The organism is Rhizobacter sp. OV335 (assembly GCF_900142965.1).
Taxonomy (GTDB): Bacteria; Pseudomonadota; Gammaproteobacteria; order Burkholderiales; family Burkholderiaceae_C; genus Rhizobacter.
Window position 1 is genome coordinate 167,955 of the sequence record NZ_FRCQ01000008.1, and the last position, 53,789, is coordinate 221,743.

At 68.5% G+C, this 53,789-nt stretch carries 47 protein-coding genes (1 of these 47 only partly in view); 9 read left to right on the forward strand and 38 right to left on the reverse strand.

Going from position 1 to position 53,789, the window contains the following annotated elements:
• On the reverse strand, nt 1-335 hold the 5' portion of the coding sequence (locus tag BUE42_RS11150; protein ID WP_073465171.1) for a GntR family transcriptional regulator. The gene continues 373 nt to the left of window position 1, outside the view; 335 of the gene's 708 nt are visible here — the first part of the coding sequence; its start codon is at nt 333-335; its stop codon lies beyond the left edge, outside the window.
• Between the two features lie 128 nt (nt 336-463).
• On the opposite strand from BUE42_RS11150, the gene uvrA reads away from it, so the two are divergent.
• Both uvrA and BUE42_RS11160 read left to right on the forward strand, forming a co-directional pair.
• Nucleotides 464-3,430 carry an excinuclease ABC subunit UvrA gene (uvrA, locus tag BUE42_RS11155; RefSeq protein WP_200798941.1) on the forward strand — a complete coding sequence of 989 codons (2,967 nt, stop codon included), beginning with the start codon at nt 464-466 and terminating at the stop codon, nt 3,428-3,430.
• Between the two features lie 67 nt (nt 3,431-3,497).
• Nucleotides 3,498-4,103, forward strand: a complete 606-nt coding sequence (locus BUE42_RS11160; protein WP_073465172.1) for a 2-hydroxychromene-2-carboxylate isomerase — start codon at nt 3,498-3,500, stop codon at nt 4,101-4,103.
• 1 nt (nt 4,104) lies between these two features.
• Here the strand turns inward: BUE42_RS11160 and BUE42_RS32990 are convergent, their stop codons facing one another.
• Nucleotides 4,105-4,266 (reverse strand): hypothetical protein, encoded by a 162-nt coding sequence (locus BUE42_RS32990; RefSeq protein ID WP_159445404.1) that lies wholly within the window; start codon nt 4,264-4,266, stop codon nt 4,105-4,107.
• Nucleotides 4,267-4,320: 54 nt separating this feature from the next.
• A complete protein-coding gene (locus BUE42_RS11170; protein WP_073465174.1) occupies nt 4,321-4,866 on the reverse strand; it encodes a hypothetical protein in 546 nt (181 codons plus the stop codon).
• Nucleotides 4,867-5,073: 207 nt separating this feature from the next.
• Between BUE42_RS11170 and BUE42_RS11175 the strand changes: the two genes are divergently transcribed.
• Nucleotides 5,074-7,416 (forward strand): PAS domain-containing protein, encoded by a 2,343-nt coding sequence (locus tag BUE42_RS11175; protein ID WP_159445405.1) that lies wholly within the window; start codon nt 5,074-5,076, stop codon nt 7,414-7,416.
• A gap of 46 nt (nt 7,417-7,462) precedes the next feature.
• On the opposite strand, the gene BUE42_RS11180 is transcribed toward BUE42_RS11175, so the two are convergent.
• Nucleotides 7,463-7,897, reverse strand: a complete 435-nt coding sequence (locus tag BUE42_RS11180; RefSeq protein WP_073465225.1) for an SWIB/MDM2 domain-containing protein — start codon at nt 7,895-7,897, stop codon at nt 7,463-7,465.
• Between the two features lie 305 nt (nt 7,898-8,202).
• Here BUE42_RS11180 and BUE42_RS11185 point away from each other — a divergent pair, with 305 nt between their 5' ends.
• Nucleotides 8,203-8,781, forward strand: coding sequence for a DJ-1/PfpI family protein (locus tag BUE42_RS11185; RefSeq protein ID WP_073465176.1), 579 nt, complete (start codon nt 8,203-8,205; stop codon nt 8,779-8,781).
• Nucleotides 8,782-8,856: 75 nt separating this feature from the next.
• Nucleotides 8,857-9,258, forward strand: coding sequence for a ribbon-helix-helix domain-containing protein (locus BUE42_RS11190; protein WP_073465177.1), 402 nt, complete (start codon nt 8,857-8,859; stop codon nt 9,256-9,258).
• On the opposite strand, the gene BUE42_RS11195 is transcribed toward BUE42_RS11190, so the two are convergent.
• From BUE42_RS11195 to BUE42_RS11240, 11 genes are all read right to left on the reverse strand, one after another.
• Nucleotides 9,252-10,625: a sulfite reductase subunit alpha gene (locus tag BUE42_RS11195; protein WP_073465178.1), complete on the reverse strand. Its 1,374-nt coding sequence runs from the start codon at nt 10,623-10,625 to the stop codon at nt 9,252-9,254. The two genes, BUE42_RS11190 and BUE42_RS11195, sit on opposite strands and share 7 nt — an antisense overlap.
• On the reverse strand, nt 10,622-11,656 hold the full coding sequence (locus tag BUE42_RS11200; protein ID WP_073465179.1) for an FAD:protein FMN transferase: 1,035 nt from the start codon (nt 11,654-11,656) through the stop codon (nt 10,622-10,624). Before BUE42_RS11200 ends, BUE42_RS11195 begins: the two co-directional genes overlap by 4 nt.
• 8 nt (nt 11,657-11,664) lie before the next feature.
• A complete protein-coding gene (locus BUE42_RS11205; protein ID WP_073465180.1) occupies nt 11,665-12,525 on the reverse strand; it encodes a DUF4198 domain-containing protein in 861 nt (286 codons plus the stop codon).
• A 10-nt stretch (nt 12,526-12,535) separates the two neighbouring features.
• Nucleotides 12,536-13,054 (reverse strand): DUF2271 domain-containing protein, encoded by a 519-nt coding sequence (locus BUE42_RS11210; RefSeq protein ID WP_073465181.1) that lies wholly within the window; start codon nt 13,052-13,054, stop codon nt 12,536-12,538.
• A 30-nt stretch (nt 13,055-13,084) separates the two neighbouring features.
• Nucleotides 13,085-13,720 carry a PepSY-associated TM helix domain-containing protein gene (locus BUE42_RS11215; RefSeq protein WP_073465182.1) on the reverse strand — a complete coding sequence of 212 codons (636 nt, stop codon included), beginning with the start codon at nt 13,718-13,720 and terminating at the stop codon, nt 13,085-13,087.
• Nucleotides 13,720-14,400 (reverse strand): Fe2+-dependent dioxygenase, encoded by a 681-nt coding sequence (locus BUE42_RS11220; RefSeq protein ID WP_073465183.1) that lies wholly within the window; start codon nt 14,398-14,400, stop codon nt 13,720-13,722. The genes BUE42_RS11215 and BUE42_RS11220 overlap by 1 nt, the downstream gene beginning before the upstream one ends.
• Before the next feature lie 10 nt (nt 14,401-14,410).
• Nucleotides 14,411-16,735, reverse strand: coding sequence for a catecholate siderophore receptor Fiu (locus tag BUE42_RS11225; RefSeq protein WP_073465184.1), 2,325 nt, complete (start codon nt 16,733-16,735; stop codon nt 14,411-14,413).
• A gap of 103 nt (nt 16,736-16,838) precedes the next feature.
• Entirely contained in the window at nt 16,839-17,003 is a 165-nt protein-coding gene (locus BUE42_RS33375; RefSeq protein WP_200798942.1) for a hypothetical protein, read from the reverse strand.
• Nucleotides 17,000-17,425, reverse strand: coding sequence for an ExbD/TolR family protein (locus tag BUE42_RS11230; protein ID WP_073465185.1), 426 nt, complete (start codon nt 17,423-17,425; stop codon nt 17,000-17,002). The genes BUE42_RS33375 and BUE42_RS11230 overlap by 4 nt, the downstream gene beginning before the upstream one ends.
• A gap of 15 nt (nt 17,426-17,440) precedes the next feature.
• Nucleotides 17,441-18,193: a MotA/TolQ/ExbB proton channel family protein gene (locus tag BUE42_RS11235; RefSeq protein ID WP_073465186.1), complete on the reverse strand. Its 753-nt coding sequence runs from the start codon at nt 18,191-18,193 to the stop codon at nt 17,441-17,443.
• On the reverse strand, nt 18,190-18,897 hold the full coding sequence (locus BUE42_RS11240; RefSeq protein WP_083614064.1) for an energy transducer TonB: 708 nt from the start codon (nt 18,895-18,897) through the stop codon (nt 18,190-18,192). Before BUE42_RS11240 ends, BUE42_RS11235 begins: the two co-directional genes overlap by 4 nt.
• A 227-nt stretch (nt 18,898-19,124) precedes the next feature.
• Between BUE42_RS11240 and BUE42_RS11245 the strand changes: the two genes are divergently transcribed.
• Both BUE42_RS11245 and BUE42_RS32130 read left to right on the forward strand, forming a co-directional pair.
• A complete protein-coding gene (locus BUE42_RS11245) occupies nt 19,125-19,727 on the forward strand; it encodes an RHS repeat-associated core domain-containing protein (protein ID WP_073465187.1) in 603 nt (200 codons plus the stop codon).
• Entirely contained in the window at nt 19,715-20,023 is a 309-nt protein-coding gene (locus BUE42_RS32130) for a hypothetical protein (RefSeq protein WP_143171433.1), read from the forward strand. Before BUE42_RS11245 ends, BUE42_RS32130 begins: the two co-directional genes overlap by 13 nt.
• A 60-nt stretch (nt 20,024-20,083) precedes the next feature.
• On the opposite strand, the gene BUE42_RS11255 is transcribed toward BUE42_RS32130, so the two are convergent.
• A complete protein-coding gene (locus BUE42_RS11255; RefSeq protein ID WP_073465189.1) occupies nt 20,084-23,248 on the reverse strand; it encodes a S8 family peptidase in 3,165 nt (1,054 codons plus the stop codon).
• Nucleotides 23,249-23,532: 284 nt separating this feature from the next.
• On the opposite strand from BUE42_RS11255, the gene BUE42_RS11260 reads away from it, so the two are divergent.
• Nucleotides 23,533-23,892, forward strand: coding sequence for a phage holin family protein (locus BUE42_RS11260; protein WP_083614065.1), 360 nt, complete (start codon nt 23,533-23,535; stop codon nt 23,890-23,892).
• A 37-nt stretch (nt 23,893-23,929) separates the two neighbouring features.
• Here the strand turns inward: BUE42_RS11260 and BUE42_RS32135 are convergent, their stop codons facing one another.
• The 6 genes from BUE42_RS32135 to BUE42_RS11290 form a co-directional block, all read right to left on the reverse strand.
• The gene (locus BUE42_RS32135) at nt 23,930-24,823 is read right to left on the reverse strand and encodes a hypothetical protein (protein ID WP_143171434.1); all 894 of its coding nucleotides are present in this window, start codon (nt 24,821-24,823) and stop codon (nt 23,930-23,932) included.
• A gap of 146 nt (nt 24,824-24,969) precedes the next feature.
• Entirely contained in the window at nt 24,970-26,187 is a 1,218-nt protein-coding gene (gene alaC, locus BUE42_RS11270) for an alanine transaminase (protein ID WP_073465192.1), read from the reverse strand.
• A 93-nt stretch (nt 26,188-26,280) separates the two neighbouring features.
• Nucleotides 26,281-26,520, reverse strand: coding sequence for a hypothetical protein (locus tag BUE42_RS11275; RefSeq protein WP_073465193.1), 240 nt, complete (start codon nt 26,518-26,520; stop codon nt 26,281-26,283).
• 83 nt (nt 26,521-26,603) lie between these two features.
• Complete coding sequence (gene pbpC, locus BUE42_RS11280; protein ID WP_073465194.1) at nt 26,604-28,721, reverse strand: penicillin-binding protein 1C; 2,118 nt, start codon at nt 28,719-28,721, stop codon at nt 26,604-26,606.
• A complete protein-coding gene (locus BUE42_RS11285) occupies nt 28,718-34,573 on the reverse strand; it encodes an alpha-2-macroglobulin family protein (RefSeq protein WP_073465195.1) in 5,856 nt (1,951 codons plus the stop codon). Before BUE42_RS11285 ends, pbpC begins: the two co-directional genes overlap by 4 nt.
• A 59-nt stretch (nt 34,574-34,632) precedes the next feature.
• Nucleotides 34,633-36,288 carry a M48 family metalloprotease gene (locus tag BUE42_RS11290; protein ID WP_083614067.1) on the reverse strand — a complete coding sequence of 552 codons (1,656 nt, stop codon included), beginning with the start codon at nt 36,286-36,288 and terminating at the stop codon, nt 34,633-34,635.
• A 73-nt stretch (nt 36,289-36,361) separates the two neighbouring features.
• Here BUE42_RS11290 and moaC point away from each other — a divergent pair, with 73 nt between their 5' ends.
• Nucleotides 36,362-36,883 carry a cyclic pyranopterin monophosphate synthase MoaC gene (gene moaC / locus BUE42_RS11295; RefSeq protein ID WP_073465228.1) on the forward strand — a complete coding sequence of 174 codons (522 nt, stop codon included), beginning with the start codon at nt 36,362-36,364 and terminating at the stop codon, nt 36,881-36,883.
• Here the strand turns inward: moaC and BUE42_RS11300 are convergent.
• The 16 genes from BUE42_RS11300 to BUE42_RS11375 all read right to left on the reverse strand — a co-directional run.
• Entirely contained in the window at nt 36,876-38,663 is a 1,788-nt protein-coding gene (locus BUE42_RS11300; protein WP_235002259.1) for a PglL family O-oligosaccharyltransferase, read from the reverse strand. The genes moaC and BUE42_RS11300 overlap by 8 nt on opposite strands.
• Nucleotides 38,664-38,707: 44 nt before the next feature.
• Nucleotides 38,708-39,472 carry a TfpX/TfpZ family type IV pilin accessory protein gene (gene tfpZ / locus BUE42_RS11305; RefSeq protein ID WP_143171435.1) on the reverse strand — a complete coding sequence of 255 codons (765 nt, stop codon included), beginning with the start codon at nt 39,470-39,472 and terminating at the stop codon, nt 38,708-38,710.
• A 6-nt stretch (nt 39,473-39,478) separates the two neighbouring features.
• On the reverse strand, nt 39,479-41,185 hold the full coding sequence (locus BUE42_RS11310) for a PglL family O-oligosaccharyltransferase (RefSeq protein WP_073465197.1): 1,707 nt from the start codon (nt 41,183-41,185) through the stop codon (nt 39,479-39,481).
• 62 nt (nt 41,186-41,247) lie between these two features.
• A complete protein-coding gene (locus tag BUE42_RS11315) occupies nt 41,248-41,727 on the reverse strand; it encodes a pilin (RefSeq protein ID WP_073465230.1) in 480 nt (159 codons plus the stop codon).
• 215 nt (nt 41,728-41,942) lie between these two features.
• Nucleotides 41,943-42,719, reverse strand: coding sequence for an MBL fold metallo-hydrolase (locus BUE42_RS11320; protein WP_073465198.1), 777 nt, complete (start codon nt 42,717-42,719; stop codon nt 41,943-41,945).
• Between the two features lie 196 nt (nt 42,720-42,915).
• Complete coding sequence (locus tag BUE42_RS11325; RefSeq protein ID WP_073465199.1) at nt 42,916-43,584, reverse strand: FHA domain-containing protein; 669 nt, start codon at nt 43,582-43,584, stop codon at nt 42,916-42,918.
• 101 nt (nt 43,585-43,685) lie between these two features.
• Nucleotides 43,686-44,468, reverse strand: coding sequence for a Stp1/IreP family PP2C-type Ser/Thr phosphatase (locus BUE42_RS11330; RefSeq protein ID WP_047501166.1), 783 nt, complete (start codon nt 44,466-44,468; stop codon nt 43,686-43,688).
• A 48-nt stretch (nt 44,469-44,516) separates the two neighbouring features.
• On the reverse strand, nt 44,517-45,806 hold the full coding sequence (locus BUE42_RS34270; RefSeq protein ID WP_083614069.1) for a serine/threonine-protein kinase: 1,290 nt from the start codon (nt 45,804-45,806) through the stop codon (nt 44,517-44,519).
• 65 nt (nt 45,807-45,871) lie between these two features.
• Entirely contained in the window at nt 45,872-46,579 is a 708-nt protein-coding gene (locus tag BUE42_RS11340; RefSeq protein ID WP_073465200.1) for a TerC family protein, read from the reverse strand.
• A 165-nt stretch (nt 46,580-46,744) separates the two neighbouring features.
• Nucleotides 46,745-47,638 carry a succinate--CoA ligase subunit alpha gene (sucD, locus tag BUE42_RS11345; RefSeq protein ID WP_056812764.1) on the reverse strand — a complete coding sequence of 298 codons (894 nt, stop codon included), beginning with the start codon at nt 47,636-47,638 and terminating at the stop codon, nt 46,745-46,747.
• A 32-nt stretch (nt 47,639-47,670) separates the two neighbouring features.
• Entirely contained in the window at nt 47,671-48,846 is a 1,176-nt protein-coding gene (gene sucC / locus BUE42_RS11350) for an ADP-forming succinate--CoA ligase subunit beta (protein WP_073465201.1), read from the reverse strand.
• A gap of 32 nt (nt 48,847-48,878) precedes the next feature.
• Nucleotides 48,879-49,466 carry a DUF2889 domain-containing protein gene (locus tag BUE42_RS11355; protein WP_073465202.1) on the reverse strand — a complete coding sequence of 196 codons (588 nt, stop codon included), beginning with the start codon at nt 49,464-49,466 and terminating at the stop codon, nt 48,879-48,881.
• 121 nt (nt 49,467-49,587) lie between these two features.
• A complete protein-coding gene (locus tag BUE42_RS11360) occupies nt 49,588-50,370 on the reverse strand; it encodes an ATP-binding cassette domain-containing protein (protein ID WP_073465232.1) in 783 nt (260 codons plus the stop codon).
• On the reverse strand, nt 50,367-51,497 hold the full coding sequence (locus BUE42_RS11365; protein WP_073465231.1) for a sugar ABC transporter permease: 1,131 nt from the start codon (nt 51,495-51,497) through the stop codon (nt 50,367-50,369). The genes BUE42_RS11360 and BUE42_RS11365 overlap by 4 nt, the downstream gene beginning before the upstream one ends.
• 53 nt (nt 51,498-51,550) lie before the next feature.
• Nucleotides 51,551-52,585, reverse strand: a complete 1,035-nt coding sequence (gene xylF, locus BUE42_RS11370; protein ID WP_073465203.1) for a D-xylose ABC transporter substrate-binding protein — start codon at nt 52,583-52,585, stop codon at nt 51,551-51,553.
• A 276-nt stretch (nt 52,586-52,861) separates the two neighbouring features.
• Nucleotides 52,862-53,789: carbohydrate porin (locus tag BUE42_RS11375; protein ID WP_073465204.1), on the reverse strand; the 928-nt coding region annotated here is incomplete at its 5' end.

Sequence of the window (53,789 nt, forward strand, 5' to 3'; positions counted from 1 at the left end):
AGTGCCGCGACGCGCGACGCGGCATAGCCGTCCTGCATCTCGCGCAGCTCGTACAGCTCGCGCACGTCGATCGCCTCGAGCTGGCGCACGAACACACCGGCGTTCTTGCGCGCGACCACCAGGCCGGAGCTTTCGAGCTCGCGCAGCGCCTCGCGCACCGGCACCCGCGAGACCTTCAGGCGGGCCGCGATGTCGGGCTCGTTGATGCGCTGGCCGGGCAGCAGCGCGCCATGCAGGATCAGCTCGAGCACGTCGTCGCGCACCAGCTTGGCGAGGGAGGTGTCGCGCACATCGTTGAGGCGATCGGCGGTGGCGGAAGCGGTCCAGGGCAGCATTCGTATATCGTATACGAAACGATCGGCGAGCCAGCGGGGTTTGTCAGCATCCCCCGTTCGGCGGAACCCCGCCCTGGGGCCGCGACACGCTGCGCCTTTATGATGTCCGGTTTCGTGCCTGCGATCCGATGCCCGCGCCTCGACCTCCCGCTCCTCCTGTTCCGGTGACCCCCAACGCGGCCACCCCCCCGGCCGACGCCTCGATCGAGCTGCAGCTGATCCGCGTCCGCGGCGCCCGCACGCACAACCTGAAGAACATCGACCTCGACATCCCGCGCAACAAGCTGGTGGTGATCACCGGGCTGAGCGGCTCGGGCAAGTCGAGCCTGGCGTTCGACACGCTGTATGCCGAGGGCCACCGCCGCTACGTCGAGAGCCTGAGCGCGTATGCGCGCCAGTTCCTGCAGCTGATGGACAAGCCCGACGTCGACGTGATCGAGGGCCTGAGCCCTGCCATCAGCATCGAGCAGAAGGCCACCAGCCACAACCCGCGCTCCACCGTCGGCACCGTCACCGAGATCCACGACTACCTGCGCCTGCTGTACGCGCGCGCCGGCACGCCGTTCTGCCCCGACCACCACGTGCCGCTGCAGGCGCAGAGCGTCAGCCAGATGGTCGACGCCGCGCTCGCGCTGCCCGAGGACACCCGGCTGATGGTGCTGGCGCCGGTGGTGCGCGACCGCAAGGGCGAGTTCACCGACCTGTTCGCCGAGATGCAGGCGCAGGGCTACATCCGCTTCCGCATCGACGGCCAGACGCACGAGGCCACCGAGCTGCCGAAGCTGAAGAAGGCCGAGAAGCACGACATCGACGTCGTGATCGACCGCGTGAAGGTGCAGCCCGACGCCGCCGCCAGCGGGCTGCGCCAGCGCCTGGCCGAGAGCTTCGAGGCCGCGCTGCGCATCGCGCAGGGCCGCGCCGTCGCGCTCGAGATGGACCACGGCCGCGAGCACCTGTTCTCCAGCAAGTTCGCCTGCCCGATCTGCAGCTACTCGCTGAGCGAGCTCGAGCCGCGGCTGTTCTCGTTCAACTCGCCGGTCGGTGCCTGCCCGAGCTGCGACGGGCTGGGGCTGGTCACCGCGTTCGACCCGGAACGCGTCGTCGCCTTCCCGTCGCTGAGCCTGGCCAGCGGCGCGGTGAAGGGCTGGGACCGCCGCAACGGCTACACCTTCTCGCTGCTCGAGAGCGTCGCGAAGCACTACAAGTTCGACATCGACGCGCCATTCGAGGAGCTGCCGAAGGAGGGCCAGCGGGTGCTGCTGTACGGCTCCGGCGACGAGGACATCGCCTTCGTCTACGAGAGCGAAGGCAGCGGCACCGGCAAGAGCCGCTCGCGCAGCGTCAAGCGCATGCACCCGTTCGAAGGGATCATCCCGACCTTCGAGCGGCGCTACAAGGAGACCGACTCGGCCGCGGTGCGCGAGGACCTGGCCCGCTACCAGGCCGCCCGCCCCTGCCCCGACTGCGAAGGCACGCGGCTGCGGCGCGAGGCGCGCAACGTGTTCCTGCAGGGCGAGGGCAGCGACGAGAAGGGCGAGCCGATCTTCCGCGTCGAGCACTTCACGCTGCGCGAGTGCCTGCACTACTTCGGCAGCCTGAAGCTGCGCGGCGCGAAGGCCGAGATCGCCGACAAGGTGGTGCGCGAGATCCGCTCGCGGCTGAAGTTCCTGAACGACGTCGGCCTGAACTACCTGAGCCTGGACCGCAGCGCCGACACGCTGTCGGGCGGCGAGGCGCAGCGCATCCGGCTGGCCAGCCAGATCGGCTCCGGCCTGACCGGCGTGATGTACGTGCTCGACGAGCCGAGCATCGGCCTGCACCAGCGCGACAACGACCGCCTGATCGGCACGCTGCGCCACCTGCGCGACATCGGCAACAGCGTGCTGGTGGTCGAGCACGACGAAGACGCGATCCGCGCCGCCGACCACGTGATCGACATGGGCCCGGGGGCCGGCGTGCACGGCGGGCACGTGATCGCCCAGGGCACGCCGGACGCGGTGGCGGCCAGCGCCGAATCGCTGACCGGCCGCTACCTGTCGCGCGTGCTGCGCATCGCGGTGCCGACGCAGCGCCACCGGGTGCAGGACACCGCCGAGCCGCAGTCGCTGCGCATCGTCAACGCGCGCGGCAACAACCTGAAGGGCGTCACCGTCGAGATCCCGGTCGGGCTGCTGACCTGCGTGACCGGCGTGTCCGGCTCGGGCAAGAGCACGCTGGTCAACGACACGCTGTATGCCGCGGTCGCGCGCAAGCTGTACGGCAGCCATGCCGAGCCGGAGGCGCACGACAGCATCGAGGGCCTGGACGTCTTCGACAAGGTCATCAACGTCGACCAGAGCCCGATCGGGCGCACGCCGCGCAGCAACCCGGCCACCTACACCGGCCTGTTCACGCCGATCCGCGAGCTGTTCGCCGAGATGAACACCGCCAAGGAGCGCGGCTACGGCGCCGGCCGCTTCAGCTTCAACGTGGCCGGCGGGCGCTGCGAGGCCTGCCAGGGCGACGGCGTGCTGAAGGTCGAGATGCACTTCCTGCCCGACGTCTACGTGCCCTGCGACGTGTGCCACGGCAAGCGCTACAACCGCGAGACGCTGGAGGTGCTCTACAAGGGCCGCAACATCACCGAGGTGCTGGAGATGACGGTGGAGGACGCGCATGCGTACTTCAACGCGGTGCCCAACATCGCGCGCAAGCTGCAGACGCTGCTCGACGTCGGCCTCGGCTACGTGCGGCTCGGCCAGAGCGCGACCACGCTGTCGGGCGGCGAGGCGCAGCGGGTCAAACTGGCGCTGGAGCTGTCCAAGCGCGACACCGGTCGCACGCTGTACATCCTCGACGAGCCGACCACCGGGCTGCACTTCGCCGACATCGACCTGCTGCTGCGGGTGCTGCACCAGCTGCGCGACGCCGGCAACACCATCGTCGTGATCGAGCACAACCTGGACGTCATCAAGACGGCCGACTGGCTGATCGACATGGGGCCCGAGGGCGGCGCCGGCGGCGGCATGGTGGTGGCGAGCGGCACGCCGGAAGACATAGCAGCAAACCCGGCGAGCTTCACCGGGCAGTACCTGAAGCCCCTGCTGGCCGAGTGACGGGAACACCCGCACGAACAGCGTCACCGGACGTGGCTAGACTGCAGCCCTTCGAGAGGAGCCTGCCGTGAGCCTGACTGTTGATTACTACCTGTCCCCGCACTCGCCGTACACCTACCTGGGCCACCAGCGCTTCTGCGAGATCGCGGCGGCCGCGGGCGCCAAGGTCAACGTGCTGCCGGTCGACCTGGGCGGCAAGGTGTTCCCGGTGTCGGGCGGCCTGCCCTTGTCGAAGCGCGCGCCGCAGCGCCAGGCCTACCGGCTGGTCGAACTGAAGCGCTTCAGCGCGTGGCTGAACCAGCCGATCAACCTGCAGCCGAAGTATTTCCCGGTCAACAGCGACGATGCGTCGCAGCTGATCATCGCGGTCGACATGAAGGACGGCACCGAGGCGGCGCTGCGCATCACGACGGCGGTGCTGCGGGCGGTGTGGGTGGAAGAGCGCAACATCGCCGACCTGGCGGTGCTGCAGGCTCTCGTGGCCGAGCAAGGCCTGCCGGCACAACGCATGGACGACGCGCACTCGCAGGCGGTGCACGAGCGCTATGAGCAGGATTCGGAGGCAGCGATTGCCGCCGGTGTGTTCGGCGCGCCGAGCTACGTGATCGACGGCGAGATCTTCTGGGGGCAGGACCGGCTGGATTTCGTGCAGCGGCGCCTGCAGCAAGGCTGATCTATCCGTTGTGAACGGCCGATCCGTCCGCGTCCGACGCATCGGTGACCCAACTACCCTGGATCAACTCCTCGACGTTCGGCTGCAGCAGCAGCGCGATCAGCGCCACCAGGAGGCCGACCGCCGTGACGACGGTGATGGTTGCAGCAATGAAGAAACTCATGGTGGCCTCCGATCGGTACGCCGCCGGCCTCGCGGCCGGCGTGCGCACCCGTCATCACATGTTGTACTTGGCCTTGGCGCTGTTCACGCAAGCCGTCTTGGCATCACCGGCCAGCGAATCGCACTTCTCGGCTTCGGCCTTGTAGGCCGCCGTCTTCTTGTCGTCAGTGGCTTCGGCATTGGCCTTCTTGGTGTCGCGCTCGGCCTTCGCATCGGCCTTGGCCTTGGTCTCGACGGCCTTGGCTTCCTTCACGCAGACGTCCTTCTCGTTGCCGGCCTTGTCGTCGCAACGCTCCTTCGCGACCTTGTAGTCGGCCTCGGCGATGTCTTCCTTCGCCTTGTACGTGGCCTTCGCGGTGCCCTTGTAGTCAGCTTCGGCCATCGCCTCGGTCTTCACGCGAGCCGCCTTCGCTTCGGCGACGCAGATGTCCTTGGCGTTGCCCGACAGGGATTCGCACTGCTTGTGCGCCGCTTCGTACGTCGATTTGGCCGAGGCCTTGGCCTGGTCGTAGGCGGTCTTGTCGGCGGCGAAGGCGCCGGTGCTGAACATCAGTGCGGCGACGGCGGCAGTGATACACGACAGCGATTGTTGCTTGGTCATATGGATATCTCCTCGAACGGAATGGCCTGAAGCCGGTGCGGCAAGCTTAGGCAGCGCCCCTCGGCTGGTCTGCCGGACAACTCAATTTGCGGGTGTGGGAGATGCCCTACAGCTGCGCACAAGGGCGCGTGACAAGCTGCCGCCGATGGCGGCGCCGCGGGTTCAAGCGGCTTGAGTGCCGCACGGCGCTGCTCGACAATGCCCGCCATGCACCCCCCATCGCCCGACCTGGAGCGCACGCGCCTGCTCGATTTCGCGCGCGCCTCGGGCGACTGGATGTGGGAGACCGATGCGCAGCTGCGCTACACCTGGGTCTCGGGTGCGTTCGAGGCGATCACCGGGGTGCCACCGCAGTCGATGATCGGCCGGCAGATCGCCGATTCGCCGCTGCTCGACGAGCTGGCGCACCCGCTGCCCGGCGGGCGCAGCTTCCACCAGTTGTTGAAGGAGCACCGGCCGATCACCCGCGTGCTGACCGACAAGCACACCGGCCGCGGCGTGCTGCAGATCTCGCGCAGCGCGGTGCCGGTGTTCGACGCGCAGGGGAAGTTCGCCGGCTACCGCGGCACCGCGCGCGATGTCTCGGCGCACATCGCCGCCGAGCGCCAGGCGCATGCGCAGGCCGAGCTGCTGCGCAAGCTGTCGTCGCAGGTGCCGGGCGTGATCTTCCAGTTCCAGCTGCACCCCGACGGCACCCTCAGCTATCCGTATGCGAGCGACGCCTCGCGCGAGCTGTTCGGCGTCGAGCCGCCGCGCGACGGCAACGGCGGCGACCCGACCGTGCCGTTCCGGCTGCTGCATCCCGACGACCAGCGCGGCTACCTCGACAGCATCGAGGCGTCGGCGCGCGCGCTGTCGCCGTGGCAGCGCAGCTACCGCATCGTGCGCGACGACGGCAGCGTGCGCTGGATGGAAACCCGCGCGATGCCCGAGCGGCTGGCCGACGGCTCGACGCTGTGGCACGGCTTCACCGCCGACACCACCGCGCAGAAGCAGGCCGAGATCGCGCTGCGCGGCAGCGAGGAGCGCTGGAGCATGGCCGCCGAGGCCGCGGGCATCGGCGTCGCGCAGTATTCGCTCGCGACCGGCGAGGTCAGCTTCGACCGGCGCGCCTGCGCGAACCACGGCCAGCCGTGGCCGCTGGCGCACCACACGCTGGCCGATTTCATCGCCGCGGTGCACCCCGACGACCGCGCCGCCACCGAGGCCGCGATCCAGCGCGCGCTGGCCACCGACGGCCGGTTGGAGACCCGCTACCGGCTGCTGCGCTCCGACGGCGTGCCGGCGATGCTGGAACTCTTCGCGCGCTGCACGCACGACACCGCCGGCCGGGTCGACGGCCTGGTCGGCACCTGCCGCGACATCACGCAGCAGGCGGCGCTGGAGCAGTTGCGCCGCGACAAGCAGGCCGCCGAGCAGGCGAACCGCGCGAAGAGCGAATTCCTGTCGCGCGTCAGCCATGAGCTGCGCACGCCGCTGAACGGCATCCTCGGCTTCGCGCAGCTGATGTCGCTGGACCGCCTGCACCCGCTCGCACCCGACCAGCGCCGCCGCATCGACAGCGTGATGCACGCCGGCCGCCACCTGCTCGAGCTGATCAACGACGTGCTGAACCTGGCGCGCATCGAGCAGGAAGACTTCTCGCTGAAGCCGGCGCCGGTCGACCTCGCCGCCGCGGTCGAGAGCTGCCTCGCGATGATCCAGCCGCTGGCCGACAACGCCGGCATCCGGCTGCTCGCGCCGCAGCGGCCCACCGGCTGCTGGGCGATGGCCGATGCGCGCGCGGTCGAGCAGGTGCTGCTGAACCTGCTGTCGAACGCGATCAAGTACAACCGCCCCGGCGGCACCGTGCAGCTGGCGTTGCAGTGCGACGGCGAGCGCGTGTCGGTGGCGGTGAGCGACCAGGGCGACGGGCTGACGACCGCGCAGCAACTGCAGCTGTTCCAGCCGTTCAACCGGCTCGGCGCCGAGCAGCGCCGCATCGAAGGCAGCGGCCTGGGGCTCGTGATCGCGCGCACGCTGGCAGCGGCGATGCAAGGCGAGCTGCTGTTGCGCAGCACGCCGGGCGAGGGCTCGACCTTCACGCTGCTGCTGCCGGCCGGCGATGCGGCGCAGGCGCCCGATGCCGCCACGCTGCCGGCCACGCCACCGGCGGCACCCGTTGCTGCGCAGAAGCACGTGCTCTACATCGAGGACGAGCCGCTGAACGTGATGCTGATGCAGGAGGTCTTCAAGGGCCGCCCGCAGTGGCGGCTGAGCGTCGCGAGCGATGGCGCCGGCGGCCTCGCGGCGGCGCGCGAGCAGGCGCCGGACCTGCTGCTGATCGACATGAACCTGCCGGACACCAGCGGCCTCGCGCTGATCCGCCGGCTGCGCGACGACGCGCGCACCGCCGGGCTGCGCTGCATCGCGCTGTCGGCCGACGCGATGCAGCCGCAGATCGATGCCGCGCTCGCCGCCGGCTTCGACGACTACTGGACCAAGCCGATCAACGTGGCGCGCGTGCTGGATGCCGTCGCGAAGGCGATGGAACAACCCGACGCCCCATGAAAAAAGCCGACGCAAGCGTCGGCTTTTTGAGGTGAACAGAACCTGATTACTTCAGGTGGCCGTTGATCAGCTTGGTCATCTCGAACATCGAGACCTGGGCCTTCTTGAAGATTTCCTTCAGCTTGGCGTCGGCGTTGATCATCGTGCGCTTGGCCTTGTCCTGCAGGTCGTTCTTCTTGATGTACTCCCACACCTTCTTGGTCACTTCCGTGCGCGGCAGCGGGTTGGCGCCAATCACGGCGGCCAGCGTCGGGCTCGGGGTCATGGCCTTCATGAAGGCAGCGTTCGGGGTGCGCTTCTTGGCCGGAGCGGCCTTCTTCGCAGCGGCCTTCTTGGCCGGCGCTGCCTTCTTGGCGGGAGCGGCCTTCTTGGCCGGCGCGGCTTTCTTCGCCGCTACTTTCTTCGCGGGTGCAGCCTTCTTGGCCGGTGCCGCTTTCTTTGCAGGAGCCGCTTTCCGAGCGGGCGGTTTCGCAGTTGCCATGTTGAATTTCTCCATCAATAACGTTGTTGATGTGCCCGGGTTGGGTGAGAGCCGCATGAGCTCTCGGTTCTCCAGGTCCACGTGCGGAGCGAATACTACTGCGAGAGTGCTGCATTGAGAAGCAGTTTTCATAGGTGAAACACGCATTCATGCGCCTTCGCGCCATGTTTTGTCGCCTGTGAGCCTCACCTGCGTGCTCTCGAGGTGTCGTAGCGGGCTGTTACCCGTGCGCATCGAGCGCTTCCGAGAATGCGTTTCGACGGTGCCGCATGGTGCGTTGCCGTCCTTGTCGAAGGAGACGAACGATGGGCAAGAAGATCCTGATGCTGGTCGGCGACTACGCCGAGGACTACGAGACCATGGTGCCGTTCCAGGCGCTGCAGATGGTCGGCCACACGGTGCATGCGGCCTGTCCGGACAAGAAGGCCGGCGATTTCGTGATGACCGCGGTGCACGATTTCGAAGGCCAGCAGACCTACTCCGAGAAGCCCGGCCACCGCTTCACGCTGAACGCGACGTTCGCGTCGGTGAAGGGCGAGGACTACGACGCGCTGCTGATCCCCGGTGGCCGCGCGCCGGAATACCTGCGCATGAACCAGCAGGTGATCGCGCTGGTGCAGCACTTCTCGCGCGCCGACAAGCCGATCGCCGCGGTGTGTCACGGCGCGCAGCTGCTCGCGGCGGCCGGCGTGATCCGCGGCAAGCGCGTGTCCGCCTACCCGGCCTGCGCGGCCGAGGTGGAGCTGGCCGGCGCGAGCTACGCGGCGATCGAGGTCGACCAGGCGGTGACCGACGGCAAGCTCGTCACCGCACCGGCCTGGCCGGCGCATGCGGCCTGGCTGGCGCAGTTCCTCACGGTGCTCGGCACGCGCATCCAGCACTGAAGAAACCCCTCGTTGCAGCGGGCCGGGGATCGTCCGAAGATGACGCCCCGCTCCGCCGCATCGAGGAACACGACCATGTGCGAAGTCTTCATCCGCGCCGATCCGTCGTCCTATGAATCGCGCACGCGCTCGGTTCGCCTGCATGGCGTCGTGACCAGCATCCGGCTCGAGAACCTGCACTGGGAGGTGCTGACGGAGATCGGCGCGCGCGACGGCATGAGCGTCACGCACCTGCTGGAGCGGCTCTACGACGAGCTCGTCGAGGCGCGCGGCGAGGTCGGCAACTTCGCGTCGTTCCTGCGCGTCAGCGCGCTGCGCTACATGGCGCTGCAGGCACACCAGCGGATTCCGGTCGACAACAGCGTGCCGATCCGCTCGCTCGATGCGCGGGAAGTCCTGGATCGGCTGCCGCCGAGTTGGGCCACACCGTCTCGCAGCTCCGGTGACAAGCCGGGCTACGAACTGCACGCTCAATAAACGTCGCGGCGGTAGCGGCCGGCGTCGGCCAGCGCGGCGAGCTGGTCGGCGCCGAGCACCTGCGCGAGCGCCTCGTCGACGCCGGCGGCCATGCCCTCGAGGCTGCCGCAGACGTAGATCGCCGCGCCATCGGCCACCCATGCGCGCAAGCGCTCGGCTTCTTCCAGCACCCGGTGCTGCACGTAGCGCCGCGCCGGCTGGTCGCGCGAGAACACGCGGTCGACCAGCGCGAGCACGCCGTCGGCCTGCCAGCGGTCGGTGTCGGCAGCGTAATGCGCGTCATGCGCGGCCTGGCGCTCGCCGAACAGCAACCAGCAGGCGTCGGGTGCCCGAGCTTCCGCGCGGGCCGCCAGGTGGCTTCTGAGGCCGGCCAGACCGGTGCCGTTGCCGATCAGCACCAGCGGACGCGCCGCGTTGTCGCCGATGCGGAAACTGCCGTGCGCGCGCAGCCTCAGCGGCACGCGCTCGCCCACGGGCAGGTGTGTCGTCAACCAGCCCGACGCGACGCCCAGGCCGCCATCCGGATGCCGCTCCTGCCGCACCATCAGGTGCAGCCGGCCGGCCGACGGCACCGACGCGATCGTGTATTCGCGCGGGCGCTGCGGGTCGCCGGGCGCCTGCACCTGCACCAGGTCGCCGGCCTGCCAGTCGGGCAGCGGCGTGTCGTCGGCCGGTTCGAGTTCGAGGTGGCATACCGGCGCGGCGCTGCTGCCGTCGTTCAGCACGCGCCGCTCGACCAGGCGCCAGTCGTCGAAGCCAGGCGCCTGCCAGTCGGGCACGTCGATGGTGCCGGCGAGGTGGGCGACCTGCTGCTGCCACTGCTTCAAGGCCGCCGCATCCTCGTTGTCGAGCTCGATGCGCGCGAACAGCGGCGTCGCGCCCTGCGCCTGCAGCCAGGCGTCGAGCCGGCGGCCGAAGCCGCAGAACTGCGCGTAGCTGCGGTCGCCGAGCGCCAGCACCGCGTGGTGCAGGCGCGGCAGCGGCGCACCGCCATCGGCCATGTGACGCGCGAACGCGGAGGCTGGATCGGGCGCGTCGCCCTCGCCGTAGGTGCTGACGATGAACAGCGCGCGCTCGGTGCGCGCCAGCTCGTCGGGCCGCAGCTCGCCGAGCGGCAGCAGCCGCACCGGCACGCCGGCGGTGTGCAGCAGGCGCGCGGTCTGCCACGCGAGCTGCTCGGCGAAGCCGGTCTGGCTGGCGAAGGCGACCAGCACCGGCGAGGCCTGCGCATCGGCGTGGTCGAGCGCGGCGGCATCGCGCGAGGCGGCGGTGCGGCGGCGCCGTTCGCGCCAGGTGATGAAGGCGCAGAACGCGAGGTAGGCGAGCGCGACGGCGCCTGCCGCCAGCAGACGTGCCGACGGCGTCATTCGAGCGCCGCGAAGGCCGGCGTGACGTGGTCGTCGAGCCCGCCGTCGGCGCAGCGCGTGACGAACAAGGCCGCGATGCCGCGCTGCGCGGCCCACGGCAGGCCGGCTTGCGGCCCCATCACCGTCAACGCGGTCGACAGCGCATCGGCCCGCATGCAGGACGCGTCGAGCACCGTCACGACCGCCACGCCGTGCGTGATCGGCCGACCGGTGCGCGGGTCGATCGTGTGTGGATAGTGGCGGTCGTCGCGAGCGAAGAAGCGCCGGTGATCGCCCGAGGTCGCGACGCTCAGGCCGTGCAGCGCGATGCGCGTCGGCACCGGATCCACATCGACCTGCCACGCACCGTCGTGCCAGCGCGGCACCGGCTCCAGTGCCACCCACCACGGCTGCCCGTCGGGCTTCACGCCCTCGCCGCGCAGCTCGCCGCCGACCTCGACCAGCACGTCGTCGAGTCCGAACGAGCGCGCGAGCCGCTGCACGACGCGGTCGACCGCATAGCCCTTGGCGATCGCCGACAGGTCCAGCCGCAAGCCGCCCGGTTGCCGCACGCCCTGCGGGCCGGTCTCCAGCCGCTGCCAACCGCTGACGGCGCACGCGGCCTGCACTGCCGCGTCGTCGGGCGATGCGAAGCCGGGCTCGTCATGGCGCTGCCGCGGCCCGAAGCCCCACGCATCGACCAGCGCGCCGGCGCACGGGTCGTAGGCACCGTCGCTGTCGCGCGCCACCTGCAGCCCACAGGCCAGCACCTCGGCAAAGGCCGCGGGCAGCGCATGCCAGCTGCCTGCGGGTGCGTGATTGAAGCGGCTGATGTCCGAACCGGGCTCCCACGGGCTCATCTGCGCGACGACGAGGTCCAGTTCCTGCTGGATCGCCTGCGCCACCGGTGCGAGGGCGAGCGCGCGCGGACCGGCCACGCGCACCGACCAGCTCGTGCCCATCGTCGCACCCTGCAGCGCGTGCACCTGCGCGCCGAGCGCCGGCGCGCGGGTCGCGATGCGCTGCGGGACCAGCACCCGCGCCGTCTGCATCGCCTTCTTTACTGCGGCAGCACTTCGACCGTCGCGCTGGCGTTCATGCGGCGCGTCGGCGGCGTGCCTTCGGCGGCGCGCACGCTGTGGCTCACGCCGATCCAGTAGCGCCCGGCCTCCGGCCACTTGACGCTGAACTGGCCCTGCGCGTCGGTCTTCAGCGCGATCTCGCCGAGCTTGTAGCGGTAGCGGTTGCCGCCGCGCAGGATCGTCACGTCGAGGTTGGCGGCCGGCTTGCCGTCGAGCAGCACACGGAAGCTGGAGCTGTCGCCGGCGCTCAGGTCGGTCGGCGCGGTCAGCGGGACGAACTCGAGCCCGGCGCCCTGCGGCGCGAAGGCCTTGTCGGCGGGCTTCGCTGCAGTCTTGTCGCCCGCTTTTTCCCCCGCTTTTTCCCCTTTCGCATCATTGCTGACCCAGGTCTCGACCCGGCTCTGCATGCGCGTCACCTGCAGCTCCGTCGCGTCGGCCGGGATCTCCTTGGCCATCGCGTCGGCCGTGCCGCGCCAGCGCTTCTGCTCGCCGTTGAGCTTGTAGTTCGCGAACACGCTCTCGCTGAAGTTGACGATGCGGTAGGTGCCGGGCTGCGCGAGCTTCACGTCGAAGCTGCTGCGGCGGCGCGCGGCGGCGAGGTTCTCCGGCGCGACGAGGCTGCCGTCGGGCGCGACGATGCTGAGCTTGTCGAGCACGAGCGCATTGGTGTCGTACTCGAACAGGTCTTCGGAGACCGCGGCGTCGACCGTCACGGCCGCTTCACGGCCGCTGACGACGGTGGCCGACGGCACCAGCCAGGTGCGGTGCGCCTGCGCGGAGAGGGGCAGCAGCGCGGCCACGGCGAGCAGCGCGAGCATCGATCGGTGGAAGGTTTTCATGCGCGGCTCCTCAAGGCTTCAGGTCGAGTGACACGGCGCCGAGTTCATGCTCGCCCTGCACCTTCGCGGTCTGGGCGGTCTTCACCGGCCAGTCGAACGGCAGGCGCACGACCTCGCGGCCGCCGTTCTCGCGCGCCGCCTCGATCACCAGCTGGTAGCTGCCGGGCGGCAGCGAGGCCAGCCCCTTGGCGTTCGACAGGCCCAGCACATGCTCGCCCGGTGAGCGGGTGGCGGCGGTGACGCCGTCGATCGGCGTCTGCAGCTCGCGCCCGCTCTTGCGCCACCAGCTGCGCATGTCCTTCAGCCATTTCGCGCCGCCGTTGTCGCGCTTCTTCAGGTCGTACCAGAGCGCAACGTTGGACGCGAAGCCCTGGTCGGCGGCCTTCTCGACCCACACCGCGACATAGGGCTTGTGGTACTCGGCCACGCTCAGCTGCGGCAGCTCCAGCTTCAGGTTCGCGTCGGCTGCGAAAGCCGGTGCGGCCAGCGCGGCGGCGGCGCCCATCGCCATCGAATAACTCAGTTTCATGGGGGTCCTTCTGCGGAATCGGTATCGAAATCAGTGGATGAACAGGATCGCCAGCAGCAGCGGCAACACCAGGCCGCCGGCCACCACCGGCCAGGTGCTCGGGCGCTTGGCGGCATGCATCTTCAGGATCAACAGGCCGGTCACCGAGAACACCAGGCACGACGCGGCGAACAGGTCGATGAACCAGCTCCAGGCGCTGCCAGTGTGGCGGCCCTTGTGCAGGTCGTTCAGGTACGAGATCCAGCCGCGGTCGGTGCGCTCGTATTCGAGTGCCCCCTCGGCACGGTCGATGCGCAGCCAGGCATCGCCGCCGGGGCGCGGCAGCGGCAGGTAGATTTCTTCGGGCGACCATTCGGCCGCGCGGCCGGCCACCTCGATCGACAAACCCTGCTCGACCCACGCGGCCAGCGCCGGCGGCAACGGCTGCTTGTCGTCGGCCGGCTTCGCGGTGACCAGCGACAGCAGCGCCGGCGGCACCTGCGCGGCGCGCTTCATGACCTGCGGCTTCGCCTCGATCTGCGACGCGTGGTTCAGCGTGAAGCCGGTGACGGTGAACAGCAGCAGCCCGACCAGGCTCAGCGCCGAGCTGATCCAGTGCCACTGGTGCAGCGTCTTCAGCCAGTAGGCGCGCTGCGGCGCCGGGGTGGCGGCGGGCGTGGCGTCCATCAGACCTCGGACCACATCCGCAGCAGGTTGTGATAGTGGCCGGTCAGCGCAAGCAGCTCAGCGTTGTCGCCATGTTGCTCGCGCAGGCGCTGGATGGTCTGGTCGAGCTCGAACAGCATGCCGCGCTGCGCATCGTCGCGCACCAGGCTCTGCAGCCAGAAGAACGAGCAGACGCGCGCACCGCGCGTGACCGGCAGCACGCGGTGCAGGCTGCTCGACGGGTACAGGATCAGGTCGCCGGCCGGCAGCTTGACCTCGTGCGCGCCGTAGGTGTCCAACACCTCCAGCTCGCCGCCGTCGTAGTCGCCGGGGTCGGCCAGGAACAGCGTGCACGACAGGTCGGTGCGCAGCCGCAGGCTGGTGCCTGGCACGCCGCGCACCGCGCCGTCGACGTGCAGGCCGTACTGCTCGCCGCCCTCGTAGCGGTTGAACAGCGGCGGCACGTAGCGCAGCGGCAGCGCGGCCGAGACGAACAGTGGATGCGTTTCCAGCGCCGCCAGGATGACGGCGCCGAAGCGCTGCGTCAGCGGCCCGGATTCGGGCAGCTGGCGGTTGCGCTTGACCTGCGCACCCTGCGCGCCGACCGTCTCGCGGCCGTCGTTCCAGTCGGCCGCATCGAGGGCCTCGCGGATCTCGGCGACCTGGGACGGCGTCAGCACGCCGGGCACGTGAAGCATCATGACGGCATCTTCAATACTTGAGGTTGGCGCTCAGCAGGACGTTGCGTGCCTCACCCGGCTTGTAGCGAGAGCCCCCGTTGTTCAAGGAAGCGATGTACTCCTTGTCGAACAGGTTGTTCAGGTTCAGCTGCAGCGACACATTCTTGCTGAGGTCGTAGGCGGCCATCATGTCGGCGACCCAGTACGACTTGGTGTTCAGCAGGTTGCTGGTGGGCGCCGCGGTGTTGCTGTTGCGCGCCACGGTGTCGACGTAGCGCACGCCGCCGCCGACGGTCAGCACGTCCAGCACCTTGTACGAGGCCCACGAGCTGAAGGTCACCTTCGGCGAGAACACGATCACGCCGCCGTCGTTGGCATTGGCGCCCTGCTTCACGCCCGAGATGATCTTCGGGTCCATGTAGGCGAGGCCGGCGCTCAGGTTCAGCGCCGGCGTGACCTGGCCGACGAGGCCCAGCTCGACGCCGTCGACGCGCCGCTTGCCGATCTGCGCGAAGGTGGGCGAGGCGGCGCCGTCGGACACCAGCTCGTTCTTGTTCTCGCTGCGGTAGATGGCCGCGGTGGCTGACAGCTTGCCGCCGAACAGGTCCCACTTGGTACCGAGCTCGATGTTGCTGCCCTCTTGCGGATCGGCCAACGGCGAGGCCTGGTTGGTCGACGCCGCGTTCAGCGAGAAGCTGGCACCCCCTGGCGGCTGCAACGAGTTCGACACCGTCAGGTAGACGCTGCCGTCCTTGGTCGGCTTGAACAGCGCACCCAGCTTCCAGCTCACCAGGTTGTCGGTCAGCGACAGCGGCGCGTTCTGCGCCAGGCTCTCGGGCGTGGCCGGCGTCACGCCGGTGTTCGAGGCGGGGGTGAAAGTGGAGCCGTTGGTTTGGGTGTGGAACTTCTCCCAGCGCACGCCGCCGTTCAGCAGCCACTGCTCGTTCAGCGTCAGCGTGTCGAAGGCATAGACGGCGGCGCTCAGCGTGTTGCCGTTGGTGTAGGCGCCCTTGAACGGCGGCGTCAGGAAGACATCGCCGGTGCTCGGGTTGTACACGTCGGCGCGCGGCTGCAACAGCGGCGTGGTGGGCAGCGTCGTGCCGCTGCGGCTCACGTCGGTCAGCGTCTGCGCGTTGGCCTGGTTCTGCTTCTCGTAGATGAACTCGAAGCCGCTCGACAGCGAATGCTTGACCGCGCCGGTGGCGAACTCGGTCGACAGGTTCGTCTGGTTGGTCAGGATCTCGTTCGTCTGGTGGCGCGCCTGGCGCGAACGCTGCACCGTCAGCTGGCCACCGGTGAACGTGACGCCATTCACGCCGGTCACCAGGAAGTCCTGTTCGGTGTGGCCGAGGCGCGAGGTGTTGCGCAGCGTGACGCCGCCGCCGAAGTCGTGCTCGATGCGCGCGGTGAACATGTGCAGCGTGACGTCGTCGTAGTCGTCCAGCGAGCCGTAGTAGTTCTTCGAGTCGACCGCCGGGCCGACCGGCAGCGCGCCGAAGACGTAGCCGTCCTGGCCGTAGGTCGTGACGCCGCCGTCCGGGCGGTTCTTCTGGTCGACGTACAGGTAGTTGAAGGTGGTGCGCGTCGGCGTGCCGAGGCCCAGCACTAGCGAAGGCGCGAAGCCGAAGCGCTTGCTCTTGACCTCGTCGCGGCCCGGCGTGCCGTAGTCCTGCGCGAGCACGTTCAGGCGCAGCGCGGAGCCGGGGATGCCGAGGTCCAGCGGCCGGTTCAGGTCGGCGGTGGCGCGCAGGCGGTTGTCGGTGCCGGCGGTCAGCGTGCCGTTGTTGAAGGCCTCGCGGGTCGCCGTCTTCGACACCAGGTTCACGTAGCCGGACGACGCGCCGCGGCCGTTGTCGGAGCCCGACGGGCCCTTGACCACCTCGACCTGCTCGATGTTGAACACGTCGCGCGAGATGTTGCCCAGGTCGCGGATGCCGTCGACGAAGATGCTGTTCGTCGTGTCGAAGCCGCGCATGAAGATCGAGTCGCCGGTGGTCGTGTTGCCGTTCTCGCCGAGCTGCATCGTGATGCCCGGGGTGTTGCGCAGCGCCTCGGCCAGCGTGGTCGCGACCTGCTGCTGCAGCACTTCCTTCTTGATCACGGTGATGGTCTGCGGCGTGTCCAGCAGCGGCTGCGTGAACTTCGGACTCGCGACGTTGTCGGCCTTGAAGTCGCTGCCGGTCTGGCCGGTGACGCGCAGCGCCGGCAGCGTCGTCTCCGGCGCGTCGGGCTTCTTCGGTGCGTCGGCGACCGGCGCCGTCTGGGCGGCCACCGGCAATGCGACGGCCATCAGGCCGATCTGAGCCAACGCGGATGTCTTGCTTGCCGCGTGCTTGCGGCTCTTGATGTAGGCCAAGGGGTGCTCCTGGAGGGGTTTTTGTGTTGTCTTGGCTGGCGCGATGGCTGGCTGTAAAAACAGCCGGCCCGAGACCGGCGCCGGCTGGATGGAGAAATTCGTGTCAGCGTCGCAGTGCGTACCAGGAAGCGACCGCGATCGGCAGGCCGAGGGCGGCCCACGACAGCGCATCCCAGGCGCCATCGCCCAGCAGCGCCGACAGCAGGCCGACGGCGCTCAGCACCGCCAGCCCGCCCGGCCAGGCCCACACGCGCAAGGCGGTGCTCATGGCTGCGCGGCCTCCGGCTCGCTGACGAAGCCGACCTTCGTCAGGCCCGCCTTCGACGCATCGGCCAGCGTCTGCGCGACGTAGCGGTAGGCCACCGCCTGGTCGGCACGCAGGTGGATCTCGGGTTGCGGCTGCTTGCCGCTCTCGGCGGTGAAGCGCTTCTGCGCCTCGGGCCGGGTGACGAGCTCGCCGTTCCAGTACAGCAGGCCGCCGGCGTCGATCGCGAACTCGACCTTGTCGGCCGCCGTCTGGTTGACCTGCGAGCTCGCCTTCGGCAGCTCCAGCTTGACGGCGTTGGTCAGCAGCGGCGCGGTGATGATGAAGATCACCAGCAGCACCAGCATCACGTCGATCAGCGGGACCATGTTGATCTCGGCCATCGGGGCGCCGGCGTGCTTCGAATCGAAACTGGCGAAGGCCATGGCGGCGACCTCGCGTCAGGCGGCGACCGGCCGCGAGGCCAGCGCACGCACGTTGGCCGGCTGGGCCGCTTCATTGCCGAGCGGCTGGCCCATCGACACGAAGGTGTGCAGCTCGTAGGCGAAGGCATCGAGCTTGGACGACATCACGCGGTTGGCGCGCGTCAGCCAGTTGTAGCCCATCACCGCGGGGATCGCGACCGCGAGGCCGAGGCCGGTCATGATCAGCGCCTCGCCGACCGGGCCGGCGACCTTGTCCAGCGTGCCGGCACCGCTCATGCCGATCGCGACCAGCGCGTGATACACGCCCCACACCGTCCCGAACAGCCCGACGAAGGGCGCGGTGGCGCCGACGGTGGCGAGCATCGCGAGGCCGTTCTCGAGCCGCGTGGTTTCCTCGTCGAGCACCTTCTTGATGGTGCGGGTGACGAATTCGCCCGAGGTGCCGGCCTCTTCGAGCTTGGCGGCGCCGTACTTCGCGTGGTGGACCTGCGCGTGCATCGCGTGGCTGGTGAGGTGCGAGAACGGGTCGTGCACGCCGTGCGTGGTGATCTCGTTGGCGACGGCCTCGAGCGAGGTCGCGTTCCAGAAGAAGTTCAGGAAGGTCTGGCTGTGGCGGCGGCGCGAGACCAGCGACAGGCCCTTGATCACGATGATCACCCAGGACGCGATCGACATCAGCACCAGGATGCCGAGCAGCGTCTTGCCCACCACATCGCTCTGGGCGATGAAGTGGCCGAATCCCAAGCCAGCGTCTGCGTTCACGGTCATTTCTCCAGATCAAAATTCAACGGGATCAGGGCCCAGCCCGCAGTCGGGCGGCCGTTCTCGGTGTAGGGCTCGAAGCGGAACCTGCGCACCGCGTCGACGGCGGCCTCGTCGAGCCTCGGGTAGCCGGACGACTTGCCGACCTGCACCGATTGCGGCGCACCGGCCTCGTCGATCCAGACGCGCACGACGACGGCGCCGGTTTCCTTCAGGCGCTTCGACGCGCGCGGGTACTCGGGCGGCTCTGCCTTCAGGTAGCGCACGGCGGAGGCCGGGATCTGCTTCGGCGGCGCCGGGGGTGCGGGCGGGGCCGGCGGCGCTTCGATCGCGACCGGTGCGGGGGGTGGTGGCAACTCGACCGGCGGCGGCGCGACGAAGGCGGCCGGCGCAGGCGACGGCGCGGCGGTGACCAGCGGGGTCGGCGGCGGCGGGGTTCGCGTCACCGGCTTGATGGGCGGCGGCGGGGGTGCCGGCGGCGTGGGCGGTGCCGGCGGCGCGATCAGGTTGACGAAGATCGGTGCGGCCTGCACGACGGCCTCGCGCACCGCGGGCACCTGCAGGATCGCCCAGCCGGCACCGAGGTGGATCGCGGCGATGGCGGCCACCACGCCACGCAATTGCGCCCGCGACAGCCCGTCGGTGCGCACCGGCCGACGGCTGAGCGGCGGCAACGGCGAATGCGTCGCGGAGACGGGAACGGCGGCCATGGTGGAGGGGTGGGGTGCGGGTACTGCGGGGGCAACTTCAAACTTCTTCAAAAACTTTAACACAAACGAGAACGATTCTCATTGGTTGCCGTGGGACGCTCTCGACCGCAGGGGAATGCAGTGCATTGCGTGAGGGTTTTCGAGTGAGACATCCGGTCGGATTGAGCCGCCGAACCCGGCTCCCTAGACTCCGTCGCTCCCATCAACTCGAAGATCAGGGGCGTCTCATGAAACACGCACGCGGCTGTCTGTTGATCGCGGTCACTTGGGCGATCACGCAGCCCTCACTGGCCCGCTACGTCCAATCCGATCCAGCCGGACTGGCGGCCGGCACCAACACCTACACGTACGCCAACAATGACCCACTGCGCTACGTCGATCCGAACGGGCTGTGCCCTTGCGGGGAATCGCTCGATGTCCTCCAGTTGGCGCGCTCGGACCGGCGCGACTGGAGCAAAGCGGCCGATCGGTCGGACGTCAACCGGGCGTTCGGGCCAGGCACCTACAAGTGCAATCTGTTTGCGGACGAACAGTTCGAGACAGCCGGGTACCACCTTCCGAACATCGGTGGCGGCGCCCTCGCACGCGCCTTGGAGATGTACCCGCCCGGAGCGCAGAGCCTGTCAACGTCGGGTTACACCGTTCCCGGATGGCCCGTGGTCACAGGTCCGGCGCTGCCAGGCGACCTGCTCGCCTGGCAGGGGCACGTCGGCATCGCATCGACCGACAGCCGCTCCATTTCCGCTTCGCCGCACGGGGTGATAGAGAATGACTGGGGATTCCGCTCGGGACAGACCCCCGTCATTCGCCGCTGCACATGCCCAAGATGAACGGCTTTCGGCTCTGGCCTCGTGGGGCCATCGTGACACTCGTTCTGGCCTGTGTCGCGCTCTCCAGCGTGTCCGCGTGGGTTTACGTGCACACGCGCGAAGCCTATCGTGCAGTGGGCTTCAACGACGGTCGCATCCACGAACGCGAGTTGATGCTCGACAAGATCCGGCGCAGCACCCGGCTGGAAGCTTGCAGTGCAGCTTCCGCCGCATCAGCCGTCGAGTTCCTGTCGGTCAAGGCCGAATCGGTCTCCCTGCAGGTGGTCGACGGCGATCATCTCCGTTTCTGCCAGTGAGATCGCCGCGCCAATGAAAACGGGCCGCGCGAACGCGGCCCGTCGGTTCAGGTCATCGCTTTATTTTGCGACGATCACCTGCGCTTCCGTGCCGGCCTCGCGGCGCAGCATCACCAGGAACCCCTTCTGCGACGGCGACGCCACCGCGCCGCCGACCGGCGTCAGCGTGTCCACGCGCTGGATGCGCAGGCTGCGCACGATGCCGCTGCTGTCGCCGTTGACCGCGTAGCGCGGCTTGGCCGGCGTGAAGGTCATCTTGTCGAACGCATCGGTCACGTTGCCGGTGTAGTAGTTGTCGGCCGCGCTCGCGGTGAAGTCGAACTGCTGGTCGGGCGTCAGGCCCAGCGCCGCGAGCGGCACCGTCATGATCATGTTGGCCGAGTTGAAGTCCGCATCCGCGTAGTAATAGGCGCCTCCTACGCCCGTCGCGAGGTTCACCACGTTGATCAGGTTGATGCCGGTGACACCGAACCCGCCCTGCTCCGCGTTGTAGACGGCAAAGTCCGGCACGCCGTCGCGGTCGACGTCGATGTCGACCTCGAAGCCGGCCGGGTAGTTCGCCGTCGCGCGCCGCCCGAAGGTGCTCAGCGCGAACTGCAGCGCTCCCGCGTCGGCCACGTAGCGCACGCCGATCGCACGCATGTCGACGAACGCGAAGTTGTCGCCCGGCTGCGGCAGCTCGGCCGGATCGGCCTTCTTGCTGGTGCCGGTGAGCGCGAAGATGTCGAACTCGCTGTCGGCCGCGCCGACGTTGCCCATCAGGATGATGCCGCCCGGCCAGTTCGGGCGCACCGCCGCCACCGCGAGCGTCTGCGCCGCCTTGCGCGGCAGGATGTGCCACGGCACGCTCAGCAGCTCGGTGCCTGCGGTGAGCGTCAGGTAGCCGTCGTACTCCGGCGCGTCGAGCAGGTCGCCGCTGCCGCCCAGCGCGCCGCTGTCGAGCGTCCACTCGGGCAGCTTCGCGGGGTTCACGCGCAGCTTCACGGTGATCACCTGGCGGCCTCCCGCAGCCACCTTCACCGAGCTCGGTGCCGAGATCGTCACCGCGCCGCTGGCCTGGTCGTCGGCGAAGCGGAAGGCGCTCTTGATCGAGAAGGTCTTGGCCGTCGTGCCGAAGTTCTCGACCACCAGCTTCTTCTCGTACTCGGCCGGGGCCGAGACCTCCTGCGCACCGAACGACAGCGCCGCCGACAGCGAGGTCGGCTCGTAGGCGATGGCATTCAGCGCCAGCGCCTTGTTGACCCGGACCTCGCCCGCGCCGATGCGCGTGATCGGCGCCAGCACGCCCGGCAGCAGCGCCGGGTTGGTGTAGATCAGGTTCGTCGCGCTGTTCATCAGCATCGACTTGATCTGCAGCGGCGTGCGGTTCGGGTACTTGCCGATCAGGATGGCCGCGGAGCCCGCGATCATCGGCGTCGCGCCCGAGGTGCCGCCGAAGGCTTCCTCCTCGGTCCCGCCACCGGCCACCGCCGACACCGACGCGCCGGGCGCGCCGATCTCGGGCTTGATGGTCTGGTAGCTGATGCTCGGGCCGCGCGCCGAGGTGCTGGCCATGCTGCCGACCAGCGGCACCTTGGTGCCGTCGCTGACCGACACGTTGACCGGCGCCGCGATGTTGGCCTTGATCTTGTTCGACGTCGATTGCGTGATCACCAGCGTCGGCACGAAGTGCGTGCCGCCGCCGTTGCTGAACGACACCGCGTCGCCGGGGGCGACCAGGCCGAGCAGCACGCCGGTGGCGCCGGCCGCGCCGGCTGCGTCCACCTTCAGGCTGACCGAGCAGGTGCCGCGGTCGATCAGCGCGACCTTCCCGGTGGGGTCGGCCAGCAGCGGCACGCCCGGGCAGGCGGTGCCGACGAAGACCACGTCGCCGCTGAAGCCGCCGGCGATCGGCGCCCAGTCGACCGTCGCGGTGTTGCCGTAGGTGCCGGCAATGGCCGCCGGCGAGTTGATCTTCAGGCCGAAGGCCACGGCGCTCGGCACCTGCGTCTGCGCGACGCTGATGGCCCCCGGGGCGATCGACGGCGAGCTGACGATGTACGGCTTGTTCGCGGCATTGCCCGCGGCCACGACCGCGACGATGCCGGCGTCCACCGCCGTCGATATGGCTTCGGTGGAGTCGTCGATGTTCTGGCCGTAGTCGGAGCCGAGCGACAGGTTCATCACGTCGACCGCGTCGGACGGGTCGCCGTCGCCGTTCGGGTCGATCGACCAGTCGATCGCCTTCAGGATCGAAATGCCGTTGCAGCTGGTCGCGACGGCACTGCACACGCGCAGTGCCAGCAGCTTGGCGCCCGGGGCAACGCCCTTGTGGGTGCCGTCCAGGCTCTTGCCGCCGATGATGTCGGCGACGTGCGTGCCGTGGCCCTGGAAGTCGATCGGGTTCGGGTCTTCGGTGCGCGGGCCGTTCGGCCACACGTCACCGACGAAATCGAAACCGCCGATGACCTTGGCGGTCGGGAACACGCTCGGGTCGATGGTGGTGTTGCGCGGGTCGCTCGGGTCGGTGCCGTAGGCCTTCAGGTAGGCCTCGGGCGTGCCGGCACCGCCGAGGTTGCGGTGCGTGTAGTCGATGCCCGAATCGATCACCGCCACGCGCACGCCGGTGCCGTCGGCACCCGCCTGCTGCGCGGCGGTCGCGCCGATGTAGGGCACCGTCTCGCTCAGGCTCATCTCGTAGTGGTTGACGCGGCGCACCTTGGCGACGCCCGGCAGGGCCGCGATGGCCTTCAGCTGCGAGGCATCGACGCGCACCGCGATGGCGTTGTGCGCCATGTGGACACGTCCCAGTTCCTGGGCGCCGAGCGTGGACAGGCGCGACTGCAGCGCGTCCTGGTGCGACAGCACGGTCTTGCGGTGCGCGGCCAGCGCTTCGCGCGTGGCCTGCGGCGCTTCGCGCAGCGTCTTCACGCTGAGCGTGCGTTCGGTGGTCGAGGCGGCGATCGCGAGCTGCGCGGCGGCAGCGGCCACCGGCGCGTCATCGAGCGTCACCCACACGTCGACCGCGCCGGTCGCCTTCGACAGGCGCGCATCGAGCACGTCGACGCGGCCGCCGGGCACAGCGGTCTGCTGAATGGTGCGCACCGGCGCGTCGGCGAGCGGCGCATCCGCGGCCGACGCGGTATCGGGCGCATCGCCGCTGCTGCCGCCACCGCCGCCGCAGGCGGTCAGGACGAGCGCGGCGGCGAGGGCCAGCCCGGACTTCCAGGAAATTCGGATAGACACGAGACACTCCTTGTGGGGCACGTCCACCCGATCCGTCCGACTGCCTGCAAGCCGGACCGGGACAGCGCGAAGCACGGGTGCGTGCCGCGGCGCTGTGCGTGAGGGTTGATGGGAGCGTGCATGCTCGGTGGCGCACCTCCGGTGTGTCAAGGCGTGACATTTCCTTCCCCCTAACCCTGGGGGGAGCGGAAAACCCTGGGTCGTCAGACCACGCCGGCGCCCGGCCGTGCGACCGGCCCGATCTCGATTGCGGCGACGCGATGTGCCCGGGTATGCTCGCGCCAATGAAGACCCTCGTCCGCTGGTTCCTGCTGGCCGCCGCCCTGCTGCTGGTGGCCCACCTCTACCCCGGTGTCACGGTGACCAGCTTCGGCTCGGCGATGCTGGCCGCGCTGGTGCTGGGCCTGCTGAACGCGCTGCTGCGGCCGATCCTCGTGCTGCTGACGCTGCCGGTCACGGTGCTGACGCTCGGGCTGTTCCTGTTCGTGATCAACGCGCTGATGTTCTATTTCGCGGCGCAGTTGCTCAGCGGCCTCGCGGTCGCCGGGTTCTTCGCGGCGCTGATCGGGTCGTTGATCTACAGCTTGTGCGGGGTGGTGATCGATACCGCTCTGGAGGCGGTGTTTTCGTCAAAGGCGGGGTGAGCCGCCACCGGCATGGCCGGTGGCGGGAGCCGGTTCCTCAGTTGTTCGACGTGAAATACACCTCTTGTTGCCAAACCATCACGCCTTGGTGCACCTCTGAAAGCACGCCGCAGAACCGTTGCGGCTGACCTTGTTGGCTGTACATCCACAGCCGCTCGGCTCGTTCCGAGAGCAGCGTCTCAAGGCGGTTCACCATCATCTGATGGAACTGATCACTGTTCCCTCCAACGTAGAGCGCGAGACTGTACAAGTCGTGATAAGCGCTCACCGTGTTGCCGTTCTCTCGGCACGTCTCTTCCACCTGCTTGAGCGCCCCAGGGACACCCGATGCGGGCAAGTGAGGCGCGTTGTATTCGAAGTTTTCCGGCAAGCGCAGGCCGAACGGTGCGTCGGAATCCAGTTTCACCAAGCCATCGGGCTCAACCGAATTCGCAGACTCGCGGCGATCGCTGGCCTTGCCACTGCGGTGCTGAAGGGAGACCTGCGCCTTCTTGCTCAGCTTGCGGGCAACCTCTCGGGCCTCTGAGCCAGCATTCTTCGTGGACTTGCGCACGACCTTTGCGGCGTCGGCCACGCCTTGAGCGACATCACTGCCTGCATCCACCACCTGGAGGGCTGCTCCATACACCGCGCTCTTCGCATGGCGACCCACATTGCGAGCGGCCTTGTCGACAACCCTGACGCAATTGTCCAAAGCACCCCACGCTTGGTTCGCCAATCCAGCACTTGCGCCCTTTTTCAGGCGCTTCGATTTCCACTTCGAAACCTGGTGCTGGACCATGTTGGCAGCGCCATCTTTTGCCACCTTGATCCTGTTCTTGATCGTTCCGGCCAGCCACTTTGCATTCGAGTTTCGGCGATAGACAAACTCCGGCTGAGGAGTGGGGAATTCGATGATCTTGGTAGTGACGGAATGACTGACGGGATGCATATCAAACGCTCCGGGCGATATATGAAGTGGGCAACGAACACCACGCGATCGGTTTCACCCATGCAACCGTCACGCGTGGCTTGAGTAACTGGACGCCCCACGCCGGTTCCATGCGACGCATCTGCCATTTGTCAGCCACCTCGCAATCAGATCGCTCGCCCGACCTCCACCCCATCCGCCTTGAACATCGCCTTGATCCCCCGCACCGCCTGCCGGATGCGGGCCTCGTTCTCGATCAGGGCAAAACGGACATGGTCGTCACCGTGGTCGCCGAAGCCGATGCCCGGCGACACCGACACCTTCGCCTTTGCCAGCATCTGCTTCGCGAACTCCAGCGAGCCGAGCGCCCGGTAGGCCTCGGGGATGCGCGCCCAGATGTACATCGAGGCCTTCGGCGTCTCGACCATCCAGCCGGCCTCGTGCAGGCCCTTCACCAGCACGTCGCGGCGGCGCTGGTACTGCGCGGCGATGTCCTTCACGCACTGTTGATCACCCTCCAGCGCGGCGATCGCCGCCACCTGCAGCGGCGTGAAGGTGCCGTAGTCGTGGTACGCCTTGATGCGCGCGAGCGCCGCCACCAGGTCGCGGTTGCCGACCATGAAGCCGATGCGCCAGCCGGCCATGTTGTAGCTCTTCGAGAGCGTGAAGAACTCGACCGCGATGTCCTTCGCGCCCGGCACCTGCATGATCGACGGCGCCTTCCAGCCGTCGAACACGATGTCGGCATAGGCCAGGTCGTGCACGACGAAGATGTCGTGCTTGCGCGCGAGCGCCACCACGCGCTCGAAGAAATCCAGCTCGACGCACTGCGCCGTCGGGTTGCTCGGGAAGCCCAGCACCATCATCTTCGGCTTCGGGTAGCTGCCGCGGATCGCGCGCTCCAGCTCGGCGAAGAAGTCGACGCCCGGCACCAGCGGCACCGAGCGGATGTCGGCGCCGGCGATCACCGCGCCGTAGATGTGGATCGGGTAGCTCGGGTCAGGTACCAGCACGGTGTCGCCGCGGTCCAGCGTCGCGAGCATCAGGTGCGACAGGCCCTCCTTCGAGCCGATCGTCACGATGGCCTCGCTGTCGGGGTCGATCGCGACGCCGTAGCGGTCGTGGTACCAGTGCGAGATCGCACGGCGCAGCCGCGGGATGCCCTTCGACGTGGAGTAGCCGTGCGTGTCGGGCCGCTGCGCCACCTCGGCGAGCTTGGCGACGATGTGCGGCGGCGTGGGCCCGTCGGGGTTGCCCATGCTCATGTCGATGATGTCTTCGCCGCGCCGGCGTGCGGCAGCGCGCAGCTCGGCAGTGATGTTGAAGACGTAGGGGGGGAGGCGGTCGATGCGCGCGAAGCGGCGCTGGCCTGCGGAGGAGGACATTGAAGAAGACTTTCACGTGAGCGCCCGGAACCGTCCGAGCGACGTGAGCCGCGCATGAGGCGCGGCCCGGGCACATGATAGACGGCGGCTCGCTCAGAGGAAGCCCTTGTCCTTGAGGGAATTCTTGAAGGCCTCGGCTTTTCTGGCTTTGTCTTCTTCTTTCGTCATCGCATCGGACGTCGTGTCCTGCGCACCTTTTCGCTCCGCGGCCATTGCCGTGTTGACTGGTTCGGTCTCTCGCGGGCTGTTGAGCGCCTTGTCATCGGCTGGTTCGGGCAAGCGCTCGTGCCCGTCTGCACGCTTTGCGAAGAGATTCCCGATAGCCTTGAACATGCCAGTCTCCAGAAGATGCTCACGGGCACCACGCCCATGTTGCACCCCTGAGTGACGCTCGGCCTGCGCAAGTTCCACCGGACTCAACGAAGCCGCCGCTTCGCCGCCCGCACATCCGCCCCCCGCACCTCGAACTTCACTGCCTGCAACAGCGCTCCATCACGCCCCATCAGCTTCAGCTCGTGCCGCCCCGGCCACGGCGCCCAGTGCAGCCGCTCGCCCTGCCCCAGCCGCTTGCCGTCCATCCACCAGCTGCCGCCCTCGCCTTCCAGCACGATGCGCTGCGCGGCAGGTGGCATGTCGGGGTCGATCGCGAAGATGCTGCCGTCGCGCGGGCTGACGATGCCGAAGCGCTGCGTGCCGCGCACCTGCGCGCTCGGGCTCCACAACGCCTGCTCGGTGCCGGCGATGAAGACCTCGTCGCGCGCCGCCTCGCGCTGGTCGTCGAAGCGGATCGGCATCGTCACCACCCCCACCGGCACCGCCGGCCGCTTCGACGGCGCACCGTCGTGCAGATGCCGCACCAGCGCCTGCCACACCGGTGCGGCGCCGCTGACGCCGCTCACGTCGTGCATCGCCTCGCCGCTCGCGTTGCCGACCCACATGCCGACGGTGTAGCGGTCGGTGAAGCCGACGCACCAGTTGTCGCGCATGTCCTTGCTGGTGCCGGTCTTCACCGCGGCGAAGCCCTTCGTGACCAGGCTGCTGTCCAAGCCGAAGGTGCGCGCCCGCGCCGCGTTGTCGGCCAGGATGTCGGTGACGAGCCAGCTCGCCGCCGCGCTCGCGACGCGCCTCGGTGCGACGGTCGCGCCGCGCAGCGCCGGCGGCGAGAACATGCCGCCGTTGGCGAGCGTGCGGTACGCGTTGGTCAGCGCCAGCAGGCTGACGTCGGCACTGCCGAGCGCCAGCGAATGACCGTAGAAGCCACCGGTCTCGGGCAGCGCCAGCCCCAGCGCGTTCAGCCGCTCGACCAGCGCATCGGGCCCGAGAATCGCGCCCACCCGAACCGCCGGCACGTTCAGGCTCGCGCCGAGCGCGGTGCGCGCGCTGATCCAGCCCTTGAAGGCATGGTCGTAGTTCTGCGGCAGGTACAAGCCGTTGGTGGTGGCCAGTTGTGCCGGTGAATCATCGAGCAGGCTGGCCGGCGTGATCAGCCGGCGCTCGAAGGCCAGTTCGTAGACGAAGGGCTTCAGCGTCGAGCCCGGCTGGCGGCGCGCGAGCACGCCGTCGACCTGGGCCGCGTCGGAATAGCTGCCACTCGAGCCGACCCACGCGCGCACCTCGCCGCTCGCGTTGTCGAGCACGACGATCGCGCCGTCTTCGACGTTGCGGCCCGACAGCTCGGCCAGTTGCCGGCGCAGCGTGTTCACCGCGAAACGCTGCAGCCGCGCATCGAGCGTCGTGCGCTGTACGCTTGCCTGCATCGCCCCATCGCCCACCACCTGCCGCGCGAAATGCGGCGCGAGCTGCTCGCCCAGCGGCATGCCGCCCTGGCGCAGCAGCGCGGTCTGCGCCAGCGCGGTGACGCCCTTGCAATCGAGCTTCTGCAGCTGCAGCACGCCGCAGGCCCGTTGCGCGACGACGGCAGGCGCCGCATTCGGCCCGCGCAGCAGCGCCGCCGCGATCGCCGCCTCGTCGACATCGAGCCCGCCGGGGTGCTTGCCGAACAGCGTCTGCGACAGCGCATCGATGCCGACCACCTCGCCGCGGAACGCGACCCGGTTCAGGTAGGCCTCGAGGATTTCGCTCTTCTTCCAGCGCGCATCGAGCCGCGTCGCGGTGACGGCCTGGCCGAGCTTCTGCGCGACGCTGCGCCCGCCGACCGGCCGCGCCAGGCCGTCGTCCAGCAGGCCGGCGAGCTGCATCGTCAGCGTCGACGCGCCCCGCGTGCGGGTGTTCCACACATTGGCCCACGCGCTGGTCGCGACCGCGCCCCAGTCGACGCCGCTGTGCTCATAGAAGCGCCGGTCCTCGCTGAGCACGATGGCCTGCAGCAGCGCTGGCGAGACGTCCTGCAGCGGTACCCACGCGAGCCGGCGCGCGCTCTTGTCGACGCGCACGGTCTGCAGCGGCGTGCCGTCGCGCGCGAGCAGCGTCACGTCGGACGGCCTCCACGCCGTCTTCACCTCGCTGAAGCTCGGCAGCGCCTGCGCCGCGGCCGCTGCGAACAGCAGCAACGCAGAGCAGGCGGCCCGCTTCACGGCGCGACCTCGATCGCCACGTTCGGCAGCTCGCCGAAGCTCTCCGGCGCATACATCGCCTCGACCCGCGTCGGCGGCAGCGCGAAGCGGCCGGGGTTGTTCAGCCGCACGGTGTACTCGATCACGTGCTTGCCGCGCGGCAAATAGTCGTAGTAGCTGCGGAAGGCCTCGAAGCTGCGCTCCTCGTACACCGGCCACGCACCCTGCCGCTTCTCGCCCTGCGTCGCGATCGCGCTGTCGCGACCGAGCCCCGAGCCGAGCAGCGTCGCACCGCCCGGCACCGGGTCGCTGACCACCACCCAGGTCATGTCCGACTGCGCATCGACCTCGACCCGCACCCGCAGCACGTCGCCGCGCGACCACTTCGACTTGTCCTTCTGCTCGACCGCGGTGACCGTGCGCGCGAGGCTGTAGCCGGCGCGGATCGGCTCCTTCAGCGGGATCGCGGCCAGGCTCTGCACCGTCAGCCACGGCTTGCCGGTTCCCTCCTGCGTCACGCCCAGCGTGCCGGCCTTGTCGGGCCAGGGCAAGGTCACCACGCCGCCATCGGCCGACTTGCCCCAGTCGATCGCGATGGGCGCGCCACCGGTGCTCGCCACCGTGCGGCCCGCGACCTTGGCCGATTCGAACTTCGCCGAGAACTTGTCGAGCGCGAGTGAGCCCCACAGGTTGGCCGTGGTCGTGAGCCACGCGCCGCCGCGCTGGCGGCCGAGGCTGCCGACCACCATGCGCGGCAGGTCGTCGCGCCACGCCGGGTCGTCGAGCACCGCGAGGATCAGCCGCGCCGCATTCGCATCGGCACTGTCCATCAGCCACCACCAGAAGTCGTCGCCCTCGTTGCTGAAGCGCAAGGTCGTGCCGGCATAGGTGAGCCGGCCGCGCAGGATCTGCTGCACTTCCTCCAGCCGCTTCGCTTGCTCCGGCACACCCTGCACGCGGCGCAGGATGTTGAGCCAGTCAATCACCGCGGCGGTCGGCCACTGGTTCGGCGTGATGTTCACCGAGCCCAGCATCTTCGGCTGCGCGCGGCCGTAGCGCGACAACGCCTCGATGGCCGCGAGCTTGCGCACGTCCAGGTCGGCGCGCGGCGACCAGAACTTGCGCTCGATGCGGCCTTCGACGAACGCGGTCAGCCCCTCGAGCATGCTGTCGCGCGCGGCCGGTGGCAGTTCGAAGCCGGCCTCCTGCGTCGCGGCCAGCACGTAGGCGGTGAGCCGGTCGCTGCCGCGCGCGCCGTCTTCGGCACGCGGCGGGAAGTAGCTCGCAAGCCCGTCGCTGTCGAGGTAGGTCGGCAACGCGTTCGCGACACCGGCCCACAGCTTCGCGTCCTTCAGGCCGACCGACTTCGAGGTCTTCTGCTCCAGGCAGATGAACGGGTAGGTCTCGAAGTAGCGGCGGATGCCGGGCAGCGCGCCGGTCAGCTTCGGCTGCACGCCGACGTTCAGGCCGCCGCGCTTGATGCCGTTCTCCGGCAGCGCGTCGGCCGGCGCCGCCACCGGCAGCGTGAACGGGCCGTCGAGCTGCGACAGCGTCGCCTGCAGCACCCGCACCGGCACCGCGGCGCTGACGAGCTGCGTGAGCTTCAGCTTGTCTTTCGCCTTGTCGCCGGTGAGTTCCTCGGCCCCGGCCTCCCAGGCGATGCTGAAGACCTCCGCCGGCACCTGGACCGGCCACACCAGCTCCTTCGCCCCACCGGCCGGCAGCATCACCTCTTGCGGCGGCAGCTCGATCGGCGTGCGCACGATGTCGGCACCGCGCTCGCCGCCGCTGTTCGCGGTGCCAGTCAGGGTGGCCCGCACGGTCATCTCGTGCGTCGTGGTGTTGCGCAGCGTCAGCATCGCGCTGAACCGATCACCAACGCGCACCAGCGGCGGCAGGCCCGACAGCACCTGCAGGTCCTGCGTGACGCGGATGCTGGTGCTGCCGCTGCCGAACTGCTGCAGCCCGGCATCGGCCACCGCGACCAAGCGGAAACTGGTCAGCGAATCGTTGAGCGGCACGTCGACCACCGCCTCACCGTTGGCATCGAGCAGCACCTGCGCCTTCCACAGCAGCAGCGTGTCGAACAGCTCGCGCGTCGCGTTCTTGCCGCCACCACCACCGGCCGCCACCGCCTTGCGGCCATAGTGGCGCCGGCCGATGATCTCGCTCTGCCCGGTGCTGGTCTCCACACCCAGCGCACGCGGCTTCAGCATCGCGCCGAGCAGGTCCCACGAATCGTTCGGGCGCAGCGCGAGCAGGCCCTCGTCGACCGCGGCGAAGGCCACCTCGGTGTTCGCGAGCGGCTTGCCGTCGTGCAGCACCTTGATGCGCGCCTTCGCGGTCTGGCGCACCGCGTACTGCGGCTTGTCTGCTGTCACGCTGACCTGCAGCCGGTGCGCCTGCAACCCCACCTTGAGCGCCGCGATGCCGAGCTTGAAGGCCGGCTTCGACAGATCGACCATCGCGGTCGGCGCCTGGTACTCGCGGCCCTCGTACCAGAACGAGCGCGCCCAGTTCAGCGGCTCCTTCCAGCCCCAGCTGAAGAACGAATACCACGGCACCTCGCGGATGCGCCCGCGCAGCACCAGCACGTCGACGTAGACGTTCGGGCCCCACGACGGCTCGATCTTCAGCTCCACCGTCGGGTCGTCGCCGCGCAGCGTGACGACGCGCGTCGCGATCACGCCCTCGCGCTCGACGCTGACCAGCGCGGTCGCCTCGCGGAACGGCATGCGCACTTGCAGCCGCGCGGTCTCGCCGGGCTCGTAGCTCTTCTTCTCGGGCAGCACGTCGATGCGGTCGTCGTTGTCCTGCGCGAACCACAGCTCGCCCTGCTTCGTGACCCACACGCTGGACGCCGCTTCGGCGAGGTGGCCGGCCTTGTCGCTCGCCTTCGCGATCAGCTCGACCTGGCCGGCGTTCTCGAGCGCCGCGTCGCACAGCAGCAGGCCACGGTCGTCGGTGCTGCCGCTGCACACCGTGCCGAGCTCCTTGACCTCGGTGCGGTTGTCGTAGGCGTAGAAGCCACCGACCATGCGCTTGCGCGTGCTGATGACCTGCGACAGCCGGCCGCGCACCTCGACCGCCTGGCCCTTGACCGGCTTGCCGGCGGTGTCGAGCGCCAGCACCTGCAGCTTGACCTTGCCGCGCGCGCTCGCCCACGAGCCGGTCTTCACGCCCAGCACCACCGCGCTCGGCCACAGCGCGACCGTGGTCGACGCGGTCTGCACCTCGCCGTTCGGGTCGTTGAAGGTGAGCTCGGTGACGAGTTCGCTCGGCCGCTGGATGGGCGGCAGGTCCTTCACGGTGACGCTGGCCGCGCCGTCGCGGTCGGTCGTCACCGGCAGCTTGTCGGCGACCACCTTGCCGCTCGCCTCGGGCGCACCTTCGTCGCCGTCGTCGCTGCGCCCGGCCTGCTTCGGGTCGCGCGGCGGCTCGAAGCTGAATTCGTCGTAGCCCGCAAAGCCGCTGGCGCGCGGGCGCAGCAACGCGGTCAGCCGCGCGGGGGCCTGCGCCATCCCGCCGCCGGCGAAGTAGTTCAGCTGCACGCCGATCGGTAGCTCCTTCGGCGCGATCGGCACCTCCTTCGGCCCGCTGACGCGCGCGTCGACCAGCGGCAGCCGGAACTCCTCGACGCGGAAGCTGCCGGCGGGCCAGCTGCTGCGCTGCCGCTCGGCCTCGGTGCCCTCGCGCTCCAGCGTCACGTCATACACGCCGAGCTTGGCGGCCGGCGGGATGTTCCAGCTCGACACCGCGCTGCGCGTGCCGTTCCAGCTCAGCGGCACGGTGACCTCCTGCCCGCTGCCCTGGTGCACGATCTTCAGCCGCGTCGGCAGCCGCTCGGCCGGCAGCGCGGCCAGGCCGCTGCTGGTCTCTCGGCGCAGGAAATGCTTCATCGACACCGTCTCGCCGGCGCGCAGCAGCGTGCGGTCGAACACCGTGTGCGCCTGCACGTCGGGCTGCGCGTCGTTGCTGGTCGGGAAGCTGAAGCGCCAGGTCTCGATGCCCTTCTGCCAGCTGCTGAAGACGAAGGCGGTGTCGGTCAGGCCCTTCGGCGTGGGCTTGCGCGCGGTGACGAAGAAGCCGGTGTCGGCCGGACATTCGTCGGCGCGCTCCAGCACCTGGTCGATGCGCGCGAGGCCGTTCGCGTCGGTGCGGCCGGCCCACAGCCGTTGGCCGCGGCAGTCGTTGACGGCGATGTCGGCCTCGGCGACCGGCTGGCCGCGGTCGAGCGTCGTGACCCAGACCACGCTGTTCTCGCGGCCGAGCTTGAAGTGAACGCCGAGGTTGGTGACCAGCACGCCGGCGCGCACGTACATCGGCGCCCTCTTGTCGAGCAGCGCCTCGCCGAGGCGGCGCGATTCGATCTCGACCACGTGGTAGCCGGGGTCGGCGATCGGGATGCCGACCACCTCGAACGGCCGCGGATCGCCACCGGCGAGTTGCGGCAGGTCCATGCGCTTCGCGTCGCCCGCGCTGTTCAGCAGCGACAGCTCGCGGGTCTCGACGTAGCGCTCATGGCGCACTTCCTTGCTGCGGCCCTTGGCGTCGACGACGCGCTCGGTCTCGTAGTGCTGCGCGACCGGCAGGCCGGCCTCCTTCGCGGTCAGCCGGCTCTCGTGGTAGCGCGCGACGCGGGCGTACCACTGCAGGATGTCGGCATCGGTGCGCAGCGTCTTGATGCGCACTGCGCCGCCCCCCGCGGCCGGCCGCAGGTCGCCCTGCACATGGCGCAGCGTGACCGGCAGCATCGCGTCGGCATTCAACTCGACGACGCCGAACGGCGCGGCCGCGAACTTCGCAATCGGCGGGGCGTCGCCGGTGGCGACCTTCAACGGAAAGCTCGCGGCATTCGCGAGCGCGCGGCCCGAGCTGTCCTTCAGGTTGCGCGGCAGCTCGATCGTGAAGGTGGCGCGCTCGGGCGGCGGCGTCGGGAAGCGCAGGCTGTCGACCTCGGTCGACTTGTCATCGGCATCGAAGGCCGGCGCGATCGCCTGGCCCGAGGCCGGCTGCAGCCGGACCGCCGCGGCCAACTCGCGCGGCAGCTGCGACGAGAAACGCAGCGTCATCGGCCGGATCGGCAGGCACGGTGCTTCGGCCCGCTCGCGCTCGCAGCTGAACTCGGCGCTGAAGGCCTTGCGCACGCGGAAGTTGAAGCGCTGCTCGGTGCGCGTGACGATCTTCGGGTTGACCTGCGCCGCGATGCCGGCACCCCAGACCAGGCGCAGCACGCTGTCGGGCGGCAGCGGGCGCTGGCAGGTCAGCACGACGATGCGCTCGGCCTGCTTCTCGAGTTGCCGCGCCTTGATCACCTCGTCGCGGATCGCGCCGCCGACCACGCGCACCGGCATGCGCTCGCCGATGCCCTCGACCTCGCAGGCTGCATGCGCCGCGACCGTGGCCTCGACCGCCGGGCCGGTCAGCCGCAGCACGAAATGCTGGTCTTCTTCGACCTGGTTTCCGGCGTACGGCAGCGTCGACTCGACGGCCGGACCGCCGGTGCTGAAGCTGAACTCGGTGCCGCCGGTCAGCGCGCCGTTCAGCGGTTTCCAATCGGGTTTCGCCTTCAGCGTGCAGCGCGTGCCGGGCGGCAACGCCTCGCGGAAGTCGTACAGCCAGACGCGGTCGTTGGCCCAGCGGCCCGAGCCGGCACGCGACTGGCCTTCGCAGGCCACGCCGAGCGGGTCGGGCAGGCGCAGGTCGCCGAACGCCACCACCGCCTCGGAGAACTTCACCGTGAGCTGGCGGACCTGCGCGACCTCGCCTTGCGGACTGACCGACGCGATGGTGGCGGCGAGCGCCGGCGCGGCCGATGCCGCCAGCAGCGCGAACGTGGCGGCGCCGATGGCCCGGGCGATGGATCGTGGCATGCCGTCTCCTCCTGAAGTGCCGGGAGGATAAGGCACACCGGGCCGGATTCAGCGGGACGTCAGCCTTCCCCGCGGCGCTCTTCTTCCATCTGCCGGCGGCGCTGGCCTTCGAGGTCGCGCAACCGCGCATCGATGATCGACGCGTCGATGAAATCGACCTTGCCGCCCGGCGTGCGGGCCAGGCGCTGGCCGGCGCGCAGGCGGTCGACCGCGCCGGTCAGGTCGCCGACCGCGTAGTGCGATTCGGCATCGGCGCGCAGCGAGCGCAGCTGCAGGCCGAGCTGCTCCCAGGTGCGGCTGAGTTGCTGCCAGGCGAGTGCGTCGGTCGGGTGCAGCGTGGTCCAGGTCTGCAGGTCGTCGGCGCTGCGCTTGATGGCCGGGTCGGTCTTCGGCGAGGCCAGCGCCACCTGGGCCTGCAGCAGCAGCACCGCGCGCGACGGCGTCGCGCCGCCGTCGAGGTAGGGCTTCAGCACCTGGCCGGCGCGCACGCCGTCGCCGCGTTCGGCGAGCGACTGCGCCTGCAGCATCACGACCTCGCGCTCGGCGGTGGCGTCGCTGCGCGGGCTGCCGCGCACCACGCCGAGCGCGACCTGCAGCGCGGCATCGGCGCGCGCCCAGTCGTGCAGCAGCGTCGACGCGAGCGCGCTGGCATAGGCGGCGTTCAGGCGCTCGCCGACGCTGGCGGTCGCCGCGACCTTGTCTTGCGACTGCCAGCGGCGCAGTGCGTCGGTGCGCGTGTCCATCATCACGCGGGCACGGGCCTGCGCCGCGACGTGGGCGAGCACGCTGACCGGCGGCACCGGCGCGGCGGTGCCCAGGCGCTGGCGGGCGTCGCCGATGCGCTCGGTGGTGATCGGGTGGGTGCGCAGGTACGGGAAGCCGCCGCTGTCGTTCAGGTGCGAGGCCTGGTCGAGCTTTTCGAACATCGCGGCCATGCCGCCGGGCGCGAAGCCGGCGCCGGTGAGCACGTTGAAGCCGACGCGGTCGGCCTCGCGCTCCATGTCGCGCGAGAAGTTCAGCTGGCCCTGCACCGAGGCGGCCTGCGCGCCGGTGAAGATCGCGTTGGCGCCGTCGACGCGGGTGCTGCGCGTGGCGGCGATCACGCCGAGGATCATGCCGGCCAGCCCGATCAGCGACTGGCGCCGGCTGTTGACCATGCCGCGCGCGATGTGGCGCTGCGTGACGTGCGACATCTCGTGCGCCAGCACCGACGCGAGTTCGTCGCGCGTGGCCGTCATCGCGATCAGGCCCAGGTGCACGCCGACGTAGCCGCCGGGCAGCGCGAACGCATTGACCGTCTTGTCGCGCACCAGGAAGGGCTCCCAGGCGAAGCGCTGGTCGATCTCGCCGCCGATGTTGCCCTGGGCGCGCGAGGCCGCGACCAGCGGCTGCCACAGCGATTGCAGGTACTCGAGCAGCACCGGGTCGTCGAGGTAGTCCGGGTCTTGCCGGATCGCCCGCATGATCTGGTCGCCGATGCGGCGCTCGGTGCCGACGCTCAGGTCATCCGACACCGAATCGCCGAGCGCGGGCAGTGCATTCTGCGTGGCCGGCACCGGCTCGGGGCCGGGGCTGGAGGCCGCGCCTTGCGCCTGCGCCCAGCCGCTGCTGCCCAGTAAGGCCAGTGCACACAGCGACGCGACGAGGCGGGCGGCGACGGTCGGGCGGGTGGGAGGCGCGGCGATAAGCGCGGTGATGGGGATCGGGCGTGTCATCCGGTGGGGCGCAAAGGCGAGGAGCGGCCGATCGCTATGATGCCAGCGCCACGTTGCCCGGATGTTTCCCTTCATGTCCAAGCCCCTTCCCCCAGCGCAGTCCCTGCCCCCGAGCGATCCGACGCTGACCCATTTCGACGCGCAGGGGCAGGCCCACATGGTCGACGTGTCGGCCAAGGCCGAGACGCATCGCATCGCACGCGCCGCCGGCGTGATCCGCATGCTGCCGGCCACGCTGGCGCTGATCCAGGGCGGCACCGCGAAGAAGGGCGACGTGATCGGCATCGCGCGCATCGCGGCGATCCAGGCCAGCAAGCGCACCGCCGAGCTGATCCCGCTGTGCCACCCGCTGCCGATCACGAAGGTGGCGGTCGATTTCGAGATCGATGCCGCGCAGAACCTGGTGCGCTGCATTGCGCAGGTCGAGACGCTCGGGCGCACCGGCGTCGAGATGGAGGCGCTGACGGCGGTGCAGGTCGGGCTGCTGACGGTCTACGACATGTGCAAGGCCGTCGACCGCGGGATGGTGATGGGGGAGATCCGGGTGCTGGAGAAGCACGGCGGGAAGTCGGGGGATTGGGTGGCGGCTACCTGAAGTCTTCGAAGCTCAGCGGGCGGGTCGGCTGCAGGCATTGGAACGGCAGCGGGGTCGACGCCGCCTTCGGTGCCTCGCAAGGGGCGAAGAACTCGGCCGCCCCCGGGTTGTTGAACTCGCGCAGTCGCTGGGCGACATAGCGGGCGCGGTCGGTGTCGCCGCTTTCTTCGAGCGCCCTGGCCCAGGCCATCATCAGCCGGGTGTCCAGCAGGTAGTGGGTGGAGCGCTTGAAACTGCCCAGTGCCTCGCCGGGATGTTCGGCGATGGTGCCCGCGGCGTAGTCGGCGTGATGGGCGAACAGCCAGCTGCGCTGGCCGTCGGCGATGCGTTCCGACAGCGGTGCCGCATTCTCGGGCGGCGAGAAGATGACCACGACGCGCATGTAGTCGAGCACCGACACGATGGCGCCGACCACCAGCAGGGCCGAGCCGATGGCCAGGGCCGTCGAGATGCGGCGCGCAACGGCAGGCGCCGCAAGCTCACGGGTCTCGCGAATGCCGCCCAGGCAGATGCCGAACGCGAAGGCCATCGGCAGCAGGAAGTAGGCGTACCACAGCGGGTACTCGAGCATGCTGTGGACCGCCATCGTCAGCACCATCACGAGGGCCCCGCGCTGCGTCAGGCCATCGGTCGACGCCGCTCGCCGCGCTGCGACGAACGCCTTCCACAGGGCCCACAGCAGCAACGCCATCACCAGGGTGCCGAGCGGGATGCCGAGTTCGACCAGCAGCTGCAGCGGGAGGTTGTGGGTGTGGTCGAAGAAGGCACCCGGCCTGCCGGGGAAGGGCGTGAGGGTCCACGCGAAGTTGAACTCACCCCAGCCGACGCCGAGCCAGGGGTGCTGCGCGATCAGCGACAGCGCATTGGCCCAGATGCCGAAGCGCGAGCTGGACGGGTCCGAACCGTGGATCTGCGAGTCGCCGGCGAAGGTCTGGACGCCGGCGGTTGCAAGCATCCACGACAGCACGTAGAGGACCGGCATCAGCAACAGTAGGACGCGCGTGAAGCGCGACAGGCCGCGGTCAATCAAGCCCCAGACCGCCAGCAGCACCACACAGACCATGCCCGTGCGAGAGACCGTCAGCACGATCGCGAAGACGAGCGCAGCCATGGCGAACAGCGAGGCCACGCGAGCGATGGCGAGATGAGGATCGCGTGGACGCTCTGCCCAGGCCTCGTGCAGGCACGCCAAGGCCACGAGAGACCAGACGAGCAGACTGCTCAGGTGATTGGGTTGACGCAGGTTGCCGCCGGCCCGCCCGGGCGTGGCGGGGCGTGCGATCCAGTTGCCGTCGGCCCATTGAGGTGCGAAGGACTGGATGATGGCCACGATGAAGCTGAGCAGTCCCGCGATGCAGAGGGCGACGCAGAACGCGTTGAAGACGGGCGCTCTTTGGTCGGGCGACCGTCCGACAAGGAAGCCGACGACCAGCACGACACAGGCAGCCAGGAGCATTCCGGCGGACGACACGACCAGCGGCCACGGCAGTCCATGGGCGGCGGCGGCCAATGCAGCCACGACCAGCATCAGCAGGGCAGCCAAGGTCGCGCGCGCTGGAGCCGACTCGCGCCTGGATTCAGGTTGAAACGCGACGGAGCTTGCCAGCACCAGCGCCAGCGTCCCCCACCCCATCAACGCTGCGGCCTGATTCAAAAGGGTCGCCGACGGCGGAACGTTGAATGCAAGCAGCGCTGGCGCCGCGATGGCCGCGCAACTCAAGACCGTCAACGGAAGCTTGATCGACGGAGAATTGGGGGGGCGGACGGCTTCCAATGGCAAGGCGGCGGAGTGGTCGAGCGCGGATTATGGGGGTCCGGCGCTGTCTAGAAGAATCCGTCGACTGGCAGATAGCCGATGGGCTGTCCATGCGCGGGCTCGAGCAGGATCACCCACGATGCCCTGCGAGACTGAAGCGGAAGAAAGCGCAGCGCCTCGACCGGCACGCCGGCGCGCTCGGCGGCTTTGCCAAGCGGCGCTGCCAGACGCCCATCTCGTTGCACGAGGAGGTCAACGGGCCGAGCGCGGCGCAATGCCTGCGCCGCATGCGGCTCATACGGCTGCCAGTAGCGCGGCACCATCGACAGGTCGATGCCTTTCAGGCCGAGATCGATCGAGCGCAGTTGTTCATCGGGGTCCTGAGGCTTCGGCGCTGCCACCAGTCGTGGGCCGGACAGGGACAGGGTTTGGAACCCCGTTGGCGCCTTCATCAGTTCTTCGGTCTGCACGTCTGCCGCCGAGATGAGGCGGAAGCGGTCGACTTCGAACGACAGCAGCACCGGTCGCGCTTCGTAGATGGAGTTCAGTCCATAGACGAGGGCGCAGATCTGCATCACGGCGATCACACCCAGGTCCCGCACGAGTTCGCCCTTCGGCTTGGCTTTGTTGAACACGACGGCCGTCAGCAGTGGCCCCATCACCACGTCGACCGTCACCACCAGGAAGAACAGCGAAAAGCCGCCAGCCATGTCGTCGAATGGCGACGGGTACCACAAGAGGAAGACGACGGCGCCTGCGGCCAGAGCGACAACTCCGCTGATGGCGAGGTGGAGGCCGCTGGCGACGAGGCGAGAACGAAGGGCAACCATCATGGCGATTCAAGGCTTGGTGAGACGTGCGCCCAATGCGGGGGTGCTGGGGTAAGAGACAGCGGCCAGTTGAGGGTACCGTCGGTCGCGGGTGTCGATCCATGCGCTCCGTCCTTCGTCGCACTGCTGCTGAGTTTGCGTCACGCAAAGCAGTTCGAGACTGTGGCGCGCATCTTCCGGCCTCCCGTTCAAGGCGCTGGCCATTGCGTAGCGGAACAGCACTGGCGGGTATCCGAAACGTTGGGCGATTGAATGCATGTCATCCAGTTCCGCGGCACTCATCCCTGGCCCTGCTTCGTGCCGCGCAAAAGAAAGAAATGCGCTTTGCTGGGTCAACAACAGGAGGTCGGGGGCAGTGCTGGTGACATACCCAGTTCCGATACGGGCGGCTTCAAGACGGAATGTTCGCAGATTCTGCTCTGCTTCCAGATAGTCTCGCCCGATCATGACGCCCAGGCAGCAGCAACCCGCCCAGAGTCCGACGGCGACCCATCGGGGCACGGTGGTCCCTCGGGCGGTCGTGCGCAACCGCTCGTCGAGGCCGCCCATCATGAAACCCACCGGCAAGAGGAAATAGGCGTAATCGAGCGGAAACTCCAGCAGTGAATGCAGGAAGACCATGCCGACCGCGGCGATCAGGTAGGCGCTCTGTGGATCGCGTATGCGGCGCCATCGGCTGGCGAACCACCACGCCAGCGAGCCGAAGATGCCCAGTCCGATGGGGATGCCATTCCAGATCAGCAGGTCCAGCAGCAGGTTGTGGCTGTGTTCGAGTTGCTCCCAGGTCGATGCGTGATCCGTCGCGACGCGCGATTGGGCAACGGCGACCTGATTCCATCCGTAGCCCACCCACGGTTTGCGCGACGCCGCGTCAAGCATTCCTGCCCAATGTGTCGGCCGGGTTCCACCCTGGGCCTGCTCTGCAAGCGGGCGACCATCTGAGAGATGAAGTGCATCGCTGACCGGATTGACGGCGAAGTGCATCGCGACGCCCAGCATCAGCAGCACGAGCAGCGGCGCCGGTCGCGCCCGCACCTCGGCGCGAGCGCGGAAGCTGACGAACCAGACCGTGAGCATGAGTGCCGCCACCCAAGGCGTGCGAGAACGAGTCAAGACGGCGCCGAGCACCAACCACAGGGCGACAACCCACGCGCAACGCCCACCAAGGCGGCCGGTTTGATGCAACGCCAGTGTCCCGACGAATCCCAAGGACAACAGCGTGGCCAGCTGGTTTGGCTGGGCGAGATTGCCCGAAGGGCGACCGTGCGGAGGCATGGCCGTCACCCACCGCCCCAGGTCCGGGACCGTCAGCCATTGCACCAGCTCTGCGCCGACTGACAGGACGCCGGCGAACACGAACGTCAGCCACAGAGCTTCCCATGGAGAGGCGCGGGGCCCCATGGATTCGAATGTTGCGCCGGCAGCCAACGAGAGGCCGAAGCCGGCCATGTAGAGGCCGGCCATCCAGGCATCACCCGCAAACAGGATCAGCCCTGTGAAGGCCTGTACGGCAATCACCCCGACGCAGGCCAAGGCAACGGATGCCAGGAATGGCCAGCACCACCTCTTTGCCCGCACCAGTACCGGGGCGACAAGCAAGGCCATTGCCACTGCGGCGACGGCGTCGGCCTGGAAAGCCGCCCACGGCAGGTAGTGGTCGGGTATCAACCAGGCACAGCCAAGAAAGACCAGAGCCAACCAGGACAGGAGGTGCATGGGAAGGGAAGCCTCAAGACAAAAAGCGGCCGATGGCCGCTTTTTCAGAGAGTGCGAAGTGATCAGCCGCGGCACGAACCCGGCAGGTACGTGGTCGGGACCGGGGCGCCACCGTTGCCGGGACCGCAGGTCCACTTGAAGACTTGGACACCGATGTCAGTAGTACCCATCTGGGCGGTAGCCGACTTGTAGGGGATCAGGTCGATCGTCTTGGCGTCAAGCGCGGTATCGCCCCAAGGGCCAGTAGCCGTCGTGACGGTAACGACACCAATGTTGCTGGTGTGAACGGCAGCAACGTACTTCGAAGTCTGGCTGGTGCTCTCGCAACCCCAGGCATCAGCAGCCGGCAGCGACGAAACCGACGACTGGAACACTTCAGAGATCGTGGTGCGGCAAGCCGAGGCAGCCAGAATCACTTCCGACATCTTGGCCTTCTTCGTGTACTGTTGGTAAGCCGGCAGAGCGACGGCAGCCAAAATACCAATGATCGCAACGACGATCATCAGTTCGATAAGGGTAAAACCTTGTTGAACGCGCTTCATGGTGTAGAGCTCCTGAGATGGGAACGGGTGGGACACGCAAAACAAGATGCAGCCCTCGTGCCAAGCTCAATCCCTAGGTTTGATGTGATTTTCGACCGTTGTTCTGACGCAGCCGGTCACCGCTTGCACCAAATGCCTACCGCGCCCGTTCTGCATTGACCAAAACCGTCACTTCGTTTCTGTAAACGGGATTGCGCAAACGGTTGTCAGATGCATCAGGCCAGCTCGATCATCTGACCCGCCTGCAGCGCAGCGATGCGATGCGGCGTGACCAGGTTGGCAACTTCCTTCATCACCGAGGCCACTTCCCCCGGCTTGATGTGCGTGATGTGAACATCGACCGCGCCCTTCAGCGACGCCAGCTCATGGCTGAGCGCCGCCGGGCACAGGTGGCGGCTGATGCGGGCGAGCTGCCGCTCGTCGTCGCTGAACGCCGTCTCGATCACCAGGTGTTCTATCTTGAGCGACGACAGCCGCTCCCACAGCAGCGGGTTCGGCCCGGTGTCGCCGGTGTAGATCCACCAGCCCTCGGCGCCTTGCAGCCCGAAGCCGACCGCCGGCACGGTGTGCGCCGCGCTCAGCACCTCGAAGGTCTTGCCGCCGAGCACCAGTTGCTGGCCGACCTCGAACGGCCGCAACTGCAGCACCGGTTGCTCGCGGCTCGGCAGCCGCGTGAAGTCGGGCCAGATCACGCCATTGAAGATGTGCTGGCGCAGCGCCTCGAGCGTCTGCGGCAGCGCATGCACCTGGATCGGCGGCCGGCCGGCGGCCATGCGCCGGCGCATCACGCTGTCGGCCAGCAGGCCGATCGATAGGATGTGATCGAGGTGCGAGTGGCTGATCAGGATGTGGTCGATTTGCGCCAGCTCATCGAGCGACAGGTCGCCCACGCCGGTGCCCGCATCAACGAGCACATCGTGTTCAACCAGGAAGGCGGTGGTCCGGCTGCCTGCGGCAATGGCCCCGGAGCACCCGAGGACGCGGATTTTCATGGCGGTGGCAGGAGGCGCGCGACACAGGCACGCCAGCAGGACAGAACGCTGAATGCTGACCGCGACCGCCCGGTGATGCAAGGTGCGAAGCCGCGATTGCGCCCGCCTTGAACACCTCGATACCCGGCATTCGGGATCGACGTGAATTGCTTCACGCCGGCCGGGCTACAGAAAATCTCGTCCGGTGCCGAGCCCGTCAGACCTGCACGAACTGCATCTGCGTGCCGGCGAGTTCGATCACGTCGCCGTTCTTCAGCGGCAGCGTGTCGCTGGCCAGCGGGTTGCCGTTGATCGTCGGGCGCGACGAGCCTTCGACGTGGGCGAACACATAGCCGCCCGGGCGTTTCGTGATCGACGCGACCTGCACGCCGGGCTTGCCGACGGTCGTGACCACCTTGGTCAGCGCGACCTCGCGGCCCGCAGCGGCACCATTGAGCACCTTGATGGTCGCCGGGCTCGACGACGTGCTCAAGCCACCAAAGCCTGAAGCCGGCGCGAGCGTCTGCGCAAAGCCCTGGGCCGAAGGCACCGGCGCGGCGCCGGGCTTCATGATCATCGTCTTCTCGTAATCGGTGCCGTCCTCGACCAGGTACTTGATCTTGTACTTGCCGATCTCGACGGTGTCGTTGTGCGCCAGCAGCTGCTTCTTGACGGCCTTGCCGTTGATGTAGGTGCCGTTGGTGCTGTTCAGGTCTTCGATGAACACGTCGGAGCCGACCATCTGGAGCACCGCGTGCTCGCCGCTGACGGCCAGGTTGTCGATCACGATGTCGTTGTAGGGCCGCCGGCCAAGGGTCGTCTTGTCCTTGGTGATCTGCACTTCCTTGATCACGACCCCGTCGAGCGATACGACCAACTTGCCCATGCTTGACCTCTAGTCTCTCTTGTATGTCTGGGCTCCGAACCAGGACCCCGTGCAATGTGCTGGCAATTTCAGAGCCGGCAGAACTTCAATGCCTGAACGTTTCAACGCCTGAACGGCCACCACGATCGTGGCGCGATGCTCTGGCCCCGTACCCGAACCAGGACCACCGCGATATTATCCTTTCCACCCGCATCATTGGCTGCGTCAATCAGCGCCGCACCTGCCTCGTCCAGCGAGTCGTGCGCCTGCAACACCTGGCCGATGCTCTCATCGTCCAGCATGTCAGACAGCCCGTCGGAGCAGAGTAAGTAGATGTCTCCCGGCATCAGGTCGTGCAGGTGGGTCTCCAGCAGCACGGTGTCTTCGACGCCGACAGCGCGCGTCACCAGGTTCTTGTTGGCGGAGAAAGCGGCCTGTTCCGGCGTGATCAGCCCGGAATCGATCTGTTCCTGCAGCAGCGAATGGTCGTGCGTGATCTGCTGCAGGCGGCCGGCGCGAAAGCGGTAGCCGCGCGAATCGCCGACATGGCCCATCAGCAGCCGGCCGTCGCGGAAGGCGCCGACCACCAGCGTCGTGCCCATGCCGGCGTACTGCGGGTTGGAATTGGCCGCGTTGAAGATCGCCCGGTTCGCGTTGTCGACGCAGATGTCCATCGCGCGGCGCACGTCGGTGTCGGACGCATTGCCCGACGCTTCCTGCAGCCAGCGGCCCAGTTCGGTCTTGATGAACGAGGTGGCCATGCCGCTGGCGACCTCGCCGGCGTTGTAGCCGCCCATGCCGTCGGCCAGCACGACCAGCGCCGAAGCCTCGTGGACGGCGACCGAATCCTCGTTGTTGTTGCGCGCTCGGCCGGTGTCCGTGGCACTGAAGAATTCAAGCGACATGGCGGTGGCGGACACGGGCAGAGTCATCGAACCTTCAAACCAAGGGAGTCAGGAATTGTGCCTTGGATCGGCACGATCGAACTTCACGGTCTCGGTGAATCCGCTGGAATCGGGGGGTGGCGATCCTACGTCCGGCGGCGGCGCCAGCGCGGCGGCGTCCATCAGCGACGCGATCTGCCGCAGGTCGGACGCCATCTGCCGGCCGTCGGCATAACGCACCTCGGGCCGCTTCTCGACCGCGAGCGTGACCACGTCGGCCAGCATCTCCGGCAGTTCCGGGCGCAGCGTGCGCACGTCGGGCGCCGGCTCGTTGGCGATCTGGTGCATCAGCGTGGCCATCGAGTCCGAGCGGTGCGGCAGCAGCCCGGTGAGCAGCTGGAACAGCATCACGCCCAGCGAATACAGGTCGCTGCGCCCGTCGACGCGCAGGCCGGCCATCTGCTCGGGCGACATGAACGACGGCGTCCCGAGGACCATGCCGGTGCGCGTGCGGCTCGAGTCGGAAATCCGCGCGATGCCGAAATCGGTGACCTTCACCAGGTCGCGCGACAGGTCGACCATCACGTTGGCCGGCTTGATGTCGCGGTGCACCACGCCCTGGCTGTGCGCATAGGCGAGCGCCTCGGCCACGCGCGCGACGACGCGCAGCACTTGCGGCACCGGCAGCAGCCGCCCCGGCTGGCTGTGGCGCTGCAGGTCTTCGCCCTTCAGGTACTCCATCGCGATGTAGGCGAGGTCCTGGTCTTCACCCGCGTCGTAGATCGTCACGATGTCGGGGTGCTGCAATCGCCCTGCCGTCTCGGCCTCGCGGAAGAAGCGGCGCCGCGCCTCGTCCAGCTCGTCGCCGGCGAATTCCTGGCTCAGCGCCATCGTCTTGATCGCGACCATGCGGCCGATCTTGCTGTCGCGGCCGAGGTAGACCGCGCCCATCGCGCCCCGGCCGATTTCGCGCTCGACCCGGTAGCGGCCGAGCATGCTGCCTTCGGCGCCCGAGCGAGACAGTGCCGCGACGGCGTCGGCAGGCGGCAGTGCAGAAGGTTCCGGCTCCGGCAGCACGCGACGGCCATCCAATCCGCGCTCGAATCCGAAATGCCCGGTCAGCAGCGCGGCCACCGGCAGCAGCCACGGGACCCACACCGAAGCCGACAGCAGGCCCCACGCGATCAGGATCTGGGCCACCGCCAATGCGCCGCTGGCGAGGCGACCGCGGCCGGCATCGAGCCGCGGCAATACCAGCAACACGTGCGCGATCACCGCGGCCAGCAGCAAGGCGACGGCGGCCACCGTCGACGCGGCGTTGAATGAGGAATCTGGAGGAACGAGGCCGCCGCTGAACATGGAGCGGGCACCATATCACAGGCCCACAGGCTCACGGCCTCACGGCCGCGCAGCCCGCCCCGCCGTCACTCCGTCGCGCCGCCCTTCGCCGCCTTGCCGCGCTTCTGCAGCCACAGGCCCACGACGACCACCAGCACCGCGCAGATCCCACCGACGATGAAGTCGGCTTCCGGCACGTTGGCGTGGAACCAGTCGCGGCTGAAGGGGTCGCTGACGAACATCTCGCCGGCCAGGAAGCCCAGCAGCGCCGCGCCCAGCGTGATGATGATCGGGAAGCGGTCCATGATCTTCATCAGCAGCGTGCTGCCGGCGATGATCAGCGGGATCGACAGCGCGAGGCCGACGATCAGCAGCGTCAGCCGCGCTCCTTCCGGCGCCCGGTCGGCCGCACCGGCCACGGCCAGCACGTTGTCGACGCTCATCACCAGGTCGGCCACCAGGATCGTGCGGATCGCCGCACCCATCGTGCCGTGCGACTTGACCTCGCCGTCGCCTTCCGAGTCGACCAGCAATTGCACGCCGATCCACAGCAGCAGCACGCCGCCGATCACCTTCAGGTAGGGCAGCTGCAGCAGCTGCACCGCGACGATGGTCAGCACGATCCGCATCACGATCGCGGCGGCGCTGCCCCAGAAGATGGCCTTCTTCTGCTGGTGCGGCGGCAACGAGCGGGCAGCCATCGCGATGACCACGGCGTTGTCGCCCGACAGCAGGATGTTGGCGGCGATGATGGCGCCGAAGGCGCCCCACAGGGCTCCTGACGTGAAGTCCATGGGTGTGGATCCTGTTGGTTGTGTTGTTGCGGAGAAAGGCGGGATTGTCTTTCAGACGACCGGCACCCGGCTTCTGTAGTTTCCACAGGAGCCGGGCGTCCTCTCATAAAAAAAGGCCGCCTGCGAAGGCGGCCCCTTGGGCGACGAGCCGGTGCTTGCTCTTACTTAGAGCAGGCCCTTCAGCAGCTTGCCCATCTCCGACGGGTTGCGCGTCACGGTGAAGCCACAGGCTTCCATGATCTCCAGCTTGGCATCGGCCGTGTCGGCGCCGCCCGAGATCAGCGCGCCGGCGTGGCCCATGCGCTTGCCGGGGGGCGCGGTGACGCCGGCGATGAAGCCGACGATCGGCTTCTTCATGTGGTCCTTGCACCAGCGGGCCGCGTCGGCCTCGTCCGGGCCGCCGATCTCGCCGATCATGATGACGGCATCGGTCTCGGGATCGTCGTTGAACATGCGCATCACGTCGATGTGCTTCAGCCCGTTGATCGGGTCGCCACCGATGCCGACGGCGCTCGACTGGCCGAGGCCGATCTCGGTCAGCTGGGCCACCGCTTCATACGTCAGCGTGCCCGAGCGCGAGACCACGCCGATGCGGCCGCGGCGGTGGATGTGACCCGGCATGATGCCGATCTTGATTTCGTCGGGCGTGATCAGGCCGGGGCAGTTCGGGCCCAGCAGCAGCGTCTGCTTGCCGCCCTTGGCTTCCTTCTGCTTCATCTTGTTGCGCACTTCCAGCATGTCCTTCACGGGGATGCCTTCGGTGATGCAGATGGCCAGGTCGAGGTCGGCCTCGACGGCTTCCCAGATGGCCGCGGCGGCGCCGGCCGGCGGCACGTAGATCACGCTGACGGTGGCGCCGGTGCTGGCGGCCGCGTCCTTGACGTTCGCGAAGATCGGGATGCCTTCGAAGTCTTCGCCGGCCTTCTTCGGGTTCACGCCGGCGACGAAGCAGTTCTTGCCGTTCGCGTAGTCACGGCACATGCGGGTGTGGAACTGGCCCGTCTTGCCGGTGATGCCCTGCGTGATGACCTTGGTGTCTTTGTTGATCAGAATGCTCATGGAATTTCCTTGGGGGGTCGTCGCGCGGAGGCTCAGGCCTTCAGGGGGGCCTTCAGGGCACCCATGACCTTCTGGGCCGCTTCGGCCATCGAGTCGGCGCTGATGATGGGCAGGCCGCTGTCGGCCAGCATCTTCTTGCCGAGGTCTTCGTTCGTGCCCTTCATGCGCACGACCAGCGGCACCGACAGGTTGACCGCCTTGCACGCGGCGATGACGCCTTCGGCGATGGTGTCGCAGCGCATGATGCCGCCGAAGATATTGACGAGGATCGCCTTCACCTTGGGATTCTTCAGCATGATCTTGAAGGCCTCGGTGACCTTCTCGGCCGTGGCGCCGCCGCCGACGTCCAGGAAGTTGGCCGGCTCGCCGCCGAACAGCTTGATGGTGTCCATCGTCGCCATCGCGAGGCCCGCACCGTTGACCAGGCAGCCGATGTTGCCGTCCAGCTGGATGTAGGCGAGGTCGAACTTGCTGGCTTCGATCTCGGCCGGGTCTTCTTCATCGAGGTCGCGGTAGGCGACGATCTCGGGGTGGCGGAACAGCGCGTTCGAGTCGAAGTTGAACTTCGCGTCGAGCGCCTTGATGCTGCCGTTGCCTTCGAGGATCAGCGGGTTGATCTCGGCCAGCGACGCGTCGGTGCTCATGTAGCAGCCGTACAGCTTCTTGAAGACGTCGACCGCCTGCGCCTGCGAGGCGTCGGGCACGCCGATGCCCTTGGCGAGTTCGTAGCCTTGCGCGTCGGTCATGCCGATCAGCGGGTCGATGAAGACCTTCAGGATCTTCTCGGGCGTGTTGTGGGCCACCTCTTCGATGTCCATGCCGCCCTCGCTGCTGGCCATCATCGCGACCTTCTGCGTCGCGCGGTCGGTGACGGCGGCAACGTAGTACTCCTTCTTGATGTCGGCGCCTTCCTCGATCAGCAGGCGACGCACCTTCTGGCCTTCGGGGCCGGTCTGGTGGGTCTTCAACTGCATGCCGAGGATTTCGCCGGACAGCTTCTTCACGTCGTCGAGCGAGCGGGCGAGCTTCACGCCGCCGCCCTTGCCGCGACCGCCGGCATGGATCTGCGCCTTCACGACCCAGACCGGGCCGCCCAGCTTCTGGGCTGCCTCGGAGGCTTCCAGCACGCTGAATGCCGGGTAGCCCTTCGGGACCGGGACACCGGCCTGGCGCAGGATTTCCTTGCCTTGGTACTCATGGATTTTCATCGCGGACTCTCTCGCTCAGTTTCTAAAGATATTCAACGGGCAGGCCCGTCGATGGGAGTGCCTGGCACAGGCAACGCTCGGTACCAGCGGGGGTAGAAGGTGCGCACCGCCGGGCCGTCGGTGCGCAGGGCGTGGCAGCGGTCGAGCTGGAACGGCTGGCGGCCGGACGCATTGTCCTCCCGCGTGTCCAGCACTTCGCCGGCAAAGGCCTGCACGACCGCGGTCGGCAGCACCTGGGTCATTTCCGTCAGATGGGTGCAGCCCAGCACGCCGCCGAGCCGTTCGCGCACCGCGGCGCGGAAACCCTGCAGCAGGTTCAGGCCGACCAGCGCGCCGTAGGCATCGCCGAGGTCGTCGCAGTGGCCGGGGTACGGCATCCAGCGGGTTTCGGAGCCGGCCTCGAGGATATTGAAGGCCTCGTCGACCACCAGCCGCAGCAGCATGTCGTGGATCGGGTCGCCGGCATGGCGGACCTGGCCGGCCAGCGTGGCGTCGCGGGTCTTGATGTCGCTGAGGTGGGCATCCACTTCCCACAGGCCGTTGCCACGCGCATAGACGCGCACGTCGATGCTGCGTCGATGCTTGAGCTGACGCTCGGGCGCGGCGGTGGGCAAGGCCATCAGGTTGGGTTTCAGGGTGGTTACAGCCGCGGACGAGCCGGAAGGCTTCGGTCCGCGCGGCCCCTAGGGCAAACCCCCGAAATGTAGCATCCCGCACCGCAGCAAGCGGCCACGCGGGCCGTCAAACCGGTGCGAATGCCTGCGTTTTGCCTGCCGGTTGCTTGCCGAGGATGATCATGCCGAGCACCTCGTCCTCGGTGACGTCGGCGGTTCGGTAGGTGCCCACCAGCTTGCCGTTCTTCATCACCGCGAGCCGGTCGCTGAGCTCGAACACGTCGGGCATGTCGTGGCTGATCAGGAAGATGCCGACGCCTTCGGACTTCAGCTGGCGCACCAGGTTGCCCACCATGCGCGTCTCCTCGGGCCCGAGCGCGGCGCAGGGTTCGTCCATCACCAGGATGCGTGCATTGAAGTAGATCGCCCGCGAGATCGCGACCACCTGCCGCTGCCCGCCCGACAGCCGGCGCACCGGCGTGCGGATGTTGGTGAAGTTCTTGTTCAGGCGCTGGAAGACCTGCCTCGCCTGCACCTCCATGAAGTGGTCGTCCAGCGTGCGCCACGGCGTGAGCTTCTCGCGGCCGAGGAAGAGGTTGGCCACCGAATCGAGGTTGTCGGCGAGCGCGAGCGTCTGGTAGATCGTCTCGATGCCGTGCGACTGCGCCTCGGCCGGCGTGCGGATGTGCACCTTCTGCCCGCCGATGCGGGTCTCGCCGCTGTCGATCGGGTAGGCGCCGGCCAGCATCTTCATCAGCGTCGACTTGCCGGCGCCGTTGTGGCCGAGCAGCGCGACCACCTCGCCGGGAAAGAGGTTCAGGTTGACGCCCTCGACGGCGCGCACGCCGCCGAAGGCCTTGTGGATGTCGACCAGTTCGACGAGGGGTTCCACCGAAGTTTGCACGGTCAGCTTTCCTGGATGTAGCGGCGGTACAGCACGTCGAACACGACGGCGACGATCAGCACCTGGCCGATGATCACCATGCGCTTGCCGATCGGCACGTCGAGCAGCAGCATGCCGCTGTCGAGCGATTGCATGATCAGCGCGCCCAGCACCGAGCCGAGGATCGAGCCGCTGCCGCCGGACAGCGCCGTGCCGCCGATGACGGCGGCGGCGATCACGTAGAGCTCCATGCCGCTGCCCAGCGAGTTGGTGCCGGCGTTCAGCCGGGCCACCGACACGATGGCGGCCACCGTGATCAGCACGCCCAGCAGCGCGAACAGCATCAGCGTGACGCGCCGCACCGGAATGCCGACCAGCGCGGCCGCGTCCGGGTTGCCGCCCATCGCGAACACGTAGCGGCCGAAGCGGGTGCGGTGCACGATGAACGACAGGCTGCACGCCACCACGCCCCAGATCAGCACCGGCACCGGGATGCCTTGCGCCTCGGTCTTCGACGAGATCCGGTAGGCCGACATCAGCGCGACGAAGCCGAGCAGCAGCGCGATCGTCAGCCCGGCCAGCAGCCCGTCGACCCACAGCGGCTGCTGCGCCATGCCGTGCCGCTGCTTCGCGCGCCGGCGCAGCAGCATGCGCACGACCAAAGCCGCGCTCAGCAAGCCGCCCAGCACCCAGCTCGGGCCGACGCCGATCGCGCCGTCGTAGCCGCCACCGAGGTTGACGAAGAAGTCGTCGCTGACCGGCTGCGTCTTGCCGTCGGCCACCAGGAAGGCCGCGCCGCGGAACGACATCAGCCCGCCCAGCGTCACGACGAACGACGGCACGCCGAGCACCGCCGTCAGCCCGCCCTGGTACACCGACACCAGCAGCGCCACCGCGAGGCCGGCCAGGCACGAGGCCTGCCACGACCAGCCGGCGGTGTACTGGAGGTAGGCGATCAGCACGCCGACGAAGCCCATCGTCGAGCCGACCGACAGGTCGATGTGGCGCGCGACGATCACCAGCACCATCACCGTCGAGACGATGCCCACCACCGCCGTCTGCTGCGCGATGTTGTAGAGGTTCTCCGGCGACAGGAAGATGCCGCCGGACATCGCGTGGAACACCACGGACATCACGGCGAGCACCAGCCCCATCAGCACCAGCCGCCAGTCCACGGCGGCACGGCGCAACGGCTCCAGCAATGGACTCACTTGCAGGCCGAGGGCACCTTGTCGCCCGTCACGCCCTTGCACAGCTCGTCCTTCTTGATCCAGCCGGCCTTGACGACGACGTCGAGGTTGTCCCGCGTGATCGCGACCGGCGCCAGGAAGCGCGACTGCAGCGCGATCTTCTTCTCGCCGCCGTTCCAGCTGACGGCCTTCTCGGGCGACTTGCCGCCGCCGAGCGCCACCGCCGCGCTGGCCGCTTCACGGCCCAGGTCGCGTGCGTCTTTCCAGACCGACACCGTCTGCGAGCCGGCGGCCACGCGGTTCAGCGCGGCGAAGTCGCCGTCCTGGCCCGACACCGGGATGCCCTTGATGCCCTTGCTGGTGAGCGCTGCCACCACGCCGCCGGCGGTGCCGTCGTTCGAAGCGACGACCGCGTCGATCTTGCCGCCGTTCTTCGTGATGATCTGCTCCATGTTCTTCTGCGCGACCTCGGGCTTCCAGCCGTCGGTGTACTCCTCGCCGACGATCTTGATGTCGCCCTTCTTGACGGCCGCGTCGATCACCTCCTGCTGGCCTTCGCGCAGGAAGTTCGCGTTCGGGTCGGTCGGCGAGCCCTTGATCATCACGTAGTTGCCCTTGGGCTGGGCCTTGAAGACGGCGCGCGCCTGCAGGCGGCCGACCTCCTTGTTGTCGAAGGTGATGTAGAAGACGCCCGGCGCCTCGATCAGGCGGTCGTAGGCCACCACCGGCACCTTCTGCTTCGCGGCCTTGTTGACGGCCGGCAGGATCGCGTCCTTGTCCATCGCCAGCACGATCAGCACCTTGGCGCCCTTGGACATCAGGCCCTCGATGTCGGCCAACTGCTTCTCGGGCGAGCCGCCGGCATCGGCGCTCACGTACTTGGCGCCAAGCTTCTCGAGCTGGGCCTTGATGGCGGCCTCATCGGTCTTCCAGCGCTCTTCCTGGAAGTTCGACCAGCTGACGCCGACGGTGAGTTGCGCCTGCGCGGCGCTGCTGAGGCCGCCGAAAGTGAGCGCGAAGGCGACGGCGCCCAGGGTGTGCTTGATCTGCATGTCTCTCTCCTGTCTTGTGGGGTGCATCACTTCGGTCCTCGGCGGGCGCAAGTTCGACCACGCCGACATAGTTTGAGTGACGAACGAAATGTTGCTTCAAACCGTTTCGGCGTCATCGGGACAAGCCCTGATGCATGAAAAAAGGGCCCCGCGGGGCCCTCGAAAAGGAGTCGTCAGTCGGTCTTGCCATCTGAAAACAAGTTCACCGAAGTACCTCGGCGCCCGCGCGTGCCTCGCTTCGCAGCGGCGGGCGCGTTCGGCACTTCGCTGTCAGGCTCAGAACCAGATTTCGACCTGAGCACCATAGGAGGTGCCCGTGTCCTTGCCGTCGCCGATGCCGGTGACGCCGTTGGCGCCACTGGCGGTGTTGGCCGCCAGGTTCCACTTGGCGTGCGTGACGTACAGGCGCAGTTCCGGACGGTTCCAGAAGCCCGGGCCGGTCGACAGCGTCGGCGCGAACGTGACCTTCGCCAGCTTCTGCGTCTCGCCGCCGTCAGGCTTGCGCTGCACATACGCCGCTTCGCCCACCAGCTTGAAGTTCTTCGTCAGCGCATACGAGCCACGACCGCCCACCGACACCGAGTTCACCTTGGTCGTCTCGCCCGCCGGTGCGTCCAGCTTGTCCTGCTGGAACATCAGCATGCCCTGGCCGCCGAACGCGCCGATCTGCCACGTCGGGCTTTCCACGATCCGCCAGCTCTTCGCGTTCGAGCTCGCCGCCAGGTTGCCGAAGCCACCGTCCAGCCCCGCCGCGCCCTGCGCGTACTGCACCCACAGCGTGTTGCCTCCACCCAGGCCGAACAGGTTCTCCTGGTTGTGCTGCAGCGACAGCCCGCCGCCGCTCGTGCCGCCGGTGAAGTCCCCGCGCACGAACGTGCCCGTCACGCGCAGCTTGCCGCCCGGGTTCACCGCGAACTCCGAGAAGTCCAGGTTGAACCGCGAGCCCGGCTTGGTCGAGTTGTCCCCGTCGGTGCGGAACGCCGCCACCGCCAGCTTGCCGCTGCCCACGCTGATGCTGTCCACGCCCGCGCCCACGCCCGACAGGTTCACGAAGAACGTGTCGACGATGTGCACGTCAGCGCGGCCGTAGAAGCGCTTGCCGATCCAGAAGTTGCCTTCGGGCAGGATGTCGAAGCCCTTGCCTTCCACGTAGATCTGGTTGATGCCCAGCTTGCTGTGGTCCAGCGACTGGTTCTTCGCGTCC

Excerpts from the sequence above, each read along its gene's own strand:
- BUE42_RS11230 (WP_073465185.1), bottom strand. The coding sequence starts at position 17,425 with ATGGCCTTCGCCAGTTTCGATTCGAAGCACGCCGGCGCCCCGATGGCC.
- BUE42_RS11325 (WP_073465199.1), bottom strand. The coding sequence starts at position 43,584 with ATGGGCAAGTTGGTCGTATCGCTCGACGGGGTCGTGATCAAGGAAGTG.
- BUE42_RS11340 (WP_073465200.1), bottom strand. The coding sequence starts at position 46,579 with ATGGACTTCACGTCAGGAGCCCTGTGGGGCGCCTTCGGCGCCATCATC.
- sucD (WP_056812764.1), bottom strand. The coding sequence starts at position 47,638 with ATGAGCATTCTGATCAACAAAGACACCAAGGTCATCACGCAGGGCATC.
- BUE42_RS11235 (WP_073465186.1), bottom strand. The coding sequence starts at position 18,193 with ATGACCGTGAACGCAGACGCTGGCTTGGGATTCGGCCACTTCATCGCC.
- BUE42_RS11260 (WP_083614065.1), top strand. The coding sequence starts at position 23,533 with ATGAAGACCCTCGTCCGCTGGTTCCTGCTGGCCGCCGCCCTGCTGCTG.
- tfpZ (WP_143171435.1), bottom strand. The coding sequence starts at position 39,472 with ATGATGGTTGCCCTTCGTTCTCGCCTCGTCGCCAGCGGCCTCCACCTC.
- BUE42_RS11365 (WP_073465231.1), bottom strand. The coding sequence starts at position 51,497 with ATGGGGCTGGTGCTCGCCGTGATGTCCGTGGTGTTCCACGCGATGTCC.
- BUE42_RS11355 (WP_073465202.1), bottom strand. The coding sequence starts at position 49,466 with ATGGCCTTGCCCACCGCCGCGCCCGAGCGTCAGCTCAAGCATCGACGC.
- BUE42_RS11285 (WP_073465195.1), bottom strand. The coding sequence starts at position 34,573 with ATGCCACGATCCATCGCCCGGGCCATCGGCGCCGCCACGTTCGCGCTG.
- BUE42_RS11205 (WP_073465180.1), bottom strand. The coding sequence starts at position 12,525 with ATGAAAACCTTCCACCGATCGATGCTCGCGCTGCTCGCCGTGGCCGCG.
- BUE42_RS11170 (WP_073465174.1), bottom strand. The coding sequence starts at position 4,866 with ATGACCAAGCAACAATCGCTGTCGTGTATCACTGCCGCCGTCGCCGCA.
- BUE42_RS11180 (WP_073465225.1), bottom strand. The coding sequence starts at position 7,897 with ATGGCAACTGCGAAACCGCCCGCTCGGAAAGCGGCTCCTGCAAAGAAA.
- BUE42_RS11220 (WP_073465183.1), bottom strand. The coding sequence starts at position 14,400 with ATGATGCTTCACGTGCCCGGCGTGCTGACGCCGTCCCAGGTCGCCGAG.
- BUE42_RS11315 (WP_073465230.1), bottom strand. The coding sequence starts at position 41,727 with ATGAAGCGCGTTCAACAAGGTTTTACCCTTATCGAACTGATGATCGTC.
- BUE42_RS11275 (WP_073465193.1), bottom strand. The coding sequence starts at position 26,520 with ATGTTCAAGGCTATCGGGAATCTCTTCGCAAAGCGTGCAGACGGGCAC.
- BUE42_RS11310 (WP_073465197.1), bottom strand. The coding sequence starts at position 41,185 with ATGCACCTCCTGTCCTGGTTGGCTCTGGTCTTTCTTGGCTGTGCCTGG.
- BUE42_RS11185 (WP_073465176.1), top strand. The coding sequence starts at position 8,203 with ATGGGCAAGAAGATCCTGATGCTGGTCGGCGACTACGCCGAGGACTAC.
- BUE42_RS11320 (WP_073465198.1), bottom strand. The coding sequence starts at position 42,719 with ATGAAAATCCGCGTCCTCGGGTGCTCCGGGGCCATTGCCGCAGGCAGC.
- BUE42_RS32990 (WP_159445404.1), bottom strand. The coding sequence starts at position 4,266 with ATGAGTTTCTTCATTGCTGCAACCATCACCGTCGTCACGGCGGTCGGC.
- BUE42_RS11190 (WP_073465177.1), top strand. The coding sequence starts at position 8,857 with ATGTGCGAAGTCTTCATCCGCGCCGATCCGTCGTCCTATGAATCGCGC.
- BUE42_RS11195 (WP_073465178.1), bottom strand. The coding sequence starts at position 10,625 with ATGACGCCGTCGGCACGTCTGCTGGCGGCAGGCGCCGTCGCGCTCGCC.
- BUE42_RS11215 (WP_073465182.1), bottom strand. The coding sequence starts at position 13,720 with ATGGACGCCACGCCCGCCGCCACCCCGGCGCCGCAGCGCGCCTACTGG.
- BUE42_RS32130 (WP_143171433.1), top strand. The coding sequence starts at position 19,715 with ATGCCCAAGATGAACGGCTTTCGGCTCTGGCCTCGTGGGGCCATCGTG.
- uvrA (WP_200798941.1), top strand. The coding sequence starts at position 464 with ATGCCCGCGCCTCGACCTCCCGCTCCTCCTGTTCCGGTGACCCCCAAC.
- BUE42_RS34270 (WP_083614069.1), bottom strand. The coding sequence starts at position 45,806 with ATGTTCAGCGGCGGCCTCGTTCCTCCAGATTCCTCATTCAACGCCGCG.
- sucC (WP_073465201.1), bottom strand. The coding sequence starts at position 48,846 with ATGAAAATCCATGAGTACCAAGGCAAGGAAATCCTGCGCCAGGCCGGT.
- BUE42_RS32135 (WP_143171434.1), bottom strand. The coding sequence starts at position 24,823 with ATGCATCCCGTCAGTCATTCCGTCACTACCAAGATCATCGAATTCCCC.
- BUE42_RS11245 (WP_073465187.1), top strand. The coding sequence starts at position 19,125 with ATGAAACACGCACGCGGCTGTCTGTTGATCGCGGTCACTTGGGCGATC.
- BUE42_RS33375 (WP_200798942.1), bottom strand. The coding sequence starts at position 17,003 with ATGAGCACCGCCTTGCGCGTGTGGGCCTGGCCGGGCGGGCTGGCGGTG.
- alaC (WP_073465192.1), bottom strand. The coding sequence starts at position 26,187 with ATGTCCTCCTCCGCAGGCCAGCGCCGCTTCGCGCGCATCGACCGCCTC.
- BUE42_RS11200 (WP_073465179.1), bottom strand. The coding sequence starts at position 11,656 with ATGCAGACGGCGCGGGTGCTGGTCCCGCAGCGCATCGCGACCCGCGCG.
- BUE42_RS11210 (WP_073465181.1), bottom strand. The coding sequence starts at position 13,054 with ATGAAACTGAGTTATTCGATGGCGATGGGCGCCGCCGCCGCGCTGGCC.
- BUE42_RS11240 (WP_083614064.1), bottom strand. The coding sequence starts at position 18,897 with ATGGCCGCCGTTCCCGTCTCCGCGACGCATTCGCCGTTGCCGCCGCTC.
- BUE42_RS11175 (WP_159445405.1), top strand. The coding sequence starts at position 5,074 with ATGCACCCCCCATCGCCCGACCTGGAGCGCACGCGCCTGCTCGATTTC.
- BUE42_RS11290 (WP_083614067.1), bottom strand. The coding sequence starts at position 36,288 with ATGACACGCCCGATCCCCATCACCGCGCTTATCGCCGCGCCTCCCACC.
- BUE42_RS11330 (WP_047501166.1), bottom strand. The coding sequence starts at position 44,468 with ATGTCGCTTGAATTCTTCAGTGCCACGGACACCGGCCGAGCGCGCAAC.
- moaC (WP_073465228.1), top strand. The coding sequence starts at position 36,362 with ATGTCCAAGCCCCTTCCCCCAGCGCAGTCCCTGCCCCCGAGCGATCCG.
- xylF (WP_073465203.1), bottom strand. The coding sequence starts at position 52,585 with ATGCAGATCAAGCACACCCTGGGCGCCGTCGCCTTCGCGCTCACTTTC.